Here is a 56,907-nt window from a genome sequence, read left to right as displayed (position 1 = left end):
GTGCAGCCCGGTCAGCTCCAGCGAGGGGGCCGCCAGGACCCGGCGGACCGCCTCGGCGGCCAGCCCGGCGCCGAGCGAGAAGCCGAACTTCGAGTCGTCGCCCCCGGTGGCGATGAACTCGTGGGTGTGCGCCTCCACGCCGGGGGTGACCCGGATCATCACGCTCTGCCGTACCCCGGCCTCGCCCGCGAGGAAGGCCAGGCGCTCCATCTCGGCGAAGGAGTCCACGACCACGCAGCCGACCCCCCAGGCGACGGCGCGCCGCAGCTCGGCGCCGGACTTGTTGTTGCCGTGGAAGACCACCCGGGCGGGGTCCATGCCGCCGGCCACGGCGACGGCCAGCTCGCCTCCGGTGCACACGTCCAGGCAGAGCCCGGCCGTGTCCAGCCAGCGCACGACCTCGGGGCAGAGGAACGCCTTGCCGCCGTAGTGCACCTCCCCGCCGGGCAGCGCCTCCCGCCACTCCGCGCAGCGGGCGTGGAACTCCTCCTCGTCGAGGATGTAGGCGGGGGTGCCGAACTCGGCGGCGAGCTCCCGTACGCCCATCCCGCCGATGCGCAGTTCCCCGCCGGTCCATGCCGCGGTGCGCGGCCAGCCGCTTTCGATGACCAAGCTCATGGGGTCGAAGGTAGAGCTTTACGGCTTTTGTCCGGTATCAGCATCGAAGATTTCGATGCTGAGGCTCGCAAGCATTCACCTGTATTGGGACCGTTACCTGCCGTCGGCACCATAAACTCAACTATTCGCAAAAGGGGAGTTTAAGTGACAAAGAGGCTGTATTCGGTCATTGCTGCCGCGCTGGTCGTCTCGGCGTTCGCCGGTGGCTGCGGGCGCTCGGCCTCGCAGACCGAGGCGACCGAGGGCGCCACCTCGGCGGCCGGCAAGACCGCCAGGGATCTGGTCCCCGAGGCCGTGCGCAAGACGGGTGAGCTCCGGATGGCGACCTCCGAGGGCTACCCGCCCATGGAGATGTACAAGAAGGGCACCCAGCAGCTCATCGGCGTCGACCCCGACCTCGCCGCCGCGATCGCCGCCAAGCTCGGCCTGAAGCCCACGGTGACCAACGCGGCCTTCGACGGACTGATCCCCGGCCTGCAGGCGGGACGGTGGGATGTGGTCATGTCCTCCATGAGCGACACCGAGGAGCGCCGGGCGGCCGTCGACTTCGTCGACTACTTCAACGCCGGCGGAGCCATCATGGTCAAGAAGGGCAACCCCGAGGGCGTCAAGACCCTTGAGGACCTGTGCGGCCGTACCGTCGTGCTCGCCAAGGGCAGCTCGAACCTCGCCATCGGGCAGCGGCAGGACGAGAAGTGCGCCAAGAAGATGCAGATCATGCAGAGCGAGGACGCGCCGACCGGCCTGCTGAGCATCGACTCCGGGCGCGCGGTGGCCACCATCGTGGACTCGCCCGTCGCGGCGATGTACGCCAAGGAGACCGGCAAGTACGACGTGCTCTCCGAGCAGTACGACGCCGGCCCCTGGGGCATCGCCGTGGACCGTCGCAACAACGGGCTGCGCGACGCCGTGGCCAAGGCCATGGAGGAGCTGCTGGCCGACGGCGGCTACAAGGCGATCCTGGACAGGTACGGCGTGGTGAGCAACGCCGTGCCCGAGGTGATGGTCAACACCAAGCCGTGGAAGTGACCAGAACCCCCGAGGCGGCCGGGGGCCCCGCGACGGCCGGGGACCGGCACCTCCCGATCGACGCGCTCCGCCCGCCCCGCCCCGGCCGGTGGGTCGCCGCGGCGCTGGCCGCGTTCGCCCTGGTCTGGCTGCTCTACACGATCGTCGTCAACGAGAACCTGCACTGGGACGTGATCGCCGAGTACCTGGCCGACGGCAGGGTCCTCGGCGGCCTGTGGGTCACGATCCAGCTCACCGTGCTGTCGATGCTGATCGGCCTGGCGCTGGGCATCCTCGCCGCGGTGATGCAGCTCTCCGGCAGCCCCGTGCTGCGGGGGGCCTCGGCCCTCTACACCTGGTTCTTCCGGGGCACCCCGCTGCTGGTCCAGCTGATCTTCTGGTTCAACATCGGGCTGGTCTTCCCCTCCTTCGGCATCGGCGTGCCGTTCGACGGTCCCAAACTGATCGAGTGGCAGGCCAACGAGCTGATCACGCCCTTCACCGCGGCCCTGCTCGGTCTGGCGATCAACGAGGGCGCCTACATGGCCGAGATCGTCCGGGCGGGCATCCGCTCGGTCGACCCCGGGCAGCGCGAGGCGGCCGAGGCGCTCGGCATGTCGCACCGGCGGGTACTTCGCAGGGTGGTGCTTCCCCAGGCGATGCGCGTGATCATCCCGCCCACCGGCAACCAGTTCATCTCGATGCTCAAGACCACCTCGATGGTCTCGGTCATCGCCGGGGCCGAACTGCTGACCGTGTCCCAGCGCATCTACCTCGGCAACTTCGAGGTCATCGCGCTGCTCATCGTGGCCTCCGTCTGGTACATCGTGCTCACCACCATCGCGAGCGTCGGCCAGCACTTCGTCGAGAAGCGGTTCGAGCGCGGCCACCAGGCACTGCGGGTCAGGGTCCGCCGCAACCTGCGGCCGTTCGGCAGGAGGAGCGCGTGATGGTCGAACCGATGGTGAAGATCCGCTCGGTGCGCAAGAGCTTCGGCTCCGTCGAGGTGCTCAAGGGCATCAGCCTGGACGTGCCCGTGGGCGGCGTGGTCTGCGTGGTCGGACCCTCCGGGTCCGGCAAGTCGACACTGCTGCGCTGCGTCAACCGGCTGGAGACCATCGACTCCGGCCGCATCTGGGTGGACGGCGACCTGATCGGCTACACCGAGCGGGGAGACCGCCTCCACCACCTGCGCCCCGCCCAGCTCTGCGCCCAGCGGCAGGACATCGGCATGGTGTTCCAGCGCTTCCACCTGTTCCCGCACCGCACCGCGCTGGAGAACGTCATGGAGGGCCCGACGGTCGTCAAGGGCGTCTCCAGGGGGGCCGCCAGGAAGCGGGCCATGGAACTGCTGGAACGGGTGGACCTGGCGGACCGGGCGGACCACTACCCCGCCCAGCTCTCCGGCGGACAGCAGCAGCGCGTGGCGATCGCCCGCAGCCTGGCCATGGACCCTAAGCTCATGCTCTTCGACGAGCCGACCAGCGCCCTCGACCCCGAACTGGTCCAGGAGGTGCTCGCGGTCATGCGGGACCTGGCCGCCAGCGGCATGACGATGATGGTGGTGACCCACGAGATGGGGTTCGCCCGCGAGGTCGGCGACGATCTGATCTTCATCGACGACGGTGTGATCGTCGAGCGGGGAGACCCCCGCGAGGTGCTCGCCAACCCGCGTCACGAACGCTTCCGCGCCTTCCTCGGGCAGGTGCTGTGACCCACTTCGACCTGCTGCTCCGCGGCGGCCTGGTGGTCGACGGAACGGCGGCGCCCGACGCCGCCCGCCACGCCGACGTCGGCGTGACCTCGGGCCGCCTCACCCTGCTGCCGCCGGGCACCCCGGCCATCGCGCGGGAGACCGTGGACGTGACCGGCCTCGCCGTCACCCCGGGCTTCATCGACGTGCACACCCACTCCGACGGCGTCACCCTGATCGACGGGGAGCTTGGCCGCGAGATGGTCCTGGCCTCCGTCCTGCAGGGGGTGACGACCGAGATCTCCGGCAACTGCGGCTCCAGCCTCTTCCCGGCGCTGCCGGAACGGCTGGCCGCGATGCGCGGGGAGACCCGCGTCCACTTCGGCGGCGACGTCGGGATGTACGAGGGCTTCGCCGAGTTCGCCGCCGCGCACGCCGCCGTGCCCCGGGCCAACCACCTCACCTCCCTCGTCGGGCACGGCACGCTCCGCGGCGGGGTGATGGGCCCCGTCGACCGGCCGGCCACTCCCGCCGAGCTGGAGACCATGTGCCTGCTGCTCGACCGGGCGCTGGCCTTGGGCGCCGCCGGGCTGTCCACCGGCCTGATCTACACCCCCGGCACGTACGCGGGCACGGACGAGGTGGTCGCGCTGGCGGCCGTCGCCGCCCGGTACGGCAAGCCGTACGTCACCCACCTGCGGGACGAGATGTCGAGGGTGGAGGAGGCGCTTGAGGAGGCCGTGGAGATCGCCGCCAGAAGCGGCGCCCCGCTGCACGTCTCCCACCACAAGACCGCGGGCAAGTACGCCTGGGGGCGCACCGAGCGCACCCTGCCCAGGATCGCCGCCCTGCGCGCGGGAGGAATGGATGTCACCTGTGACGTCTATCCCTATACTGCGGGAAGCACGGCGCTGGGCGCGATGCTCCCACCCTGGGCCTCCGAAGGCGGGATCTCCGCGCTGACGGCACGCCTGGCCGATCCCGGCCAGCGCGACCTGATGCGCCTGGCCATCGCCGAAGGCGTCCCCGGCTGGGAGAACACCGTCGGCAACGGCGGCTGGGATCGCATCTCGATCGCCTGTGCGCCACGCCACTCCGACACGGAGGGGCTCACGATCGCCGAGCTGGCCGCCACCCGCGGTCAGGACCCCCTCGACGTGGCCGCCGCCCTGCTCGTCGCCGAGCAGGGCGAGGTTACGATCATCAGCCATTCCATGATCGAGGACGATGTGCGGCGGGTACTGGCCGCGCCGTACTCGATGATCGGCTCCGACGGCGTGCCCAAGCCGGGCGGACGCCCCCACCCCCGCTGGGCGGGAACGTTCCCGCGCGTGCTCGGACACTACGTCAGGGAACTGGGGCTGCTCGGCCTGGAGACGGCGGTGCACAAGATGACCGGCATGGCCGCGGCCAGGTTCGGGCTGGCGGGGCGCGGTGTGATCGCCGACGGCGCCCACGCCGACCTGGTCGTCTTCGACCCCTCCTCGATCGCCGACGGCGCCACCTTCGCCGACCCGCTGGTCCCGCCGTCCGGGATCCACTCGGTGATCGTCGCCGGGCAGACCGTGGTCCGCGACGGCGCCGGGACCGGCGCCAAGCCCGGATCGGTGCTCGCCACATGAGCGGGGCCCCGGGCCGGCCCCATGACCGGAAGGAGGACGCCGTGAGCGGCCCCGGTGCGCTGGACGAGGGCGGGCCGGTCACCCTGGCCGTGTCCGTGCCGGGGCTGATCTCCCTGCACGAGGACACCGAGCTGATCCTCGCCAGCACCGGCAAGCTGCTGCTGCTCGCCGCGGTGGCTCAGGGGATCGCCTCGGGGAGGCTCGACCCCGCCGAGACCGTGGACCTGGCCGACGACGACCGCTGCGGCGGGTCCGGGCTCCTCGGCGTCCTGTCCGGCCGCCGCTGGCCGATCGGGGACCTGGCGGTGCTCACCGCGTCGGTGAGCGACAACACCGCCACCAACGCGCTGATCCGGCGGATCGGCCTGGACCGGGTGGCCGAGGTCGCGGCCGGACTCGGCCTCGTCCGCACGCGGATCCTCGACCGGATCCGCGAGCCGAGGCTGCCGTCGCACCCGCCGACCTTCGCCGTGGGGACGGCCGGCGAACTCGCCCGGTTCGCGGCAGGGCTCGACGGGCGGCTGGAGTGGACCAGGATCATGCTGCGCTGGATGGCGCACAACGGAGACCGGAGCCTGGTCCCCGCGCTGCTGGCGCACGAGGCCGAGGACCGGGAGATCCCCGCCTCGGTTCCCTCCGGAATGGTCTGGGTGGCCAACAAGACCGGCACCGACGCCGGCGTGCGGGCCGACGTGGGGGTGATGATCGGCCGGGGACGCCGGATCGGCTACGCCGTGCTGGCCAACGGCCCCGCCGGGGACGAGCACGCCCTGGTGGGACGGGTCCGGCGGGCGGGCCTGGCCATCGGCCGCCTGGCGAACCCGGTGCCCGGCGCCTCCGGCGGCGGCGCCTCCCCGCGGGAGCCCGGTCTCTAGCCCGCCCACCCGTTCCCGGACGGCCGGGGGCGGCCGGGAACGGGTGGGGCCGGGGACTCTCAGCGGAGCGCGTTGCGGATCTGGGCCGAGGCGTCGCGCAGGTAGTCGATGAAGGAGCGCAGCGCCGGGTTGGGGTTGGTCGGCCGGGTGGCGGCGCCGATCCTGCGGTAGAGCCGGGGACCGTCCAACCGGCACACCTGGATGCCGGTCGCGCCCTGCGCGCCCAGACTGGGCACCAGGGCCACGCCCAGCCCGGCCCTGACCAGCCCCAGCGTCACCTCGTAGTGGTCGCTGCGGCAGCGGATCGTCGGGCTGAACCCCTCCAGCGCGCTGGCCCGTTCCAGCACCGAGACCGGGGTGTCGGTGCCGAACGTGGTGATCCACGGCTCCTCGGCCAGGTCGGCGAGGCGCACCCGGGATCGCTGCCCCGCCGGGTGGCCCGGCGGCACCACGAGAAGCTGCGGTTCGTCGAACAGGTGGGTGACCTCCACCCCGTCCGGCGGCTTCCAGGGGTCGAGCGCGTGCTCGAAGACCACCAGCACGTCGAGGGCGCCGCGCTCCAGGTCGGGCAGGAGCTCGTGCGGCTGACCGAGCACCAGGTCGAGGTCCACGGCGGGGTGGCGGGCGGTGAAGGTCGACAGCGCCAGCGGCAGCAGCCGGTATCCCGCGGAGGCGAAGAACCCGATCCGCAGCTGCCCGGCGTCGGCCCGGGCCTGCGCGAGCAGGTCCTTCTCCGCGGCCTCGATGATGTCCAGGACCTCCTGCGCCCTCCTCGCGAGCCGCCGCCCCGCGGCGGTCAGCCGCAGGCTCTGCGCACCCCGCTCGACCAGGCCCACGCCGGCCTCCTCCTCCAGCTTGGACAGCTGGTGGGACACGGCGGACGGCGAGAGCCGCAGGACGCGCGCGGCCCCCGCGATGCTTCCCGTTCTGAAGACCTCCCGGAGCACCCGGAGGCGTTGACTGCTCAGCACGGTCTCAGTATCGGCGCGGGCGGAGGATGCGGAGGCCGGACGGCGCTTCCCGGATCCACCGCGGGGCCGCGTCCGGGACCGGGCACCTCGCCGGCGGCGTACCGGTCACGGCGCGGTCCTCTCACCCTCGGACGGGTGCGGACATCCCGGTGCGGTGGCGTACAGGCGAGAGGATGGAGGGGTTACACCTGCACCCTGCTTCTGGAGGACACGTGCCGTTGAGAAACAACAGTGCCGTGACGGGCGAGCCCGGCGGGACGCCCGCGCGGGAGGCCGGCACCGGCCAGGCCGTCGCCACGGTCGAGCGAGCCGTCGACGTGCTCATGCGCTTTACCGAGACCCCGGCGATGACGCTCGGGGTGACCGAGATCGCCCAGGCGCTCGGGATCTCCAAGGCCGCCGTGCACCGGATCCTGGCCTCGCTGCGGGTCCGCGGTCTCATCGAGCTTGACGAGAGCACCCGGCGCTACTCCCTGGGCGTCGGAGCCATGCGGCTGGGCCTGGCCTACCTGGACCGGCTCGACGTCAGGCGCATCGCCGCGCCCGAGCTGGTGACGTTGTCGGAGCGCACCGGCGAGACGGCCACCCTGTCGACGCGGACCGGGTGGAACCGGGTCTACGTGGACCAGGTCACCCCGGCCCGCGAGGTCATCATGAGCGTCAGTCTCGGCGTGCCGTACCCGCTGCACGCGGGCGGCTCGTCCAAGGCGTTCCTGGCCTTCCTCTCCGAGGGGGAGATCGAGAGCTATCTGGCGCGTGCCCCGCTGGAGTCGCTCACCGACAAGACCGTGGTGGACGTGCCCGGGCTGCGCGAGGAGCTCACGTTGATCCGTACCCGAGGCTGGGCGCAGTCCTTCGCCGAGCGGATGGCGGGGGCGGCGTCGGTGGCCGCGCCCGTGCTCGACCACCACGGCCGCCCGGTCGCGGTGGTCAGCGTCTGCGGGCCGCTGGAGCGGTTCCGCGAGGAGGTCGAGTCGTGTGCCGAGGCGCTGCTGGAGTCGGCGGGAAGGCTCTCGGCCCAGATGGGCTGGACCGGATCGGCGCCGGCGGTGACGGGGCCGGTCACCGGCCGCTGAGAGGCGTGGGAGGGATGGGAGGAAGTCGCCGGAGGGGTGCGCGGAGGGAGGTCGCCGGGGTGCGGACGGCCTGGACCCCCGGTGCCCTTTTCGGGCGCCGAGGGTCCGTGTCCCGCCAAGCGGTCAGGCGCTCTTGCGGCGCTGGGCGCGCAGGATCGCCAGACGCTCGTTGAGCACCTCCTCCAGGTCCTCGATCGTGCGGCGCTCCAGCAGCATGTCCCAGTGTGTCCGTGGGGGCTTGGCCTTCTTGGTCTCCGGCAGCTCACCGTCCACCCGCAGGGCGGTCGCGCCGCACATGCGACACTCCCAGGTCGCCGGGATCTCAGCCTCGGCGGCAAGCGGAACGTCGAATCGATGGCCCTTCGGGCAGGTGTAGGACACCTCCTGGCGCGGGGCCAGATCGGTGTTGCGGTCGTTCTCGTAGCTGGTCGCGCCGAGTCGGGTACCGCGTAGCGCACGCTCGCCCATGTCTCAATGCCTCCTGAGGGCCCCGTCGTGAGGGGTCTGTCTCCCACGGCGTACAACGCTTGATACCGTGTGTGGATTCCCACACACGGGGTGATCCAATCGCGTGTTCTTGACCCGGTCTGCTGTGGGCCCCGGCCGGAGGACGCTCAGATGCGCTCGGGCACCGGGTTGCCCGCGGCCCGGACGGCCCTGGGAAGATTGATCGCGCCCAGCGCGACGAGCCCGAGCAGGAAAAAGACCACCAGCGAGACGATGCCGAGCCGGTAACTGTCGGTCATCTGCAGCGCCACGCCCAGGACGAACGAGCCGAGGAACGTCGAGCCCTTGTCGCTGATCTCGTACAGGCTGTAGTACTCCGCCTCCTTGCCCGCCGGGATCAGGTGGGAGAACAGCGACCGCGACAGGGCCTGGGTGCCGCCCATCACGATCGCGATGGCGAACCCGAGCGCGAAGAACGGCAGCGCCGCCCCCCTGGGCAGGAAGTAGGCCACGCCCACCACGGCCACCCAGCCCACCAGCGCGACCATCACCACGCGTTTCGCCCCGTAGGAGGCGGCGAGCCGGCCGAGCAGCAGGGCGCCGCCGAAGGCGACGAACTGCACCATCAGGATCGCCCCGATGCGCACGGTCTGGCCCAGCCCGAGCTCCTTGTCGGCGTAGGTGGCCGAGAACGAGATGACCGTCTGCACGCCGTCGTTGTAGATCAGGTAGGCGACCAGGAACGCCAGGGTCAGCGGATAGCGGCGCAGCTCCCGCACGGTACGGCCCAGCTGCCCGAAGCTTCCGGTCACGGCCCGGCCGACGCTCCCGGCGCCCGCGGTGAGGATGTGCCGGTTGCGCAGCCGCAGCATCGGCACGATGGTGAACCCGGCCCACCACAGACCGGCCGAGGACAGGGAGATGCGTACCGCCTCGCCCTCGGAGACGCCGAGGGACTCGTGGCCGAGGAAGAGGGCGAGGTGTACGGCGAGCAGCAGGCCGCCGCCCAGGTAGCCGAACCCCCAGCCCCGGGCGGAGACGCCGTCGCGCTCGTCCGCCGTGGAGATGTCGGGCAGGAACGAGTTGTAGATGACGAACGCGGCGGCGAATCCGAGGTTGGCGATCAGGAACAGCGCCCCGCCCAGCAGATAGCGCCCGTCGGAGACGAACCAGAAACAGACCGTGGCCCCGGCGCCGAGGTAGGCGAACACGCCCATGAGCTCCTTCTTACGGCCGGTGTGGTCGGCCAGGGCTCCGGCGACGGGCATCAGCACGATCTGCAGGACGGCCGCGGCGCCCACCACGAAGGAGTAGTAGGCGCTGGGCCGCACGTCGAACCAGAGGACGTCCACGTATGGGCGGCCCCGGGCCGCGGTCTCGGCGATCGTCGTCAGGTAGGGGCCGAGGAAGACCGTCAGAACGGTGGTGGGGAAGGCGGAGTTGGCCCAGTCGTAGAAGTACCAGCCGCGCTGCTCGCGGCGGCGGTCCGGAAGGGAGTCCGGGACGACCTGCTGGGTGGCCATGGGGGATCCTCGGTTCGATGGGGGAGGGGGGAGGTCGGAGGGGGGCGGCTCACGCGGCGAGCCGGCCGGGGTGCCACTGGCCGCGTGCCTCCAGCACCTGACGGAGGCCGGAGATGTTGTCGGTCATCACCCCGTCCACGCCGAAGTCGAGCAGACGCCCCATCTCCCGGGTGTCGTTGACCGTCCACACGTGGATCTGCATGCCGAGGGCGTGTGCCGTGCGGATCAGCGCGGGGGTGGTGATCCGCAGGTGGCGGAAGCCCACCGGCACCTGCGCGCACGGCACCCCGGCGCGGGCCAGCCGGGTGAGCAGGCGGCCGTAGCCGGAGGTGGTCGCCGCGGCGCGCAGGGCCGCGACCCCGCGTGGCCCGAGCGAGGAGCACACCTGGCGGCCGACCGCCGCGCGGGCGCGGGCCAGCCGTTCGTCGGAGAAGGAGGTGAGGCAGATCCGGTCGTAGGAGTTGGTCCGCCTGATCGTCTCGGCCAGCGGCCCGATGGCCGCGGACTCCTTGACGTCGATGTTGAAGCGCGCCCGGGGCCAGGAGCCCAGCAGGTCGTCCAGGACCGGGATCTCGTCCACCCCGTCGATCCGCGCCTCACGCACCAGGCGGTACGGCAGGTCGGCGATCCGGCCGCGCCGGTCGGTCACCCGGTCCAGGGTGTGGTCGTGGAAGGCCAGTAACACCCCGTCGGAGGTGGCGTGCGCGTCGGTCTCCAGGTACGTGTATCCGAGCTCCACGGCACGGGCGAACGCGGCATGGGTGTTCTCCCGGCCCTCGGCGGCCCCGCCCCGGTGGGCGAAGGCGAGCGGGCCGGGATGGTCGAGGAAGGCGTAACGGCGCGACACGTGCAGGAGTATGCCCGGTACGGACGCGGTACGTCACCGCGGGCCGGTGAACGGTTGGGTCACGGGCCCGCCCGGCCCCGGCTCTCCGTGCTCGGCTTGGCAGCCCGAAGCCCGAAGCCCGAAGCCGGGGCACTCAGTCCTCGTGCTCGCCGGGCGGCTCCTTGCCGGCCCACTCCCGGCGGCGGGCCTCGGCCACCGCGATCGCCGTGGCGACCGCCACGTTGAACGAGCCCACCCGCCCGACCTGCGGGATGTAGCAGACCCCGTCGGCGGCCTCCAGCAGGGCGGGGGAGCAGCCGTGATCCTCGCTGCCCACCACCAGGCACACGTCGCCGCCGAGCCTCGCCTCGTGCAGCGGGACCGCGTCTCCGGTCAGCTCCACCGCGATCACGGTGAACCCTTTCGCCCTGGCGGCCCGGACCGCGTCCAGCGCGGGAACCGGCTCCTCCCAGGCCACCAGCCGGTCGGTGCCCAGCGCGGTCTTCTGCGCCTTGGGGTTGGTCGGGAGGGTGGCGTTGCCCGCCAGCCAGATCCGCTCCACGCCGAAGGCCGCGGCGGTGCGGAAGATGGATCCGATGTTGAAGGGGCCGGTCACCGACTCCAGGATCAGGGCGAGCCGTCCCTCGGTGTTCCTGCGCCAGGTGCGGTTGAGCCGCTTGACGTCGGTCGGCCGCAGCTGCCTGCGGGGGTTCGCGGTCATCGGTCGTTCACCGTTCCTTGGTCGTTCCTCGCCCGTCCCGGGTTCCCGGGGCCGTGCCGCGTGGGTGGCGGAGTCGTCGTGTGCCCGTGGTCTCCGCCGGGGGTCTCGCCGTGCCGGGCCGTTCTCACCGCTCCGGGTCCGCGGTCCTGGCCCCGACCTGGAGGACCCGGTAGGAGGACCGGGAGGCGAGGCGGGTGGCCGGCCAGCCCTGTTCGTTCAGCCAGCGCTGCAGGGAGTCGGAGCCCAGGTGCTTCTGGACCACCAGGTAGGCCGTGCCGTCCGGGGTGAGCCGGGACAGCCAGCGGGAGAGCATCTCGTGCATGGCGGCCTTGCCGATGCGGATCGCCGGGTTGGACCAGATCGCCGCGTAGCGGACCTCCGGCGGCACCTCGTCGACATGCATCGACCTTACTTTGTCAAGGGCGGCGGCCCGCGCGTTTCTGGCACAGAGTTCCACCGACCGCCGGTTGACGTCCACCGCCCAGACCGTCGCCCGGGGCGCGCGCGAGGCCATGGTCAGCGCGATCGGCCCGTAACCGCAGCCCAGGTCCAGCAGATCGCCCTCGGCGGGAGGCGCCGGGACGGTCTCCAGCAGGATCCGGGTGCCCTGATCGATCCGCTCGGGGGAGAAGACCCCGCTGTCGGTCTCCAGCCTCAGATGAAGGTCGGGGAGCACGAGCGTGACCGAACCGGGACGGCTGGCGGTCTCGGGGCGCTCCTCGAAGTAATGTGCCACGTCGTAGAACGTTACCAACGGCCGGGAGCGGGTCAGGGCAGCCGAGTTCCCAGCAGCCCGGAGGCCGCGGCGACCAGCAGTCCGGCCACGATCGCCGCCACGACGAACCACTGGCCGATCTCCTGGCTGACCGTCCGGTAGCCGAGCGAGCTGCCGATCTGCTCGTACACCTCGCGCAGCTGGTTGCCCGACTCCGCCTCGTAGGCCCGGGCTCCGGTGCCGTTCGACAGGCTCTGCAGAGTGACCTTGTTCACCGGCACGTTCACCTCGCGGCCGTCGATCGTGACGGTGCCGTCCTGGGTGCCGTAGGCGATGGTGGAGACCGGCACGCGCGCGCCCCTCGCCGCCTCGATCGCCTCCGCCACCGACCGGCCCGAGGTGTTGTCGCCGTCGGACAGCAGCACGATCGCGGCGGGGGGCGGATCGGTGACCGCCTGCTGGTCGAACGAGCGGATGGAGTCGATCGAGCTGAACACCGCCTCGCCGATGGCGGTACCCGCCCGGGTGGTCAGGTTGCCGATCGAGGTGATCACCGCCTGGTGGTCGGTGGTCGGGGAGACCACCACGGAGGCGGAGCGGGCGAAGGCGACCACCCCGACGTTGAAGCGCTCCGGCAGGTCCCCGACGAACTTCTGGGCCGCCTCCTTGGCCGCGGCGATCCGGTTCGGCTGCACGTCGGCGGCCTCCATCGACAGCGAGACGTCCAGCGCGACGATGATGGTCGCCCGGTCGCGCGGAACCCGTACCGAGTCGGCCGGCCGGGCCGCGCCGACGATCATCAGTCCCATCATCAGCACGAACAGCGCGGGGGCGACGTGCCGGCGCCAGTCGGGGCCGGAGGGGGCCACCAGCGTCAGCAGCGGCAGATTGGTGAAGCGCACCGCGTAGCGCCGCCGGGCGAACTGGGCGGCCACATAGCCCGCCACGACCAGCGCGAGCGCGACCAGCAGCCACAGCCAGGCCGGGGAGAGGAAGGTCATCGGATCCTTCCCGACGTCGGGTGCCGGTGTGTCAGGTGCGCCGTACGCCGCTGCCGCAGCACGAACTGCGCGATGTCGGCGACCCAGTCGCGGTCGGTGCGCAGCACCAGGTGGGCTACCCCGCAGCGGCGCAGCGCCGCCCGGGTCGCCGCCCGCTGCGCGGCGGCCGCCTCGGCGTAGGCCGCGCACACCCTGGCGGTGAGGCGGATCCTGCGGCTCCGTCCGGACTCCGGGTCGGTCAGGGTCACCAGTCCGACCGGCGGCAGGTCAAGCTCGCGCGGGTCGATCACCTCGACCGCCAGCACCTGGTGCCGGGCGGCCAGGCGGCGGATCGGCCGCTCCCAGGGCGGCTCCGTGCCCGGCTCCAGGGTGGGGCCGGCGTCCAGGAAGTCGGAGACGATCACGCGCAGACCGCGCCGCCGCCGCGCGGAGGCGAGCGCCTCGATCGCCTCGGCGAGGTCGGGGGCGCCGGCGAGGGGGCGGCCCCGGGGAGCGTCCATCAGCGAGTGCAGCAGGCCGTACAGGGCGGGCCGGCCGCCCCTGGCGGGCATCCGGTGGATGTACTCGTCGTGCAGGACGTAGGTGCCGAAACGGTCGCCGATCCGGCTGGTGAGAAACCCGATCGCGCCGATCGCGGCGACCACCAGGTCCCGCTTCTCCATCCCGGCCGTGCCGAAGTCCATGCTGGGCGACAGGTCGGCCAGGGCCCAGGTCTCCAGCTCCCGGTCGGAGATCAGGTCCCGCACGTGCGGGACGGTGGTGCGGGCGGTCACCGCCCAGTCCATCATCCTGATGTCGTCCTCGCCGGGGACGTACACCCTGCTGTCACCGGACTCGCTGCCGGGGCCGGGGAGCAGCCCCTGGTAGGAGCCGTGCAGCAGCCCGTCCAGCCTCCTGACGACGGTGAGTTCGAGCCGGCGCAGGGCCTGCTCGGAGGCGCTCACGACCCCGGTCAACGGGGGTCCTGGTTCCACACCACCAGGGGCGGGGGTACGGCGGTCAGCACCTGCCTGACCACGTCCTCGGGGTCCACTCCGTCGGCCAGCGCGTCGAAGGTGAGCATCAGCCGGTGGGACATCACGTCCACGGCCACGTCGCGGACGTCGTCGGGGAGCAGGTAGTCGCGGCCCCGCAGCAGGGCCAGTCCCCGTCCGGCGGCGACCAGGCCGAGGGTGGCGCGGGGACTGACCCCGATCTCGATGTTCTCCGCCAGCTCGGGCAGGCCGTACTCGGCGGGGGAGCGGGTGGCCATCACCAGCCGGACCACGTAGTCGGCGACGAGCTGGTGCACCGAGACCCGGTCGGCCGCCGCCTGTAACGCGATCAGCCGTCCGGGGTCGAGCACCGCCTGGGGGGTGGGAGGGGTCACGCTCATCCGGTGGAGGATCTCCAGCTCCTCGTGGGCGTTGGGGTGGGTGACGCGGACCCTGAACAGGAAGCGGTCGCGCTGCACCTCGGGGAGGGGGTAGACGCCCTCGGACTCGATCGGGTTCTGGGTGGCCAGCACGATGAACGGCCTCGGCAGCGGGTGGGTCCGCCCGGCCAGCGTCACCTGGCGTTCGGCCATGACCTCCAGCAGCGCGGACTGCACCTTGGCCGGGGCGCGGTTGATCTCGTCGGCGAGCAGGAAGTTGGCGAACACCGGGCCGAGCTCGACGTCGAAGGCCTCGCGGGACGGGTGGTAGACCCGGGTTCCCACGATGTCGCTGGGCACCAGGTCAGGGGTGAACTGGATGCGGGCGAAGTCGCCGCCGACCACGGTGGCCAGAGTGGAGGCGGCCAGGGTCTTGGCGACCCCGGGCACCCCCTCCAGCAGGCAGTGACCGCGGGCCAGTAACGCCACGAGCAGCCGTTCCACCATGTGCTCCTGGCCCACGATGACCCGCCGGACCTCGGCCAGAGCATCGCGCAGCGGTCCGGTGTCGATCCCGCTCGGCAACTCTTCGGCGACGGTCATCGCATTCCTCCAGCGTGGAGACCCCGGGCTCCGGCCGCGGAGAGGAGGTCACGTCGATATTCCACCAAATGAAACGCCGGGTCGCGCGGCTGTCGGATGTCCACCTGGTGTTGGTACCCACAGTCGGCGCCCACCCGCACCCGGATGGGCGGGGCGTGCCCGCCGCCGTGTGCTTTCATGGCAGGCGTGGCCAGTCCGCTCCAGTACGGTGACCCGCCCCGGTTGGGGCCCTTCGTCCTGCAGGCCCGCCTGAGGGTGGGGCCCGCCGGGCTGGTCTACCTCGGGTGCGGCTCCGACGGCCGGGCGGTCTCGGTCGCGGTGCTGACCAGGGGGGCCGCTCTGGACCCGGCGGCTCGCGACCGGTTCGTCACCGGGATCCGCGAGGCGGCGAGCCGTTCCGGGGTGCGGGGCTGGGTGACCAGGGCGGCGCGCGGCCGGGCGGCGGTGGCCGACACGGCGCCGCAGGTGCTGGCCATGGACGGCGGGAGCGCGCCGTGGGTGGCCACGCCGTACGAACCGGACAGGGCGGGGGCCGAGCGGTTCCTGGAGTCGGTGCTGGTGCGTGGCACGCTGATCGGTGAGCGGCACGGCCCGGACTTCGAGCCGCACTGGGCGGACGACCGGTCGCCGGCGCTGCCCGCGCCACCCCGGGAGGCCCCGCCGCCCGTGGAGACCCGCCGGTCGGTGGTGGTCGCCGGGGTCGTGCTGACCGTGCTGCTGGTGCTGCTGGCGGTGATGGTCTGGCTGCTGCTGCGCCGGGAGGAGGACGGGGCGCCGCTGCCGAGGCCGTTGCCGGCGACGGAGTTCGTGCCGACCCCGCCGCCGGTCCCGGCGACCCCGGAGCCCGGGCGGCCCACCGTCTCACCGTCCCCCTCGCAGAGCGGTACGGGGACCCCGGGACCGAGGCGGGGCGACGAGGACGACGGCGCGCCCATCTGACCGATGCCGATGCCCGGGGCCGTCCGCCGGCCGGAGAACCGGGCGTCGTTCAGGGCGGTCCCCGGTCCGGTCCCGGTTTTCACCGGTGCCCGGGGCGGTGGGAAAACCCGGGGTCAAGGCGCTTTGATTTTTCCCCCGCGAAGGTATGAATGTGCTTCCCGCGGGCACCCGATTCAGCAGCCGAGTCGCCAACCGTCGAGCTTCTCCACCGTTGTTATTGGACCGCCTATGTCTATTCAGGGCAATGTCATCCCCATCATCCACTGGTCTCGCCGTTCCTCCTGTCTCAGCGAGGATCCCGAGCTTTTCTTCCCGGTCTCCTCGGAGGGGCCGGGCCGGGCGCAGTACGAGAGGGCCAAGGCCGTGTGCCGCCGCTGCCCGGTCCGGTTGCGCTGCCTGGAGTACGCCCTGAACACCCACCAGATGTACGGGGTGTGGGGTGGCACCACCCCCGACGAGCGCAGAGCCGCCATGTCGGCGCTGCGGCGCGAGGTCAGGTAGCCGAGGCCGGGAACCGGGGCCGGGCGGGCGGGGCCGGGTGAACAGGGCCGGGCGAGCCCTGCCTGGAAGGCGGCGCGACGCTCACGCCGGTATCCGCCCGGTGGGACGGCCGTGGTGCCGGTGCGCGGCGACCGCCTCGGCGAACGCGGAGGTGAAGTCCTCCAGGTCCCCCGCCGTGTCGGTGACCACCCCCGGCGGCGAGGCGGACTCGATCCCCGCGGCCTCCAGCAGCTCCGTCCCGGCGCCCAGGGCGCCGACGGCCTTGCCGTGTTTGAACGCCTCGGAGACGAAGTGCAGGGCGTCGCCGTCCTCGGCCAGCGCCTGGACGCTCCGCTTCCCACCGGGAACCAGTACCGCGTCGTACAGCACCGAGGCCACGGTGGTCAGCGGGCGGGTCACCTCCAGCCGATCGCCGTTCTCCCCGAGTACGGCGCCACCCCGCGCGGCGAGCACCTCGCACACCGCCCCCATGCCGGTGAGCGCGCCGGAGACCGCGGCCACCTGGGTGACGTCCACACCGTCGGCGGCGAGGACGGCGATCTTCCGGGTGGACACGCTCCGCACCGGTTCGTGGTCCTGGCTGAGGGCGGGGGAGCTGCGGCCGTGGTTGGGCGTGGTGACCTCTCGCGGCGGCTCGGCCCCGATGCCCTCGGCGACCAGCACGGCCAGGTCGTGGTCGACGTTGTTGAGGTTGCGGACCACGCCTTCGCGGATGTGGGCGTGCTCGACCTTGCCGAGTTCGAAGCGGAAGGCGGCGACGATGTGCTCCTTCTCCCAGTCGGCCATGCTGTTCCAGAACAGGGTGGCCTGGCCGTAGTGGTCGGCGAAGCTCTCGCTGCGCCTGCGGATCTTCCCGCCGTCCACCCGCTCCTGGTGGTGCCGGTAGGCGTTCTCGCCGCCGACCACGGGGTAGCCGCCGCCGAGTGAGCTGGGGTGGTAGCTCGCCCGGCCGCACGGGATGACCGACTGGTGGTAGCCGTCGCGCTGGTTGTTGTGCACTCCGGTCACCGGGCGGTTCACCGGGATCTGGGCGAAGTTGGGGCCGCCGAGCCTGATCAGCTGGGTGTCGAGATAGGAGAACAGCCGGGCCTGGAGCAGCGGGTCGTTGGTGAAGTCGATGCCCGGTACGACGTTGCCCAGATGGAAGGCGACCTGCTCGGTCTCGGCGAAGAAGTTGTCGGGGTTGCGGTCGAGGACCAGGCGCCCGACCGGGCGCACCGGCACCTCCTCCTCAGGGATGATCTTCGTGGCGTCCAGGAGGTCGAAGTCGAAGGCGTGCTCGTCCTCCTCGGCCACCAGCTGGACGCCCAGCTCCCACTCGGGGAGGTCACCGTTGGCGATCGCCTCCCACAGGTCCCTCCGGTTGAAGTCGGGATCCCTGCCGGCGATCTTCTGGGTCTCGTCCCAGACCAGCGAGTGCACCCCGAGCCTCGGCTTCCAGTGGAACTTCACGAAGGTGCCCCGGCCGGAGGCGTCGACGAGGCGGAAGGTGTGCACGCCGAAACCCTGCATCGTCCGGTAGCTGCGCGGCAGCGCCCGGTCCGACATCAGCCACATCATCATGTGGGTGGTCTCCGGCTGGAGGTGCACGAAGTCCCACAGCGTGTCGTGCGCCGACGACGCCTGCGGGATCTCGTTCTGCGGCTCGGGTTTCACCGCGTGCACGAAGTCGGGGAACTTGACGCCGTCCTGGATGAAGAAGACCGGCATGTTGTTGCCGACGAGGTCGAAGTTGCCCTGCCGGGTGTAGAACTTGACGGCGAAGCCGCGCACGTCCCGCACGGTGTCCGCCGACCCGCGCGATCCGGCCACGGTGGAGAAGCGGACGAACACGGGGGTCCGCGGGCTCGGTGAGGTGAGGAAGCCGGCGGTGGTGAAGGCGGCCAGCGAGTCGTCGTAGGCCTCGAAGTAACCGTAGGCCCCCGCGCCGCGGGCGTGCACCACCCGCTCGGGAATCCGCTCGTGGTCGAAGTGGGTGAGCTTCTCCCGGAAGTGGAAGTCCTCCATCAGCGTCGGACCGCGTTCGCCCGCCTTGAGCGAGTTGTCGGTGTCGTCCACCTGGACGCCCTGGTCGGTGGTCAGGACGGTGTCCTCGTAGTCGACGCGGGCCTCGTCCAGTTGCCGATCCTTCTCCGTGCGGTGGTCGCCGGTCATGAGTCCTCCCGTGGGAACGCCGGGACCGGGATGCCCCGGTGCAGGACGGCTATACCCGACTCATATCGACGAAACGGTCAAGTGCTGGTGCTTCCCCCGTCCTTTGCCACTGCTTTTCCCGGTCGTTCGTAAGGTCTCAGGCCAGGGCGAGCGCGGCGTAGAGGGCCACCCCGGCGGTCAGGGCGTCCTCGTCCAGGCGCATCAGCGCCGAGTGGTTGGGGGCGGGGGTCTCCGCGCCCGGCGGGCGGGTGCCGAGCTGGAGCAGGGCTCCGGGGACCTTCGCCAGGATGTGGCCGAAGTCCTCGGAGGCGAAGGCGGGACGCTCCAGCGTGTGGACCCGGTCGGCGCCGATCAGCGCGGTGGCCGTCCCGAGGGCGAAGGAGGTCTGGGCCGGGTCGTTCACCGTGGGCGGGGCGACCGGTGACCACGTGACGTCCGCGGCGCAGCCGTGGGCCGAGGCGACCCCCTCGGCGACGTGCCGGACGAGGGCCATGGCGCGTTCGCGGCCGGTCGCGTCCATCGCGCGGACGCCGCCCTCCAGCACGGCCCGGTCGGCGACGACCCCGGGTGCCGTGCCCGCGTGACAGGTGCTCACCGCGACCTGCCAGGGGTGGGCGGGGTCGGCCGCCCGGGTGACGCGCGCGTGGAGCGTCTGCACGAAGGCGGTGGCCGCGCCCAGGACGTCGTCGGCCTCGTGGGGGCGGGAGGCGTGCCCGCCTCGCCCCGTGACGGTGACCGTGAACCGGTCGCTGGAGGCGAGCAGCCGCCCGGGGCGGCAGGCCACGTGACCGGAGGCCAGGGTGGGCGACTGGTGGAGGGCGAACGCCCGGTCGGGGGAGTGGTCGTTGAGCAGCCCCTCGCCGAGCATGGCCAGGCAGCCGCCGTACCCCTCCTCACCCGGCTGGAAGACGAGCACCGCCGTGCCGGCGAGCCGCTCGCGCCGCCGGGCGAGAACGTGCGCCGCTCCTGCCAGCATCGCGGTGTGCGCGTCGTGGCCGCAGGCGTGCATGGCCCCGGGCACGGTGCTCGCGTACGGCTCGCCCGACCGCTCGGTGATCGGCAGGGCGTCCATGTCCGCGCGGAGCAGTGTGGTGGGGCCGGGCAGTGCCCCCTCGATCCGCACCACCACCGAACTGCATGAACGTCCGGTCGTGGTGGTCAGGCCGAGCGGGGCCAGGGCCTGCAGCACGGCCGCCTGGGTGGCGGGCAGCGTCAGGCCGACCTCGGGCCGCCGGTGTACGGCGCGGCGGAGTCCGATGACGAGTTCGTGGACCTCCGAGGCCTCCTGGATGAGATTTCCAGGTACAGAAGGTACGGAAAGTATAGACAAGCGATACCTCTCATATGTATCTGTAGTTGCAACCTGATGCATCAGAAGTCTATGGTGCTTTTAACACATTTCCCGCCGTTTTGGTGGTAAATCATTAGGAGGTGCCGTGAGGCGCCCAATGTTGTTGATCAGCGCTGCCGGACTGGCAGTCGCCCTGCTCGCCGCCTGTGGTACCGAAGCGGAACCGAAGCCCGGCGCGAGCGCCGCGGAGGGTCCCGAGATCACCTTCCTGTACTCCCCGTACGCCGACTACGGCGCGTTCTTCCTCGCCGAGGACAAGGGCTACTTCGACAAGCAGGGCGTCAAGGTCAAGCTGGAGCCCAAGGGCGGTTCGTCCGGCGAGACGTTCCAGCTGGTCAGCGCGGGCAACGTCACCTCGGGCGGCGCCTCCTGGGGTGCCGGCCTGTTCAACGCGGTGAAGACGGGCGCCTCGCTCTCCGTCCTGGCCAGCGTCTCCCGCGTCCCGACCGAGGGCCGTGACCCGTCGCCGTTCATGGTCGGGGTCGACTCCGGCATCACCTCGGTGGCCGGGCTGAAGGGCAAGAAGGTCGGCGTCCCCGGCCCCGGCGGCTTCGGCGCCTACTCCGTGGCGCTCGCCCTGGCCACCGGGGGCCTGACCCTCAAGGACGTGGAGCTGGCCAACGTCAGCCCGCCCGACGTCGGCGCCGCGCTGGCCAACGGCGCCATCGACGCCGCCTGGACGATCGAGCCGCTCTCCACCGCCCTGGAGGACAAGAAGATCGCCACCCGGCTGGTCGAGCACCACGCCGCGGGCACCGAGCTCGGCGCCATCGTGTTCAACACCGACTTCGTGTCCAAGAACGAGGACGCCGTCGTCAAGTTCCTGACCGCCTACCTCAAGGCCGCCGACGAGCTCGCCAAGGGCGGCTGGAAGGACGCGGCGAACAAGGCCATCATCGCCAAGTACACCGACCTGCCCGTCGAGACGATCGACCGCATCGGCCTCACCGAGAACGACCCGACCGGCGCGATCGACTGGTCCTCGGTCGCCAAGCAGGAGGAGTTCTTCGCCAAGCAGGGTGACCTGGAGTACAAGGGAACGGCGGACGTCAAGTCCGTCTTCCGTCAGGACCTGCTGGACCGCGCACTCGCGGCCGCGAAGAATTGACGACCGTGAGCGCTCCCCCCATCGACCTCCGGGGCGTCTGGAAGGGCTTCCACGACGTCCGGCGGGACCAGACGGTGATCGCGGTCGAGGACGTCTCCTTCTCCGTCGGCCAGGGCGAGTTCGTGTGCCTCCTGGGTCCCTCGGGATGCGGGAAGAGCACCCTGCTGCGGATCCTCGCCGGTCTCGACCGCCAGGACCTCGGCGAGGTCGAGGTGGACGGCCACACCTCGGTCGTCTTCCAGGAACACGGCGTGTTCCCCTGGCTCAGCGTGGAGGAGAACGTCGGCTACCCGCTGAAGGTCCGCGGGGCCGGCCGGGCCGAGCGGCGGCGGCTGGTCGCCCCGCTGCTGGAGCTCACCGGCCTCACCGACTTCCGCGGCGCCTACCCGCACCAGCTCTCCGGCGGGATGCGCCAGCGCACCTCCGTCGCCAGGGCGCTGGCCGACGACGGCGAGATCCTGCTGATGGACGAGCCGTTCGGGGCCCTGGACGAGCAGACCAGGCTGGTCCTCCAGCAGGAGCTGCTGCGCATCTGGCAGGACAGCGGCAAGAGCGTCGTGTTCATCACCCACAGCGTCGACGAGGCGCTGACCCTCGCCGACCGGGTGCTGGTCATGTCCGCCCGGCCGGGCAGGATCCTGGCCGACGTGCCCGTGCCGTTCGGACGCCCGCGCGACATCCTGGAGCTGCGCAGGGACCCCCGCTACGGCGAGATCACCTACGAACTCTGGCGGCTGCTGCGCCAGGGGGCCGCCTCCGCCTCCCCGGACGACCCCGCGGATGTCCCCCCGGACACTCCGTCGAGCGCATCCCCGGACCAGGACGTCCCCACCCCCTCGGAGGTGAGGGCATGGTGAGCACGTCGCCTTCGCGGGAGCTTCTGGTGGGTCGGCTGCGGAGCGAGCGGTCCGGGCGGGTCGCCAGGATCGCCGGGCCCTTCACCCCGATCCTGCTGCTGCTCATCTGGGAGGTCGCGAGCCGGTCCGGCATGCTGGACGCCCGGTTCTTCCCGCCGCCGACCTCGATCGTCGGCACCTTCGCCGACCTCGTGGCGGCGGGAACGCTCCAGAGCCACGCGCTCGCCACGCTGAGCCGCGTGGGCGTGGGCCTGCTGCTCGGCGCGGTGCCCGGTCTCCTGCTCGGCATCGCCCTCGGCGCGGTTCCCCTGCTCCGCGCGCTGTTCGGGCCGATCTTCGCCAGCCTCCTGCCGATCCCCAAGATCGCGATTCTTCCCCTGCTGCTGCTCATCTTCGGCCTCGGCGAGGCGAGCAAGTGGGTGATCGTCGCCATCGGCGTCTTCTTCTACGTCTTCTACAACACGATGGGCGGCGTGCTCCAGATCCAGCCGATCTACTTCGACGTCGCCAAGAGCAGCGGCGCGAGCAGGTGGCGGACCTGGACCACCGTGGCGCTCCCCGCCGCGCTCCCCAGCATCTTCACCGGTCTCAAGCTCTCCGTGGGCGGCGCCTTCGTGATCATCGCGGCCTCGGAGTTCGTCGGGTCCCGCACCGGCATCGGCTACCTGATCTGGAGTGCCTGGGGCACCCTCTCCGTCGCCAAGATGTACGTCGGCATCGTGACGATCTCTCTGCTCGGCTACCTGGCCGGGCTGCTGGTCGCCTTGCTCGAACGCCGTCTTGTCCCCTGGTCACGCCAGTGACCCCGATTCAGAGCGAGGTCCTTTGATGTACGCGCGTTACAGCACGCTGGAGTTCGACGCCGGCAAGCGCGCCGAGGTGGTCGGCTACTTCGGGGCGGAGGGTACGGCGGGCCCGTCGGGCCGGCCCGGCTGGCGCGGCTCCGTCGTACTGGAGTCCGAGGTCCCCGGCCGCCTGCGCACGGTCACCTTCTGGGACTCGGCCCAGCATTTCACCAACTTCCACTCCGGCCAGGCCCACTCCGGCATCAACAACAGCTTCGCCGACCTCGGCGTCCGGGTCACCGAGCGGGAGGGGGCCGACACCGTACTGCCCCCGATCATCGCCGGTGGCCACGTGCGCGCGGTCACCGTGCGGATCGCCGCCGAGCGGCGGCCCCGGGTGGAGGAGTTCTGGCGGGAGCGGGGCCGGCCGCTCATCCTGCGCCAGCCGGGAGCGATCCGGGCCGAGGCGTTCTGGACCGGTGAGGAGTTCACCCTGCTCATGGAGTGGGTCGACGAGGCCGCCGCCGCGGCGTTCGTGACGGGGGACGACCACGTCGAGTTCGCCGACGGCATGGGCACCGGCCCCGAGGACGTGGTGTCACGGCGGGGCATGAACCGGATCAGCGCATGATCGACGCCCGTCGCGACGGGGGCGCGGCGGGGCTCCGGGAAAGCGTCTACGCCAACCTGCGCCGCCGCATCCTCGTCTGTGATCTGCTCCCCGGCCACCCCCTGGACATCGGTGACCTGGCCGCGGAGTTCGGCACCTCGCGGACCCCGGTCCGCGACGCGCTGCACCGGCTCTCCCACGAGAACCTCGTGGAGATCTCCCCGCGCAGCCAGACCCGGGTCGCGCCGGTCACCCTGCAGGATCTGATCGACCTGCTCAACCTGCGCGAGGCCATCGGCCCGATGGCGGCCAGGCTGGCCGCGCAGTCCCCACCGGCCGAGCTGGAGAAGCTCTCCGACGAGACGGAGTTCGGGTACGGCCTGGCCGGCGACTCCTCCTCGGTGCTCTCGGCCTCGCACCTGTTCCACTGCACGATCGCCCGGCTGTCCGGCAACGTCCGGCTGCACCGCATCACCGAGAGCCTGTTCGAGGACCTCGAACGGATCCTCCGGCTCTGCTCGGCGCGTCCGCTGGAGCCCGGCGAACCCCTCGACGATCATCGCAAGCTTCTCGACGCCTTGCGTGACCGCGACGGGAAGCGGGCCGCGGAGATCGAGTTGCGGCACATACGGAAGGCGCGCGAGGTGGTCATCCGTCTCGCTCTCGACTCCGGGGTGTTCGCCAACCAGCGCCTGCACTCCTGAATTCCCCTATTGAAAGGCAGTTCGATGTCCAAGATCGGTGTTGGCCTCCTCGGTGTGGCCGGCAAGACCCCCTTCGCCTATATCGGTCAGCGCGGCCTCGGCCTGTTCGGCGATCACCCGTGGTTCGACGTGCGGGCGATCATCGCCGACGACCCCGCCGACGTGGGCCGCACGCTCGGCGAGGCCGTGGCCGACCGCTGGCTGCTGGACGAGCCCCTCCCCGTGAAGTGGGCCGACGTCCGCCTGGTCGGCATCGACGGCCCCGCGCTGCGCGAGGCCGGAGTCAGCCTGGTGCTTTCCGGCCTGCCGGGTCCGCACGCCCGCGAACTCGACCCGCAGCTCGCCGCCTTGGGCTTCGGCGTGATCAGCGAGTCGGGGGGACTCCGCCTGGAGGACGACGTCCCGCTGGTCGTCCCCGAGATCAACCCCGGGCATCTCGCGCTGGTCAAGAGCCAGGCGGCCACCCGTGGCTACGACCGGGGCTTCCTCGTCGCCAGCCCGCTCTGCACCGCGGTCATCGTCGGCCTCGCCGCCAAGCCGCTGCAGGACGCCTACGGCGTGCGCTCGCTGGTGACCACGACCATGCAGGCGCTGTCGGGCGCGGGCAAGAGCGGCGTGGCCGCGCTCCAGGTGATCGACAACCTGATCCCGTACATCTCCGACGAGGAGCAGAAGCTCGACTCCGAGCTGGCGAAGATCTTCGGCACCCTGCAGGGCGACCGCGTCGTGCCCTGGAGCGCGCCCATGGCCTCGACCTGCACCCGCGTCCCGGTACGGGACGGTCACACCGCGGTCCTCTCGGCGGGCCTGGGCGCCACCGCGTCCGCCGCGGAGATCGCCGAGGTTCTCGGCTCCTTCGCCGGGAACGCCGCCGAGTACAAGCTGCCCTCCGCCCCCGGCAGGCTGATCGCGGTCCGCGACGAGCCCGACCGCCCCCAGCCGTTCCTGGACCGGGACGCGGGCGGCGGCCGTACCGTCAGCGTCGGCCGGATCCGCACCCACGAGGCTCTGGAGTCGGGGGTCTCCCTCGTCGCGGTCGGCCACAACCACGACCGGGGCACCGTCGGCAACGCCCTGCTTCTCACCGAGCTGGTCGCGGCGGCCGGGCTGATCGGCCCGGCGTGACCCTGGCCGCGGCCGGGCAGGCGCGGGCACTCCTTTCGGGGGTGCTCGCGCCCTACCCCGACGACCGGACGCTGGTGGCCGAGGCGCTGGTCTCCGCGCACCTGCACGGCCATCCGGAGTTCGGGCTCCCGCTGCTCGACCGGGAGCTCACCGGACCCGGATCCCGGTGCGCCGTGCCGGCGCTCCGGGGGGCGGGAGCCGTACGCACCCTGGACGCGCTCGGTGTGCCCGGCCCCGTCGCGATGGCGGCGGCCGTCCGGCACGCCGGGCGGATCGCCGGTGAGCTGGGCGTCGGGCTGGTCGCGGCACGGTCGGTGACCGGGACGGGCCGGCTCGCCCCCTACGTCGCCGCGCAGGCACGAGCCGGCCGGGTCGCACTGCTCCTCGCGCATGCCCCGCGCACGGTCGCCCCGCACGGCGGGCACACCCCCGTCCTGGGCACGAACCCGATGGCCTACGCGCTTCCACGGGCGGACGGCCGGGTTCTGGTCGCCGACTTCGCCACCGCGGCGATGACCCAGGCCGGCCTGGGCAGGCACCGCTCCCGGGGAGAGGAACTGCCCGCCGGGGTGGCCGTCGGCGCGGACGGCGGCGCGGTGACCGACGCCGCCGCCGTGCACGCGCTGCTCCCGGCGGGGGGACTCCTGGGCACCCTCACCGGCCTGCTCGTCGAGTCCGTCGCGGGCGCCCTCCTCGACCAGCGTGACGGCGCGACCGGACGGGGGGTCGTCGCCCTGGTCGTCGACCCCGCCTTCCTCGACGCCGCCGAGGGGCTGGTCGGCCGGGTCGAGGCGCTCTGCCTCGAACTCGGTACGGCGGGCGGCCACGTGCCGGGCTCCACCGAGGGGACGCGTTCCGGGGACGTGATCGACGTCGACGACGAGGTGTGGTCGCGCCTGCGGGACCACGCGGCCCGGTACGGCTGAGCGGGCCGCCGCCGGGGTGACCCGCCGATCCGCTCAGAGGGAGGTGTTGTCGCGATCCCAGACGAGTTTGTCGATCACGTCGACGACCCCGCTGACCTTCCTGGTCATCCATACGGCGATCTCGGTGTCCTTGCGCAGGGACATCCGTCCGCTCAGCGTCACCACGCTGTTCCTGACCTCGACGTGGACACGCGAGGTGTCCATCCACAGCGACCGCGTCAGGACGTCCAGGCGCACCTCGCGTTCGATGTCCTCATCGGATCGGATGAACACCTTCAGCAGGTCACGGCGGCTGACGACGCCCACCAGGCGGCCGCGGTCGTCCACCACCGGCAGTCGCTTGATGCCGTGATCGGCCATCAGGCGTCCGGCGATCACCACCGGCGCGTCCATCGAGACGGTGATCGCGGGAACGGTCATCAGCTCCCGGGCCACGCCCCTGCCCCTACCTCCGGCGTGGCCCGTGTCCGTCTCCGTGTCCGGCTTCCGGTCCGGTCCGGGCCGCTCCCTCGCCTCCCTCTCCCCACGCAGTAGATCGGCCTCGGAGACGACACCGATCACCCGGTTCTCGCCGTCCACCACCGGCACCGCGCTCACCGCGTGGCTGAGCAGCGCCTCTGCGATCTCCTTGAGGCAGGCGTTCTCGCCGACCGAGATCACCCGCCTGGTCATGACGTCATTGACGGTGACACGCATCTCTGCCTCCCAGCGTGCGCGCGGGGCGGACGCGGCGGACCGGTCATCCGAGCCGCCTGCGCAGGGACGACGGCGGTGCGACCGCGGGGGCCAGCCGTATCCGCACGTCCACGGCGACCGCCCCGCCCGGGCTGGCGATCACCGGGTTCAGGTCGAGCTCGGCCACCTCCGGCAGGTCGTTCAGGAGCCGCCCGACGCCGACGATCTGCTCCCGCAGCGCGCCGGTGTCGGCCCGCGGGCGCCCCCGGTATCCGGAGAGCAGCGGCGCGCAGCGCAGTTCGGCGAGCATCGCCGCCGCGCCCCGATCGTCGACCGGCGGCACCCGGAAGGAGCGGTCGGGCAGCAGCTCGGCGGTGACCCCGCCCATGCCGACCATCAGCAGGGGGCCGAAGGCGTCGTAGGCGACACCGCCGATGATGATCTCGACGCCCGCCGTGACCGCCGGCTGGACGACGGCGCCGGTCATGGCCGGTCCGATCGTGCCGGCCATCTCTCGATAGGCGCGCCGGACCTCGTCCGGCGTGCCGAGGCCGGTACGGACGCCCCCGACGTCGCTCTTGTGCACCAGGTCCGGGCCGGTGGCCTTGAGCACGGCCGGAAACCCGACCGTCACGGCCGCCGCCGCCGCGCCGTCCGCCCCGTCGGTCGCGATCGACTCCACGACGCGAACCCCGTAGCAGCCCAGCAGGCGGGCGGCGCCGTCGTGGTCGAGCCACCGGCCGTGCGGGTACCGTGCCAGCTCCGCCTCGACGAGGCCCCTCGCTGTGGCGGTGTCCGCCCGTCCCGGCTCGGCGGCCGGCGTCCGCGGCGAGGCGCGCCAGGACGCGTAGTCCACCGCGTGCCGCAGCGCCTGCACGGCCTGCTCGGGGTAGGCGTAGCAGGGCACCCGCCCCTCCAGCAGGCCGTCGTGCCCGGTGACGCACGCGAGCACGGTCTTACTCGTCGCGGCCGTCGCGGAGACGATGGCCCGCCGCGTGGTGGACAGCCCGGAGCCGAACGGCGGCGTGTAGACGACCAGCACGCTGTCCACACCCGGATCGGCCAGGACGGTCTCGACGGCGAACGCCAGGTCCCGCGCGCTGCCGTCGGTGGTGAGATCGACGGGGTTGCCGACGGCCGCGGACGCCCGCAGCCGGGAGCGCAGCCGTCCGCGCGTGACGGGGGTCAGTTCGGGGACCGGCAGGCCCCGCCGTTCGGCGGCGTCGGCGGCGAGGATCTGTGGCCCGCCGGAGTTGCCGACGACGGCCACCCTCGGCCCCCTCGGCAGCGGCTGGGCGGCCAGCAGCCGCGCCGTGTCGAGCATGTCCTGGACGGTGTCCACCCGGATGACCCCCGAGGCCCTCAGCAGGGTCTCCACCGCCACATCCGTGCCCGCGGCGGACGCGGTGTGCGAGCGGACCGCCCGCTCTCCCGAGCCGCCCCGGCCGCTTTTGATCACGATGATCGGTTTGCGCCTGCTCACCCGCCGGGCGATACGGCCGAAGCGGCGCGGGTTGCCGAACGACTCCAGATACAGGGCGATGACGCCGGTCGCCGGGTCGTCCTCCCAGTACTCCAGCAGGTCGTTCCCGCTGACGTCGGCCTTGTTGCCGACCGAGGCGAAACAGGAGACACCCATCCCCAGGTCGGTCGCCCGGTTGATCAGGGCGACCGCGACCGCCCCGGACTGCGACATCAGCGCCAGGGGCCCGGGAACGGGCGAGGTGGGCAGAGAACTGGCGTTGAGCCGGGCCCCGGTGCTGACGACGCCGAGGCAGTTGGGGCCGACCAGCCGCATGCCGCCCTCCCGGCAGATCCTCAGCAGCTCGTCCTCGGCGGCCGCCCGACCGGCCTCGGCGAACCCGGCCGTGACAACGACGAGGCCGCGCACGCCGTGATCGGCGCAGTCGCGGGCGACCTGTGGCACCGTGTGCGCCGGGGTCGCGATGACCGCCAGGTCCACCGGGCCGGGGATCTCCGTGACGGCCGGGTAGGCGGGCAGGCCGCGCAGTGTGGCCGCGTGCGGGTTGACCGGGTAGACGGGGCCGGGGAAGCCGCCGGCGAGGAGGTTGCGCAGGATCCGGTGACCGACCCCGCCCGGGGCGCGGCCGGCGCCGATCACGGCGACCGACTCCGGATGGAACAGTCGCGCCAGCGAGGCCGACGCCGCCTGGTGCGCGCGCTCCTCCACCCTTTCCAGCAGGCCGGGGGTGGGCCGGGGGTCCATCCTGATCTCGACCGATCCGTCGCCGAACACCCGTCTGGTGTCCAGCCCGATGTCGTCCAGGACCCGCAGCATGGGACGGTTCTCGGCGAGCACGTCGGCGACCAGTTCCCGCACGCCCCCGTCGGCCGCGTCCAGCGCCAGGTGTTCCAGCAGCAGGGTGCCCAGGCCGTGACGGTGCATCTCGTCGTCGATCAGGATGGCGACCTCGGCGTCGGCCCCGTCGCCGGGGATGTACTCCGCCACCCCCACCAGCCGGCCGTGGGCCAGCGCCACCAGCGCGTGCCCCCGGTAGTCACGTGCGGTGACGCGGTCCATGTAGGCGTGCGCGGTGGCCGTGCCGCCGGTGAAGAAACGCAGGTAGGCCGAGTGCTCCGACGATCTGTCGACCAGTTCGTGCAGCTGGGCGTGATCCTCCGGACGCAGCGGCCGGATGTGCGCGATGTCGCCTTCGCGTAGCAGGACGTCGCACTCGCCGCGGCCGATTCGCCTCATATCAGCAGCCTGAGGCATCGCCGTGACGGCACCCAGGGTCCAAGTGCCCTTTTGACAGGGACTGTCGGCTCTATGGGGTGTTCTGTGGATTTACAGCTACCGCGGCCGGCCGGGCGGTTCCGGCCGGTCGACGACAGGGCCGGTGCCGCCACCGGGGGCGGGACGCGTGACGGGACCCGGGGCCGGACCTGCGAGGGGACCACCGGCGGGACTGCCGGGACCACCGCCGGGGCCGCTGGGCAGTGGGCCCGGGTGGCTGAAGCGGGAGGCCCGGCGCTGCACGCGATGGAGGTGGCCGCGGCGGCGGATGACGGGCAGCCGCCCGCCGGCCTCGGCGAAGAACGTCTTCTTGGCGAACTCGATCAGGACCAGGTAGGCGACGACCATGCCGGCCAGGGCGAGAAAGAACGCGAGCGGTAGCGCGGTGAAACCCAGTTCGGGCGCGAGCGGCGACAGCGGCAGCAGGACCCCCACGGTGACGACGCTCAGCGCGGCGACCAGTAACGGCCGGCTCGGCCGGCTCCGCAGGAACGGGACCCGCCGCGTACGGATCGCGAAGATGATCAGAGTCTGGGTCGCGAGGGACTCCACGAACCAGCCGGAACGGAACAGATCCGGGCCGGCGTGGAAGAACCCCAGCATGATCGCGAAGGTGAGGAAGTCGAACAGGGAGCTGATCGGGCCGAAGAACATCATGAACCGGCGGATGAAACCGATGTCCCAGTGCGAGGGGGCCCGGAGCTGCTCGGGGTCGACGTGGTCGGTGGGGATGGTCAGCTGACTGGTGTCGTAGAGGAGGTTGTTCAGCAGGATCTGGCCCGGAAGCATCGGGAGGAAACTCAGCACCGCCGAGGCGGAGGCGGCGCTGAACATGTTGCCGAAGTTGCTTGAGGTGCCCATCAGCGCGTACTTGATGGTGTTGGCGAAGATGCGCCGTCCCTCGGCGACCCCGTCGGCCAGGACCCCGAGGTCCTTGTCCAGCAGGACGACGTCGGCGGCGTCCTTGGCGATGTCGGTGGCGCTGTCCACCGAGACGCCGACGTCGGCGGCGTGCAGCGCGAGCGCGTCGTTGACCCCGTCGCCGAGGAAGCCAACCGCCCGGCCGCGCCGGCGCATCAGCCGTATCAGCCGCGCCTTCTGCTCAGGGGAGACCCGGGCGAAGATCGTGGCGTTCTCGGCGGCCGCGATGAGCGCGTCGTCGTCCAGCTCGGCGATGTCCCCACCGGTCAGGGTGCCGCCGGAGACCAGGCCCAGGTCGGCGCAGACCTTCTCGGCCACCAGCGGATTGTCGCCGGTGGCGATCTTCACGGTGACGCCGAGTTCGGCCAGGCGGCGCAGCGAGCCGGCCGCGGCGGCCTTGGGCCGGTCCAGGAACACCAGGAATCCGGCCAGGGTCAGGTCGCGTTCGTCGGACGGGGTCGGGGCGGCCTGCCCGGAAGCGGCCCCGGTGGCGACGGCCACCACCCGGCTGCCCTCGGCGAACCGGGCCCGCAGGGTCTTGGCGGCCTCGACCGGTACGTTCCGGCAACGGCTCAGGACGGCCTCGGGCGCCCCCTTGGTGACCAGCGTCCGAGCACCGTCCGGGCCGCTCAGCAGGGCGGTGGTCATCCGCCGGTCATGATCGAACGGCAGCAGCCCGAGCCTGCGGTAGGAGCCCGCGGGCTGTGCCCCGGCGCCTGGCGCCCGCCACAGGGCGGTGTCCAGCGGGTTGCCCCCGACCGCCCCCGCACCGGCGACCGCCGGATCCGCCTCGGTCGCCAGCAGCCCGAGCAGCAGCACCCGATCGTCCTCGCCGCCGTCCGGGGCCAGGGCCGCGACGAAGTCGATCCGGCCCTCCGTCAGGGTGCCGGTCTTATCGGTGACCAGGACGTCCATGTCGCCCAGGTCCTCGATGCAGACGAGCCTCTTGACCAGCACCCTGTGCCGGGCGAGCTGCCGGGAACCGGCCGCGAGGCTGGTGCTGACCACGGCGGGCAGCAATTGCGGGGTGATCCCGACGGCGATCGCCAGGGAGAACAGCAGCGACTCGACCAGTGGGCGGCGCAGGACCAGGTTCGTCACCAGGATCAGGAAGGTCAGCACCATCGCGACCTGGAGCAGCAGCACCGAGAAATGACGGAGCCCGGCCTGGAAGTCGGTCTCGGGCTGCCGCTCTCCCAGCCCCAGCGCGATGCGGCCGAACTCCGCCCGGCCACCGGTCGCGACCACCACCCCGGCGCCGGTTCCCGCCCGCACCACCGTTCCCATCAGGGCGCAGCGGCTCGGCTCCGCCGGCTCCGCGCCGGACAGGACGGGTGCCACGGTCTTGCTCACCGGCAGCGACTCCCCGGTCAGCACGCTCTCGTCGCACTCCAGGCCGGACGCCGACAGCAGTCGCAGGTCCGCGGGGACGATCGAGCCCAGCGTCAGCCGGACCACGTCGCCGGGGACCAGGACGGTGACGTCGACCTCGGTGGGCCGCCCGTCGCGCAGCGCCACAACGGTGTGCCTGACCTGCGAGTGCAGCGCCTGGGTCGCCCGTTCGGCCCGGTACTCGTTGGCGAAGCCCAGTCCCACACTGGCCGCCAGGATGACCCCGATGATCACCGCGTCGGTGCCGTTGCCCAGGAAGAACGAGATGACCGCGGTCACCGCCAGCAGGATCAGCACCGCGTTGCGCAGCTGCCGGCCCAGCACCCGGAGCGCCCGCGCGTGGTGGGTGCGCACCGCGTTCGGGCCGCAGACGGCCAGTCGCCGCACGGCCTCCGCACTCGACAGTCCCGTCTCGGTGGCGTCCAGCCGGTCGAGCACCCGCTCGGCGGGCAACGAGGCCGCCTCGCCGGCGAGCAGGCCCACCGGAGATCTTCCGCCCGCCGTGCTCACCGCCCCCGCCCGGTGCGCGGCCGGCGTCGGCGTCGGTACCGGGAAAGGACGACCGTCATCGTTCATCTCACCTCCCCTGGGCGTCGTGTGCCGCCGTGCGGGGCATACCCGGCGCCTCCACCCCCAGCAGATCATCGGCGGCCCGGGCGGCTCACCGGCCGAAGGACACCATCCCCGGGGACCTTCGGCACCCGTCCCCTTCGGCACCCGTCCGCGCCGGTTCCTGTCTCCAGCGGTCCCCGTCCCCAGCGGGCAGAGGATCGACCCTCGGCGGCGGGAGACCGCCGAACCGGCCGCGCCTCGCGGGGACAGGACCGAAGGTCCCGAAAGCCTGAGGTCTCTCGCCCCTCACCTCGGCGCCCTTCGCCTCAGGGCGGTGGCTGGCGCCGTCTGCTGTGCTTACGGTCGACTGCCCCGCCGAAGAACGAGAAGCACTGAGAAGCACTGAGGAGTGACGGATGAACGGAGCGGATCTCCGGCGGATCGAGGGGGAGCTGCTCCCATCGACCCCGGTTCCGGCGGTTTTCACGGAGGCCGAGGTCGCGGGGCTGCCGGAGCCGGTGCGGAGGCATCTCATCTCGGCCATCGCGCCCGGCACGCCCCTGGCGGTCGCCGCCCGCCTGCGGATGCGAGGGAGCATCAAGATCGGCCGGTGGCTTCCGTTCCACGCCCGTCAGCTGCTCGCCCCCCAGCGGGGCTTTGTGTGGCGCGCGCGGGTGGCCGCCCTGATCGCCGGCTCGGACCACTACGCCGCGGGGCGCGGAGGCATGGACTGGAAACTGGCCGGTCTGATCCGCCTGGTCCACGCCGAGGGGGCCGACGTCTCCAGGTCGGCCGCCGAACGGGCGGGCGCCGAGGCGTGCTGGATCCCCACCGTGCTGCTGCCACGGTCGGGCGCGGTCTGGTCGGCCGAAGACGACACCCACGTCGGCGTCACCCACACCGTCGACGGCAGGGTGGTCCGGACCCGTTACGAGCTGACCCCGGACGGCCACATCCGGTCGTTCGTGTTCGACCGCTGGGGCGACCCCGGCAACACGGGATCCTGGGGGCTCCACCCGTTCGGCGGCGAGATCACCGGCCAGGCCACCTTCGCCGGTCTCACCATCCCCGCCGCCGGGAGGGTGGGATGGTTCTTCGGCACCGACCGGTGGGCCGAGGGGGAGTTCTTCCGGTACCGGATCACCGGCCTGCGCCCGGTCAGCGCGTGACGTCGCCAGCCGTCACGGCGGACGGTTTGAACAGGCCCGCGACCCCCGCCATCGCCCCCAGATGGACCCCCTCGGCCGTGGTGCCCCCCTGGAGGTCCTTCACATCGCTGTTCAACGCCTCCACCAGGAAGGGCTGGGAGGCGCCCGGCCGGACGTGGGCCAGCACCCCGGCGTGGACGACCGCGCTCAGCGTGGACCCGTGGCAGGTCCGGGCGAGGTAGTAGTCCACCGTCCGGACCGCCGTCTCGGTGTTCCACTCGTAGCCGAGGTCGGTCATGATCTCACCCAGCCCCTTCTCTCCCAGCAGGTGAAAGAGCATGAGCACGTCGGCCTGCTTGGAGGCCTTGTAGCGGTTGGGGCTGTCGCCCTCCGCTTCGAGGATGCGGTCCAGCCGCCGGATGTCCCCGTACCTCCGCCGGTACGCGGCCCAGTCCAGCTCCTCCAGCTCGGCGTATCCCTCGAACTGGCTGATCACCCCGTCGTGGAAGTCCACTCGCATCCGCCCGGCCATCCCGGTGAAGCGGTCGATCTCCTCGGCGCTCACCCCCTCGGCGCCGACCAGGCCGATCATGTCCAGGACCCGTCGCATCAGCCAGGCGGTCATGACGTTGGTGTAGGCGTTGTTGTCCAGGCCGGGTTCGGTCCTGCCGGGGTAGCCGTCGTGATACTCGTCCGGGCCCATCACCCCGCGGATCACGTAGCGCTCGCCTTCACGGGTGGTCAGGGAGGCGAAGAAGCGGGCGATCTCCAGTAGCAGCTCCCCGCCGAAACCCGCCAGGAAGGCGCTGTCCTTGGTCGCCTCGTAGTGCTGCCAGACGTTGTGGGCGACGGCCAGCCCGACATGGCGCTGCAGGCGCGAGTTGTCGGGCAGCCAGTTGCCCGAGCGGGGGTTGAAGTGAAGTCGCGGTGTCTCCTCCCGGCCGTCGCCGCCGCTCTGCCAGGGGAACATCGCCCCGGTGTACCCGGCGGCGCGGGCGGCCCATCGCGCCTCGGGCAGGCGTCGCCACCGGTACCTCAGCAGTGCCCGGGTGACCTCGGGGAGGCGCGGGGCCAGGAAGGGGAAGACGAACAGGTCGTCCCAGAACACGTGACCCCGGTACGCCTCGCCGTGCAGGCCCCGGGCCGGCAGCCCGGCGTCGAGTTCGGTGACGTGCGGGGAGGCCGTCTGCAGCAGGTGGAACACGTACAGGTTGAGGATCCGCTGCACCTCGGAGTCCTCGGCGACGACATGTGCCCGCGACCACAGGCGTTCCCAGGCGCGCACGTGCCGCCTGAGAAGATCGTGAAAGCAGCCGGCACGCACCACGGCCGCCCTGGCCGCGGCGGCGCTCTCGGCGATCGCCCGGTCCCTGGAGGTGTACAGGGCGACGATCTTCTCCACGAGCACCTCGTCACCCGCGGTCACCTCGATCGCCCGGTCGTCGGTGACCCGGCCCTCCTCCACCCCGGTACGGCACCGGCCGCCGGTCAGCGAGGTGCGAGCGGCGATCGCGATCTCCACGCGGGAGGTGGCGGTGCGCGTCAGCAGCTCGATCACCTCGCCGGCGGCGTGCGCGGAGACCGGAACGAGGTGCCGGTCGGCCAGTCCCCGGTAGCGGGCCACCCCCGAGTTGGTGACCCGCCCGTCGAGTTCCGAGCGGATCTCCAGCAGTCCGCTCCAGTTCTCCGGCACGACCGTCATGGTCAGCGCGGCCAGGTGCGGGTCGTCCATCGAGACCAGGCGGTGCTGTTCCAGCCGGGTGATCCGGCCGCCGGAGTCGCGGATCCGGAGCAGCCGGGTGAGTATCCCCTGCCGCATGTCGAGCGTGTGGCGGCAGTGGAGGATCTCGGCGTTACCGGGGGCGAACCAGTCGCCGCCGTCGGCGCGGAAGGTCAGAGGCAGCCAGTTCGGCACGTTGACAAGATCCTCGTTCTCCACCGAACGGTCCGCCACCTGTGAGACGAGCCGGTCGTAGCAGCCGGCGACGTAGGTGCCGGGATAGCGCACGCCGTCGGCGCGGGTTTCGGGAACCGCGCCCCGGGTGGCGAAGTATCCGTTTCCGAGCGTCGTCAGTGCCTCTCTCAGCCCCTCGTCGGCGGGGTCGCAGCCGTCATAGGTGAGGAGCCAGGGGTTCACTTCTTCTCCCGTCGAGTTGTATTTCCGCCAGATCGGTGACGACGAGGCCGGCCCCCGAGGCCCGGAGCGCGACACCCTGCCGGCCCTGCCGGTCGACACCGACGACAAGGCCGAAGCGGCCCCGCGCACCCGCCCGCACACCCGCGAGGGAGTCCTCCACCACCGCGGCCTCGGCCGGTGTCACGCCGAGCCGCCGGGCCGCCTGCAGGAACAGCGCGGGATCGGGTTTTCCCGCCAGTCCCAGCCGGGCGGCGTCCACGCCGTCGACCCGGACGTCGAACAGGTGGGCGACCTTCGCCGCGCGCAGTACCTCCGCGCAGTTCCGGCTCGCCGACACGGCGGCGGTGCGCACCCCGCGCCGCCGCAGCTCCTCGACGAGGGCGACGGTCGAGGGGAACGGCGCCACGCCGTGCCTGCGGATCTCCGCCAGGAAGTACGCGTCCTTGCGTGCGGCGAGAGCCGCGACCACGTCCGGGTCCGGCGTGATCCCCCGGGACAGCAGGAAGTCCCTGACCCCGTCCGCGCGAGGTTTGCCGTCCACGTGGAGCAGGTAGTCCTCACCCGTGTCGAACGGCCGGAACCGCTCGCCTGACCGGGTGGCCCGGTCGCGCAGAAAGGCGTCGAACACCCGCTTCCAGGCGGCGGCGTGCACCCGGGCCGTGTCGGTGATGACGCCGTCGGTGTCAAAGACCATCGCCGCCGTCCGGTCGAGACTCACCACCGTGGAGAGCGCCATGTCGAACCTCCCTTGAGTCCGCAGGGTACGGCGGGGCACGCCGTCGCCGTCAGGGCTGATCGGCCCTGTTCCGCAGGGACCTTCGTCCGCAGAGTGGGCCGTCCGCGTGACGGCCGGATGGGAAACGGCCACGGAAGGGAAGGTCTCCGGGTGGGGTCGGAAGTCCCTGACGATCAGGCCCTTCGACCGCTGCGCGGAACGCCGGCGAACGGTCGGATGGAAGACAGAACCCAGGAGGATGACATGACAGCGCATGTAGTGGTGGGAGTGGACGGCTCCCCCCCTTCGCAGGCCGCGGTCGAGTGGGCCGCCGACGACGCCGTCCGGCGTGGATGCGCCCTGCGGATCGTGCACGTGTGCGAGCCGTGGACCTATGACATCCCGTTGCAGACCCCGCCGGGCTTCCGTGACTCCATGGCCGAGTACTGCCAGAGCGTGCTCGACGACGCGGTGAACCTGGCGCGTGCGCACGCCCCGCAGGTGCGGGTGGACACCGCACTGGAGAGAGGACGGGTGGTCGAGGTGCTCCGGCGTGAGGCCGAGGGCGCCGAGCAGGTCGTGGTGGGCGGCCGCGGGCTGGGCGGGTTCACCGGTCTGCTGCTGGGGTCGGTCTCGCTCGCCCTGGCCGGCCATGTGGCCACACCGGTCGTGATCGTCAAGAAGACGCGCCGGTCCGTCGCGGACAAGGTGGTCGTGGGCTTCGACGGCTCGGCCTACGCGGCGGCCGCCCTCGGCCACGCCTTCGAGGAGGCCGTGCGCCGCAAGGCCCGGCTGCAGGCGATCCACGCCTGGCAGGCGCCCATCCTCGGTCCGTACGCCGCCGCCTACACGTCGCTGTTCGACGACATCTCCGCCACCGAGCGCCGCCAGGCCGCCGAGACGCTCGCCTCCTGGCAGCTGAGATATCCCGGTGTCGAGGTTGAGGAGACCGTGGTCTACGGGCATCCGGTGGCCGTCATCTGCGAGGCCTCGGACTCGGCGGACCTGGTCGTCGTCGGCTCGCGCGGGCTGGGCGGCCTCGGGGCCGCCGTGCTGGGGTCGGTGAGTCACGGGGTCGTGCACCACGCCCACTGTCCCGTCGCGGTGATAAACGCCCGGGGTGAGACGTGATGGACGTCCGCGAGCTCCGGGTCGGCCAGGTGATGAGCCGGAGGCTGGTCGCCGTCGAACCGGACGAGTCCCCGCTGATGGCCTGGGAGATCATGCGCCGTGCGGACGTCCACCACCTGCCGGTCGTCGAGGGCAACGGCCGCCTGCGTGGTGTCGTGACCCGTGAGGACCTCACCGCCCGCTGGTCGGGCGGGCCGATCGAGCAGTCGCGGGTGCCGGTCGGGGCGCTGGTGGCCGATCGCCGCTGTCCGCACGTCTCGCTGGACGCGCGCCTGGCCGAGGCCGCGGCGGCCATGCTCGGTGCCGGGGTCGACGCGGTGCCCGTGCTGGGGAAGTCGGCCACCCTGGTGGGCATGGTGACCACCACCGACGTGCTCCGGGCCGTCGCCGGGCAGATCACGGAGGAGGAGGCGGAGACGGAGCTGATGACGGGGGTGTTCCGCCTGGTCCCGGTGCTGCCCCGCACCTCCGGGAACTCGGAGGGGTGAAGCCGGTCGTGCCCGGCCGCCCGGGAGCGGGGAGAGCACCCGGGCGGTGTCCCGGATCCCGGTTGAGGAAGACTTTCGTCGGCGCCCTCGCCGTAGAGGGCGTCGACACCATGAAGCGGTGAGAAGGAGAACATCATGATCCTGGTTGGAGTCGACGGCTCACGGGCCTCGCTTGAGGCCGTGGGCTGGGCGGTCCGGGAGGCCGTGCTGCGCGGCACCACGCTGCGCATCGTGCACGTCATGCCGGCCTGGCCCATGGAGATGACCGAGGACGCCCCGTACGCCGATGTGGGCCGGTGGATGCGCGACGGGGCGGCGTCCACGCTGACGGACGCCCTGGACCGGGCCCGTGAGGAGGACGGCGGTGTCGAGGTGGAGACCCTGCTGCTGCCGGGTGACCCCCGGCTCGCCCTGATGGAGGCGGCCGGAGACGCGGATCTCCTGGTGGTCGGCAGCCACGGGCTCGGCGGTTTCCGCGGCATGCTGCTGGGATCGGTCGCGCTGGGCGTGTCGGGGCGGACCGCCTGCCCGGTCGCCGTCGTGCGGGATCTGCCCGAGGGGTCGCGCGGTGAGGTGGTCGTCGGCGTGGACGGCTCGCCTGAGGGGGCGGAGGCCATCGGGTTCGCCTTCGCCGAGGCGTCGCTACGCGGGGTCGGCCTGCGGGCGATCCACGCGTGGAGCCGGCCCGTCGCGGGGTGCGGGCCGTTCGCCCTGCCGGCCGCGGAGGAGATGGCCCAGGGGGAGCGGCGCCTGCTGTCGGAGGCCCTGGCGGGCTGGGGTGAGCGCTACCCGGACGTCAAGGTCACCGAACAGGTGGAGCACGCGCATCCGGTGGACGTCCTGAGGGAGGCCTCGGCCCACGCCGGTCTGCTGGTCGTGGGGTCGCGCGGGCGGGGTGAGCTGACCGGGCTGCTGCTGGGCTCGGTGAGCCACTCGCTGCTTCACCACGCGGCCTGCCCGATCGTCGTCGTCCGGCAGCGGGCGTAGTCGCCGGGCGCCACGGCGGGGGGCGTGAGGAGGCCCCCGCCCGGCCGCCGGCGGCCTTTCCAGCGGCGGGGTGCCCCGGCGTCCCCGCCGCTGGGGTCATGCCGGCTGGTGGTGAGGTCAGACGCTTTAACCGACAGGTCCGGACTCTTGACCGACAGATCCGGATCCGAGGAGGAGAAGATGTCCCAGAAGGATGCCGGCCTGCCGGTTTCAGGCACGCAGGACGCCCTCTCGCCGATCGTCGTCGCGGTGGACGGTTCGGCGGAGGCGGAGAGGGCGGTCTGCTGGGCCGCCGACGACGCCTTCCGCAGGCGGCTGCCGCTGAGGATCGTGCACGTCGTGGAGCGCGGTCCGTACGACATTCCCCGCTTCTCCGCCCCGGAGTGGCCCGGCAGTCTGGTCGCGAGCGGGCGGAAGGTGCTGACCGTCGCGGAACGGGCGGCGCGCGAGCGCCGGCCGTCCGTTGAGGTGACCATCGAGCTGGTCGAGGGCACCACGGTCAGGGTCTTGCGCGACCAGGCCGCGGGCGCCGCCGAGATCGTGCTCGGCAGCAGGGGCCTGGGCGGCTTCACCGGTGCCCTCATGGGATCGGTGAGCACGTATGTGGCCACCCACACCCACGGCCCGGTGGTCGTCGTCCGTCCGGGCGGCGAGGAGACGCGCGGTGAGATCGTCGCCGGTGTCGACGACTCCCCGGAGTCCGAGCCCGCGCTGGCCTACGCCTTCGAGCAGGCCGGGCTGCGCGGCGCCGTGCTGCGCGCCGTCCACGCCTGGCAACTGCCGGTGCACGCCTTCGCGCCGGAGATCTCCTACGACATGGACGAGATCCGTCAGGCACAGCACCGTGTGGTCAGCCAGAGGCTCGGGACGTGGCAGGAGAGGTTTCCCGAGGTGACGGTGGTGGAGGACGTCCAGAGCGCCCATCCCGTCGACGCCCTCACCGACGCCTCGGCCAGGGCCGACCTGGTCGTCGTCGGATCCCGGGGCATGAGCTCGGTCGGGGCGGCGCTGCTCGGCTCGGTCAGCCGCGGCGTGCTGCACCACGCCCACTGCCCGGTGGCCGTCGTCCGGTCGTGAGCGCCCGGGGTCCGGTGAGCGCCCGGAACCCGGTGTGGGTCCGGTACTCCGCGGCTGGGCGCGCACCTCTTTCCCAGGTGGGCCGTGCCGTCATGGAAGACTGATGATATGGGGCGTTTAAAGGCTTTTGCCCTTCTGGCCCTGACGGTGTCCGGACTGCTGGCCGGAGCGCTGCTCCACCTGGCCGGCGCGGGCGCCGCGGGTGACGTGGCGTGGGCGGCGGTCACCTGCGTGGCCCTGGTGCCCGCGATCGGCTGGGTGGTGTCGGCGCTGCGCGGCGGCCGGCTGGGGGTGGACGCCATCGCGGTGCTCGCCCTGGCCGGGACGCTCGCCGTACGGGAGTACCTCGCCGGCGCGCTGATCGGCGTGATGCTGGCGAGTGGCCGGGCGCTGGAGGACTACGCCCTGCACCGGGCCCGCCGGGACCTGACCGCCCTGTACGAACGCGCACCGCGCTCGGCCAGGCGCTACTCCGGAGGGGAGCCTCACCTCGTCCCCGTGGAACAGGTGCGCCCCGGCGACCTGCTGCTGGTCCCCAGCGGTGAGCTGGTCCCCGTCGACGGGGTGGTGGCGGCGGGGCTCGCGCTGCTGGACGAGTCGGCGCTGACCGGGGAGCCGCTCCCGGCCGAACACGCCGCGGGGGAGAGCGTGCGCAGCGGCGTGGTGAACGCCGGGTCCGCCTTCGACCTGAGGGCCACCCGGACCGCGGACGAGAGCACCTACGCGGGAGTGGTGCGGCTGGCGCAGCAGACCGAGGCCGACACCGCCCCCGTCGTACGGCTCGCCGACCGGTTCGCCACCTGGTTCCTGCCGGCCACGCTCCTGCTGGCCGGAGGCGCCTGGCTGCTCTCCGGCCAGCCGGTCCGGGCGGTCGCCGTGCTGGTCGTCGCCACCCCGTGCCCGCTGCTGCTCGCCGCGCCCGCCGCCATCGCCTCCGGCCTGTCCCGTACGGCCAGGCACGGCGTGGTGGTGAAGGGCGGAGGGGCGCTGGAGACGCTGGGACAGGCGCGCACCCTCATCCTGGACAAGACCGGGACGCTGACCGCCGGCCGGCCCGAGGTGGTCGACATCGTGGCCGCCCCCGGGTTCCACGCCGACGACGTGCTGCGCTGGGCCGCCGCGGTGGATCAGATGTCGTCTCACGTGCTCGCCGCCTCGATCGTCCGCGCCGCCCGCGCCCGCCGGACCGGGCTGCCACAGCCGTCCGAGGTCCGGGAGCGGCCGGGGACCGGCACCACGGGGCTGGTGGAGGGACACCGGATAGCGGTCGGCAAGGCGACGGCCCCCGCCTCCTCGGAGTGGGAGCGCGCCCAGCGGGCACGGGCCGCGCTGGACGGCGCCATGACCGTCTGGGTGACGGTGGACGGCGAACCCGCCGGGGTGATCCTGCTCCGCGACGCCGTGAGGACCGACGCGGCCCGCACGCTGCGCCGGCTGCGCACCGCCGGGATCGATCGGGTGGTCATGCTCACCGGGGATCGGGCCGACGTCGCCGAGAGCGTGGGCGTGGTGCTCGGCGTCGACCGGGTGCTGGCCGAGCAGACCCCCGAGGCCAAGGCGCGCGCCGTACGGGATGAGGCGGCCGGGGCCGTGACGGTGATGGTGGGCGACGGTATCAACGACGCCCCGGCGCTGGCCGCGGCCGACGTCGGTGTGGCGATGGGTGCCCGAGGGTCGGCGGCCTCCACCCAGGCCGCCGACGTGGTGCTCACCACCGACCGCCTGGACCGGCTCGCCGACGCCATGGACGTCGCCCGCCGATCCCGCCGCATCGCCGTCCAGAGCGCCGTCACGGGGATGACGCTCTCGGTGCTGGCCATGATCGTGGCCACGGCCGGAGCGCTGCCGCCCGCGGCCGGCGCCCTGCTGCAGGAGGCCATCGACGTCACGGTCATCCTCAACGCGCTGCGGGCGCTCCGCCCCGCCAGGGGAACCCGCGCGGTGGTGGACGCCACCACCGAGTCCCTGCTGCGCCGGTTCGAGACGGAGCACTCCTCGCTGCGTCCGCCCCTGGAGCTCATCCGGGAGGTGGCCGACCGGCTGAGCGGGCAACCGTCGGCAGAAGATCTCGCCCGGCTGCGGGAGGTCCACACCTTTCTCACCGAACGCCTGCTCCCGCACGAGCGGGCCGAGGAGCGACGGCTGTATCCGGCGCTGGAGCGGACGCTCGGCGGTCCCGAGGTCACGATGACCATGAGCAGGGCGCACGCCGAGATCGAGCGCCTCGTCCGCCGGCTGGGCCGCCACCTCGCCCTCGCCGAGACCGGCGGGCCGCGCCCCGAGCAACTCGACGATCTGTGCGCCTGCCTCTACGGCCTGCACGCCGTCCTGACCCTCCACTTCGACCAGGAGGAGGAGGCGTACTTCTCCCTGGCCACCGACTCGGCGGTCTGACGGCGGAACGCGGTCCGCGCGTCGGGGCGGACCGTCGGACCTCCTGCGGCGGGGGCGGTGGGGACCAAGGCCTCTAGGTGATCATGCGATGAGCGGGAAGGCTCATGGGCATGGACAAACTACAGAGGATCGACGCCTACTGGCGGGCGGCCAACTACCTGTCGGTGGGGCAGATCTACCTGCTGGACAATCCGCTGCTGACCGAGCCGCTGGCCCCGGAGCACATCAAACCGCGGCTGCTGGGACACTGGGGCACCACCCCGGGGCTGAACTTCTGTTTCGCGCACCTGAACCGGGTGATCGCCGAACGCGACCAGGACATGATCTATGTCGCCGGTCCCGGGCACGGTGGCCCGGCGGCGGTCGCGCACGCCTGGCTGGAGGGCTCCTATACCGAGAAATATCCGGATATTGGGCAGGATGTGGAGGGGATGCGCCGCCTCTTCCGGCAGTTCTCCTTTCCCGGCGGCATTCCCAGCCACGTCGCGCCGGAGACCCCCGGCTCGATCCACGAGGGCGGTGAGCTGGGCTACGCGCTGGCCCACGCCTACGGCGCGGCGTTCGACAACCCCGGCCTGGTGGTCGCCTGTGTGATCGGCGACGGTGAGGCCGAGACCGGCCCGCTCGCCGCGAGCTGGCACTCCAACAAGTTCCTCGACCCGTTCCGCGACGGGGTGGTGCTGCCGATCCTGCACCTGAACGGCTACAAGATCGCCAATCCGGCCGTGCTGGCCCGCATCCCGGAGGCGGAGCTGGTCAAGCTCATCGAGGGGTACGGCTACCGCCCCCACATCGTCTCCGGTGACGACCCCGCGGTCGTGCACGGGCTGATGGCCGAGACGCTGGACGTGGTGTTCGACGAGATCGCCGCCTACAGAGAGGGCCGGGCCGAACGGCCGCCGATGATCGTGCTGCGCACCCCGAAGGGCTGGACCGGGCCGCACGAGGTGGACGGCGTACCGGTGGAGGGCACCTGGCGCGCCCACCAGGTGCCGCTGTCCGGGGTGCGCGACAACGCCGAGCACCGGGCGCTGCTGGAGGAGTGGATGCGCTCCTACCGGCCCGAGGAGCTGTTCGGCGCCTCCGGGCGGCCGGCCGACGAGATCCTGTGGACGGTGCCCGAGGGGCGGCGCAGGATGAGCGCCAACCCGCACGCCAACGGCGGCGAGGTGCTCCGGCCGCTGGCGCTGCCCGACTTCCGGGACCACGCCGTCGAGGTGAAGTCCCCGGCCGCGGGGTTCTCGGAGCCGACCCGGGTGCTGGGCACGTTCCTGCGCGACGTCATCACCGCCAACCCGGACACCTTCCGGCTGATGGGCCCCGACGAGACCGCCTCCAACCGGCTGTCGGCGGTGTTCGAGGTCACCGACCGGGCCTGGAACGCCGAGACGCTGCCGGCCGACGACCACCTCGCGCCGGGCGGCCGGGTGATGGAGGTGCTCAGCGAGCACCTGTGCCAGGGGTGGCTGGAGGGCTATCTGCTGACCGGCCGGCACGGCCTGTTCAACTGCTACGAGGCGTTCATCCACATCGTGGACGCGATGTTCAACCAGCACGCCAAGTGGCTGGAGACGTCGAGGAGGATCCCCTGGCGGCGCCCGGTCGCCTCGCTGAACTACCTGCTGTCGTCGCACGTGTGGCGGCAGGACCACAACGGCTTCAGCCATCAGGATCCCGGTTTCCTCGACGTCGTGGTCAACAAGAAGGCCGAGGTCGTGCGGGTCTACCTGCCGCCGGACGCCAACACGCTGCTCTCGGTCGCCGACCACGTGCTGCGCTCGCGCGACTACGTCAACGTGATCGTCGCCGGTAAGCAGCCGGTGCTGGACCTGTTCACCGCCGCCGAGGCGATCGCACACTGCACCCGGGGGCTGGGCATCCTGCCGTGGGCCTCCACCGACGAGGGGGCCGAACCCGACGTGGTGCTGGCCTGCGCCGGGGACGTGCCCACCCTGGAGACCCTGGCCGCCGCCGCGATGCTCCGTGAGCACCTGCCCGAGCTGAGGGTGCGGGTGGTCAACGTGGTGGACCTGATGCGGCTGCAGCCGCCGTCGGAGCACCCGCACGGCCTGGCCGACGCCGAGTTCGACGCGCTCTTCACCACCGGCAAGCCGGTGATCTTCAACTTCCACGGCTATCCGTGGCTGATCCACCGGCTGACCTACCGCCGGGCCGGTCACCCCAACATCCACGTGCGGGGCTACAAGGAGGAGGGCACCACCACCACGCCGTTCGACATGGCCATGCTCAACGACATCGACCGCTACCACCTGGTGATGGACGTCGTCGACCGGGTCCCCGGCCTGGCCGTCCGGGCCGCGCACCTCCGCCAGCGGATGGCCGACAGCAGGCTGCGCGCCCGGGCCCACACCCGCGAGTACGGCGAGGACCCGGCCGAGATCAGTGACTGGACCTGGCCGTACTGAACACCGGTCCCGGCCGGAGGGAACCGGAACGGCCACCGGACCGGGTGGCCGGATGCCTCGTGAGACTCACAGGGTGACGGTGGTCTCGCGGGGAGCGGATGGGCCCCGGCCGCCCGGCCGGGGCCCACGCCGGGGCTCACCCCCGGTCAGGACTTCTGCTCGGTGACGAGGAACGCCACCGCCCCTCCCTCGTCGATGTCGGCGTCCAGGGCCTTGTCGTCGAGTATGTCGGCGGCCGCCGGATCCAGGAAGATCCGTGCCCCGTCCGCCTCGACCACCTTGTCCTCGGACTCCGGGCCGTTTACGACCGACAGCAGCAGCGATCCTGTGCCGTCACTCTGGGTGGAGATGCGGACGCCCGTGTCCGTCGAGTCCGCCACCTGGGAGCTGAGGTCCCGGATCACCTGGGCAGCGGTGTCCGTCAATGTAAGCATTGTGACTCCTTGTCGGGATCTGGGATTGGATTCTCCGCCCTTGCCCGCTCTGAGCCCGTCCAACCATGCCGCGCCCCGTCCCTTCCACCGGCTCCGCCGCCCTCGGCCGGGCGCACGGGCCGGCCCGAGGGCGGCCGGGGCCGATTCCCCGAGGCGCCGTCCCCCCGGGTCCCTCCCCGGGTCTTCGCCCGGGTTCTTGAGGTATTACCCGGTGTTACCCGGCGGGCGGCGCGGTCGAGGACCGCACGACCAGTTCGGCGCCGACCGTGTACCGTTTCGGCTTGACCTCCGGCCCGTTCACCGGCTGCAGCAGCAGGTCGACCGCGAGCCGGCCGAGCTCGTGCGCGCCCGTGTCGACGGCGGTGATCGGCGGGCTCCACCACTCCAGCAGCGGCATGTCCTCGAACGCGACGACCGACAGATCGGCCGGAATCTCAAGGCCCGCCCGGGCCAGCACCGGAAGCGCCCCGTAGATGGCCTCGTGGTTGCTGAGCATCAGCGCGGTCGGTGCCGGCCCGGCCCGAAGCAGCTCGGTCATGGCCTGCGCGCCGAACCCCACCTCGAACGGCCCCCGCCGTACGAGGACGGGATCGGGGGCCAGGCCCGCCTCGGCGAGCGTCTGGGCGAACCCGGTGAACCGGTCACGGCCGGAGTCGGTGGTCGGCGGCCCGCCCATGAAGGCGATCCGCCGGTGTCCCTGGTCGAGCAGGTGCCGGGTGGCCGCCACCGCCCCCTCGCGGTCCGCAGCCAGCACCGCGGGCCCCTTCGAGCCCTCCATCTCCCTGATCAGGTCGACCACGGTGACTCCGGAGGTCCGCAGCTCGTTGACCCCCGCCAGGTTCTGGCCCGTGCCCACGATCAGCACGCTGTCGACCTGATGGTCGCGTAGCAGCCTCAGGTAGTCGGCCTCTACGGCCGGGTCGGCGTTGGTGATGCAGAGCAACGCCTGGTAGCCCGAGGCCACGAGGCGCTGCTGCACGGCCTCGACCACCGTGTGGAAGGTGTGGTTGACCAGATTGTTGAGCACCAGGCCGACCAGCCCGGAACGCCTCGTCCGCAGGCTCACCGCGGCGAGGTTCCGCCGGTAGCCCATCGACTGGGCGGCCCGGGAGACCCGGCGGCGGGTCGACTCCGAAATCTCCGAGGATCCGGTGAGCGCGCGGCTCGCCGTGCTCACCGACACCCCGGCGGCGGCGGCGACGTCACGGAGCGTGGCGGCCATCGTCCTCCCCGTTTCTCAGGGCCATCTCCGGCCCGCCGAGTACCCCCGAGATCATCTTCTCAGAGAATACGGTTTTCGTTACCGACAAATAAGACATTTCATAGGGCATCGCGGCTCTCCGGCGCTGAGGAGCGGGGCTCGCGGGACGGGACGGGTCACCGGGGAGACCCCGTCGCGGCCGGACCGGCCGGTTACCCGACGAGGCCGCCGTGACGGACGCACGCGAGGCGGCAGGGGAGCGGGCGGAGCAGCGCGCCGGTCGGCCGCCGCCCCCGCGTGGAACCGGCCGATCCGGCCGGCGCCTCCCCGTCCCCCGCTCCGCGGCGGCGTCACCTGACCGCGGCGTTGTGGCCTTCGAAGACCCGGTAGAGGCCCAGGAGCCGACGGCCGTACTCCTCGGCGGCGGCGCCCGTCCCGTTGTAGCGCGCCAGCACCCCGCGGGTGGCGTTCTCGTCGTAGTCGAGGGGGGCTCCGGTCACGCCGATCTCCGCCGCGCCCTGGATGAGGACGAGGGGTACGGTGCCGACACTGTAGTCGTCGTCGCCGTGCAGGGCCTGCCAGACCGTCCACATGTCGTGCCAGTCGTCGGCGTTGCACGGCGGGCCGCCGATGATGCCCTGGGCCACGGCGTGGTTGCGCGCCCTGATCGCGGTCCTGGCGGAGATCTGGCCGAGACCGGTGCCGGAGTCGTCCTTGGCGAGCGGGGGAAAGACCGGTGCCGGGCCGGCCGGGGACCTCTCCCACGCCTCGTACTGGATCTTGTAGCCGTAGTAGGACGTGACGAGACCGTCCGCCGACGGGTCGGCGGGTGTGAGCTTGCGGACCTCCCAGAAGATCGGGCACTGCACGAGGGCCTTGCGCATCCGGAAGGCCCGGCTCATGGCGGTGATCAGCGTGTCATGCCGCAGAAGCACGTCCAGGGAGTGCTCGGTGAGGTTGAGATACCTGCCGGGGAGGTCGGTGACGCCGATGGACTCCAGGTGGACGCGCACGTCGGCGAGGAGCGCGCCGCGCCGCGCCATGTCGAACCCCACGTCGAGCCGGCCCGGCGGAGGCGGGAGGAACTGCGCCTGCCCGGCGTCCCGGCCCGAGGCGATGTTGTTGTCGATCTCGATACGGCCGGCGTCGGCGCCCACCGTGATGGTGGAGATCTGGTCGAAGGCCCAGTCCGAGGGCAGTGGAAACCCCAGGTTTCCGCTGAACCCGGTCGACATGCCCGAGACGAAGCTGGAGGTGGTCAGGCCCGCGCGCGCCAGGCGGTCGCAGACGTTGCGCGAGCCGTAGACGCCGATCCTGTACTCGCTGCCGCAGGAGGCCAGGCGGGCGGCGAGCGCCTGGAAGTGCGGGACGATCCGCTCGGTGACGTCGCCGTCCAGGGCGTCGAAGTCGACGGCGAAGTAGATCGTGGTGCCGCGCCTGAAACCGTGGCCCCGGGCGGCGTCCAGGGCCGCCAGGGCGTCGGCGCCCCCTTGGGCGGCGGAGAAGTAGTCGGCCGATCCGCCGTCGGTCTGGTAGATCGGGAACACGCTCAGGCCGGCCGAGACCATCGTGCCGAGCTCGCCCGGCTGGATCTTCTTGTTCAGCGAGCTGCCGGGCACGTTGGACAGGTAGCGGCCCACGGTGGTGTAGCCCTCCGCCCGCAGGGTCCGCGCCCGGGCCGCCGTGATCTCCGTGACGCAGTCGCAGGCCGTCCCCCTGCGAGTGGGGTCGCCGGTGCTCACCAGCAGTGACGCCCAGGTACGGTAGTCGGCGGTGCCGTTGGCCTCCAGCCGCGCGAACCGCTGGAAGTCGGTGACCGTGTCCGCGACGGCCGAGGTGTGGGAGCCGTCGAAGGGGACCGGCCGGCCATTGAAGATCATCGCTGCCTGGAACAGCCGGACGAACCGCCGGGTGGAGTCGGATGCGCCCACCCCGAAGACCGCCTGCCTCTTGATGCCCGCCTGGGTGGCCGGCCCGAAACGGCCGGTGGCCGTGTCGTCGTCCATCCCCAGCTCGAACTGGATCGCCAGCAGGAGCGCCTTCTGCACGTCCCGGGAGAAGCGCCCGTCGCACGGCATGATGAAGAAGTCACGGCGGCCGACATAGGCGGCGTTAAGCCATTTCTGGACGCCTCGCACCTGCTCGGTGCCGCCGGTGACGACGACATGGGCGTCCATCGTCAGCAGGGCCTTGAATACCTTCGGGACGACGCCGTCCGCGGTGAACACGCCGCTCACGCCCATATCGGCCTTCAGGTCGGCGACGGCGGCGGCGGTGACGGAGTCGTAAACACCGCCGAGTTCACTTCCCGGGTAACCCTTGCAGTAGAGACCGCTCTGCACGATGCGAATGATGTTCGCCCGCCTGATGCCCTCGTTGACCACGGGAAACCGCTGAGAAAGCGTGTCAAGGGTGACCGGCCCGAAGGCGTCGGACGGCTCGGGGACGCCGAGCTCGATCTGCAGGGCGCGGGTCAGCGCGTACATCGTGGGCCGGCCGGTTCTGCCGTTCTCCTGAACCGGCTGGAATCCGGGGGTGCCCTTATAAGTGGAGTTGACCCATCGTTGCGCACGGAGAACCATTTCGTCTGCCATAAAGCCACCCATGGGGATTGGGACGGTAATACAGATCCTTGACGGGTTCCTGATCAACGGCCGACGGGGAGGACGCCGATACGATCACGCCATGGACTTTACCTCGCCTTTTATCGACGTGGGCGGGGTCGAATCACGGAGGCCGGCGTTTTTCGAAAGACCTGACCGTGCGGTGAGGGCGGTGGGGGAGGGCCGGACGGGGTGCCCCCCGGGAGAGTCCCGGTCCGCGGGGGATGTCGGTACGCTCTGCCGGTCGAACGTGTGATGTGGAGGCTTGGCGTGGATACGGCGGAGATCGTTCTGCTGCTGGCGGCCGCGGCCGGGGCGGGATGGATCGACGCCGTGGTCGGCGGGGGAGGGCTGCTGCAACTCCCCGCCCTGCTGCTGGCGGGGGTGTCACCGGTCCAGGCGCTGGCCACCAACAAGTTCGCCGCCGTCTTCGGCACCGCGTCGGCCGCCGTCACCTACGCCGGAACCACCAAGATCGACAGGCGGGTCGCGCTGCCCGCCGGGGCGGCGGCGGTCGTGTTCGCCGGGCTGGGCGCGGCATCGGCGTCGGCGATCTCCAGGGAGGTGCTCATCCCGCTGGTCATGGCCGCCCTGGTGGGGGTGGCGATGTTCGTGACCTTCCGCCCGGCCTTCGGCGTCCACCCTCACGGCCGGCCGCGCACCCGCGCCAGGACGTCGGCCGCGATCGCCGTCACCGGTGCCGGGATCGCCTTCTATGACGGCGTCGTCGGCCCGGGCACCGGTACCTTCCTGATCATCGCCTTCACCGTGATTCTCGGCATGGACTTCGTGGCCGGCTCGGCTCACTCAAAGATCGTCAACTCCTGCACGAACCTGGGCGCACTTCTGGTCTTCGGCTTTCAGGGCCATGTGCTCTGGCTGCTCGGCCTGGCCATGGCGGTCTGCAACATGGCCGGCGCCCAGCTCGGCGCCCGGATGGCGCTGCGCCGAGGCGCCCGGTTCGTGCGCGTCGTGCTGCTCTGCGTGGTGGCCGCGATGGTGGCCAGGCTCGGCTACGAGCGGTTCCTCCTCTGAACCACTATTGATCTACTTTGTAAAGGAGTGATCCGGGGAGACCGGCCCCCGGTGCCGCGGAGACAGCCGGGCGGCACCGGAACGGACGGCCGGTGTGGGGACGACCGCGCGCGACGGTCGTGCATGGCGGTCGTGCGGGAGAATGGACGCCATGCGCGCCAGTCGTCTGCTGTCGCTCCTGCTGCTCCTGCAGACCCGGGAGCGGATGACGGCCGCCGAGCTGGCGGGGGAGCTGGAGGTCTCGATCCGCACGGTCTACCGGGACGTGGAGGCCCTGTCGTCGGCCGGGGTCCCGGTCTACGCCGACCGGGGGCCCGCCGGTGGATACCGGCTGCTGGACGGTTACCGTACCCGGCTCAACGGCCTGACCGCGGCTGAGGCGTCCTCGCTGTTCCTGGCGGGGCTGCCGGGGCCGGCCGCGGAGCTTGGACTGGGTGAGGTGGCGGCCAACGCCGAGCTGAAAATCCTCGCCGCGCTGCCGCCCGAGCCGCGCTCTCACGCCGCCCGGATGCGCGAGCGCTTCCACCTGGACGTCCCCGGCTGGTACCGCGACGCCGACGACGCGCCCTTTCTCGGTGAGGTCGCCGAGGCGGTGTGGGAGCAGCGCCCGATGCGGATGACCTACCGCCGCTGGGGGCCGCGCGACGTCGAGCGGCTGGCCCACCCCTACGGCCTGGTGCTCAAGGGGGGTTCGTGGTATCTCGTGGCGGCCGCCGACGGGGGAGCGCCGCGGACCTACCGGGTCTCGCGGATCCTGGCCGCCGAGATCCTCGACAGCCGGTTCGAGCGGCCAGGCGACTTCGACCTGTCCGCCTACTGGGAGCGTTACGCGGCGGAGTTCCGGGCGCGGATGCGCGTCGGTGAGGCCGTGGTGCGGGTGGCGCCGGGTGTCGAGAAGATGCTCCGGCACACCGTCGGCGCCGAGGTCGCCGACGTCGCGCTGGCCGGGGCCGGTCCGCCCGACGAGTACGGCTGGACCGTGGTGCGCCTGCCGACGGAGTCGATCCGGCACGCCCACTGGCTGCTGTTGCGGCTGGGCGCCGACGTCGAGGTGCTGGAGCCGCCCGAGCTGCGCGCCCGGATGGCCGCCACGGCCACCGGGCTGGCGGAGCTGTACGGCTCGGCCGCGGAGGAGGGGGCCGGGGCCGGGAGGGAGTCCGGGAGGCCTCCGCCCGCGCCGGCACCGCCCTGATCCGGGCCGGGCCATGCCGTGCCGCGCGGCGCGGCGCGGCCGGATGGGCGCGGCCGGAGGGATGGGGCGGGAGGATCGGGGCCGCCGGGGAGGGCGCCGCCGTCCGCCGGGACCGTTGGAGACGTCTACCGCCATGCCTCCACGGCATGAGTCCCCCAATATCCTGCTTGACGATATATGCTGGCGCTCATGAGTCCACGGACGATGACGGAACCGGCGTTCCTCGTTCTCACCGCGCTGGTCGACCAGTCGCGGCATGGTTACGGGGTCGTGCAGGAGGTCGAGAGGCTGTCGGAGGGGCGGGTGCGCCTGAAGATCGGCACGCTGTACGGCGTGCTGGACCGGCTGGCCGCCGACGAACTGGTGGCCCTGGACCGCGAGGAGGTGCAGCAGGGGCGGCTGCGCCGCTACTACCGGCTCACCGAGTCCGGGGCGCGCGCCCTGGAGGCGGAGGCCACCCGGCTGGCCGGAAACGTGACAAGCGCCCGCGAACGGCTGCGGGCCCGGCACGCGGGGGGGATGGCGTGAGCCTGCTGGAGGACCGCTACCGGTATGTGCTGCGCATGCTGCCCGCCTCCTACCGCGCCGAGCGGGAGGAGGAGATGGTCTGCGCCTTCCTGGAGGGGGCGGGCGACCTCGAAGACGCCGACAACCCCCGGCCGCGCTGGTCGGAGATCGCCAGCGTCGCCGCCCTGTCGGCGCGCGTCCGCCTGGGGGGCGCCGGTGCGCCGCCGAGGTTCGTCATCCGGAGCGAGACGATCCGCCTGGTGGCCGTGCTGGGACTGGGCTTCCACGCGGCGATGAGCTGCGTCTGGCTCGGGGACCTCCTGCGGCTCTACGGGATCCTCGGCTCGTCGCCCGCCGTCGATCAGGCGGTTCTCGGCGCCGCCGGATCGGCGGAGCGGCTCTGGGGCATTGTGCGGAACCTCTCAGGTCTCCTGTGGGTCGTGGCCTTCGTCGCGCTCGCCCGAGGTCGCTCGCGCACCGCGAAGACATCGGCGCTGCTCGCGCTCGGCCTGTATTACAGCTCCGTCTTCCCGGCAGGCGCCATGATCTGGAATGAGGTCGTCAAGGCCGGGGTCGTCTGGAGCCTGGTGTTCGTTCTGCCGGTGCTCGCGCTGCTGGCCGGATTCCATCGGGACGCGCCACGGCCGTGCCGCCCCTGGTGGGTGGCGGCTCTGCCCATAGGCGCCGGTGTCCTGCTCTACGCGGCCCTGGGGGTGCTGTTCTCGATGGTGTCGGCGCCGGCCGTCGACCTGTCGGCCTGGTCGTGGCTGTGGCCGTGGCTGGGTGAGCCGGGGCTGGCCTGCCTGGCGCTGCTGATCGCGAGCGTGGCCTGCGTCGGGATGCAGCTGCGGGTGCCCGCCATGCGGACCCCCTCCCTGCCGTCGGCGCTGGCGATCCTGATCGTGCCCGTGGCGTTCTCCATCGCCTTTGCCGTGATCGGCTGGACCCTTTTTCAAGCCGACGACCCGATCATCCGGACCATGGAGGCCGTGAGCATCGTCCAGCTCGTCGCGCTCCTGTTCTGCTGCCTGACGCTCATCGTGCTGAGCGCCAAGGTGACGCCCGTCCTCCCCGGGACGGCTCCGCCCTCCGTCGTGACCCCCCGGACCGAGCGGTAGCCCAGGGGGCCGGGCATGTCGGCGATGAGTTTTCCGGCAGGGGGTCGTCATATTGGTGATGCCGTGCATGCGAGGACGAGGAGCGATCGGTGCGTAAAGTCGAGGTCAGGGCGGGCGAGGCCGAGGAGGGCGCGGTCGTCGACGCCGCGCGGACGGGCGACGAGTCGGCGTTCGCCGAGCTCGCCGAGAGATACCGGCCGGAGCTGCAGGTGCACTGCTACCGGATGCTCGGCTCGTTCGAGGATTCGGAGGACCTGGTGCAGGAGACGTTCCTGCGCGCGTGGCGGGGCCGGGAGGGGTATCAGGGGCGTGCCACGTTCCGGGCGTGGCTGTATCGGATCGCGACCAACGCCTGCCTGGACTTCATCGACCGCAGGCCGGTCGCGCGTCAGACGGCGGCGGGGGTCCGGAGCGGGGGGATGCCCGCGGTCGCGGTTCCGTGGTTGCAGCCCTATCCCGACCGGCTGCTGGACTCGATCGCATCGAACCAGGACACCCCGGACACCGCCGTCGTCGCGAAGGAGACGATCGAGCTGGCGTTCCTGGCCGCGATCCAGCACCTGCCGCCCAGGCAGCGGGTGGTGCTGATCCTGCGTGACGTGCTCGGCTGGTCGGCGAGGGAGACGGCCTCGCTGCTGGAGGCGAGTGTCGCCTCGGTGAACAGCGCGCTGCAGCGGGCCCGGCCGACGCTGCGGAACCACATTCCGGAGCGCAGGCTGGAGTGGGCGCCGTCGGAGGAGCCGAGCGAGCACGAGCGGGCGGTGCTGCAGCGCTACATGGCCGCGATCGAGCACGCCGACGACGTCGCCCTGGCCGAGCTGCTGAGTGAGGACGCGCGGGCCAGCCAGCAGCCCGGAGCCGGTGGTTACGAGGGGCTGGAGCCGGCCTGTGTCGAGGGGCGGGAGGCGATCATCGCGGCGTGGGCGCCGGCTCTGCACGGCCCTCACGCGGTCGAGTTCCGGTTCGTGCCCACCCGCGCCAACAGGCAGCCGGCGGCGGCGTCCTACATCCGGGCGCCGGGCGACTCCGCCTACCGGGCGTTCGCGCTGAGCGTGCTGCGCGTCGAGGACGGAGGCGTCGCGGAGCTCGCCACCTTCGCCTCGGACCTCTTCCCGGCGTTCGACCTTCCCACGACGCTGTGACGGTCGCCGCAGGCGGCCTCTCCTCCTCGCCCGGACTCGCTCGCCCCTCACCGGGCGGCGCCCGGTCCGCGTCCGGGCGGCAGGCCCCGGCCGGCCTGTCTCGCGGGGATGCGCGAGGGGTCAGCGGGGCGGGCGCAGGGCGCCGGCCGTGGCGGCCATGAACGCGGCGAGGAGGGCGGGAACGCCGAGGGCGGCGGGCAGGCCGACGAGTTCGGCGGCGCCTCCGATGATGGCGGGTCCGGCGACGAGCCCGGCGTAGCCGACGGTGGCGACCTGGGCGATGGCCTCTCCCGAGCGGGCGGGGTCGCGGTTTCCCGCGGCGGAGAAGACCTGGGGGACGATGGTGGCCAGGCCCAGGCCGAACAGGGCGAATCCGGCGATGGCCACGGGGGGCCGGCCGATGAGCAGCGCGGTGCCCAGCCCGGCGGCGGCGATGAGACCGGAGTAGCGGACCAGGCGTACGGGGCCCAGGCGCAGGACGAGGTGATCTCCGGCGAAGCGGCCGGCGGTCATGGCGGTGGAGAAGACGGCGAAGCCGAGGGCCGCGACGCCCTGGGAGGTGTGGAGGTCCTCGAAGAGGTAGACGGCGGTCCAGTCGACGGCCGCGCCTTCACCGACGAGCCCGGCGAAGGCCACGACGCCGATGAGGACGATCCAGCCGGACCAGCGGGCGCGGGCGGTGGCCGCGCGGGGGTTTTCGGTGGACGCCGTGGTGCGGGGGAGCAGGTGGCGGCGGGCGTGGAGCGAGATGAGGGCAAGGGGGATCCCGGTGGCGGCGAGGGTGATGCCGGCACCGAGGCCGAACCAGGCGAACAGGCCGCCGATGCCCGCCCCGATGAGGCCGCCGACGCTGTACATGCCGTGGAAGGACGACATCAGGGGACGGCCGTAGGCGCGCTCGACCTCGACGGCGTGGGCGTTCATGGAGACGTCGAGGGAGGCGTTGACGACGCCGTACAGGAACAGGGCGGCGATGAGGGCGCCCAAGGTGGGGGCGTAGCCGGCGGGGATGATGGCCAGGGAGGTGGCGACGGCGGCGGGGGCCACCACGCGGGAGCTGCCGAGGCGATCGGTGAGGCGGCCGGCGAAGCGCATGCCGACGACCAGGCCGGTGGTGATGGCGAGCAGAGCGTAGCCGAGCTGTCCGTTGCCGAGGTCGAGGGCGTGTTTGACGGCGGGGATGCGGGCGGCCCACGCGCCGGACACGGTGCCGAGCGCGACGAAGAAGAAGGACACGGCCCGGCGGGCGTGGACGGCCTGCCGGGCCGGCGTGTCGCTCATGAGGCGCCCCCGGGGTCGTGGTTTCCGGGGCGTCATTCAATCATCTGATCCTTCAGCGTGGAGACTCCTGCCTTCAGGCAGGGGAGGAAACGCGGCACGGTGCCGCGCGGTCCGGGGTCGAACTCGCCTCCATCTTCAACTGATCTTGTGGTATTATGTGAGGCGTGGCGCGTGTTGTGAGGCGGTCCTACAAGTACCGCTTCCACCCGACCTCCGAGCAGGCTTCCGAGCTTGCCCGGACGTTCGGCTGCGTCCGCCTGGTGTACAACAAGGCTCTGGAGATGCGCACCCGCGCCTACACGCTGGAAGGCCGGAAGGTCTCCTACGTGGAGTCGTCGGCGGCGCTGACCGAGTGGAAGAAGACCGCCGATCTCGCGTTCTTGAACGAGGTGTCGTCCGTTCCGCTCAAGCAGGCGTTGCGGCATCTTCAGGCGGCGTTCTCCAACTTCTTCGCCAAGCGGGCCGGGTATCCGACGTTCAAGGCGCGCAAGAGGTCGCGGGCGAGCGCGGAGTACACCCGCTCGGCGTTCCGCTGGAGGGACGGGCGGCTGACCTTGGCGAAGATGGACGGCCCGTTGAACATCGTGTGGTCGCGGCCTTTGCCGGAGGGGGCGGAGCCGTCCACGGTGACGGTGTCCAAGGACGCGGCCGGGCGCTGGTATGTGTCCCTGCTGGTGGAGGAATCCATCCGCCCGCTCGACCCGGTGGACGCGTCGGTCGGTGTCGATGCCGGAATCGCGTCCCTGGTGACGCTGTCCACCGGCGAGAAGGTCGTCAACCCGAGGCAGGAGCGCGCCGACCGGCACCGTCTGGCCAGAGCCCGGCGCTCCCTCGCCCGCAAGGCCAAGGGCTCGGCGAACCGGGCCAAGGCCCGCCGGAAGGTCGCCCGCGTGCACGCCCGGATCACCGACCGTCGCCGGGACCACCTGCACAAGCTCACCACTCGTCTCGTCCGTGAGAACCAAACGGTCGTGATCGAGGACCTCACCGTCCGCAACATGGTGAAAAACCACTCGCTGGCCCGGGCGATCTCGGACGCCTCCTGGCGGGAGCTCCGGTCGATGCTGGAGTACAAGTGCGCCTGGTACGGGCGGGAACTCGTCGTGGTGGACCGCTGGTTTCCCTCCTCCAAGCTGTGCTCGGCGTGCGGAACCATCGCCCCGTCCATGCCGCTGAACGTCCGGGAGTGGACCTGCGGCTGCGGCGCCGTCCACGACCGGGATGTGAACGCCGCGATCAACATCCTCGCCGCCGGGCAGGCGGAGAGGTGAAACGCCTGTGGAGCTGGTGTAAGACCTCAAGGGGAGACCTCCTCGGCGGGCGACCGGCGGTGAAGCAGGAAACTCCGCGGGCGACCGTGGGAATCTCCTCCCTTCAGGGAGGAGAGGATGTCAAGTGCGCGATCAGTGGACGGAGAAGCCTCCGTCGACGCAGATGGTCTGGCCGGTGAGGTAGGCGCCGGCCCGGCCGGCGAGGAGGA

General features: G+C 72.1%; 49 protein-coding genes and 1 pseudogene (2 of these 50 cut by a window edge). 28 read left to right on the top strand and 22 right to left on the bottom strand.

Translation table 11 applies throughout. The annotated features are described in order from the left end of the window. Positions 1-618: the 5' end (the start) of a diaminopimelate decarboxylase gene (gene lysA / locus ACWEF2_RS01350; protein ID WP_453811011.1), read on the bottom strand. It extends 663 nt beyond the left edge of the window; only the first 618 of its 1,281 coding nucleotides appear in the window; its start codon is at positions 616-618; its stop codon lies off the left edge, out of view. A 144-nt stretch (positions 619-762) separates the two neighbouring features. Here lysA and ACWEF2_RS01345 point away from each other — a divergent pair, with 144 nt between their 5' ends. Genes ACWEF2_RS01345 through ACWEF2_RS01325 form a run of 5 tightly spaced genes read left to right on the top strand, consistent with a single transcriptional unit; the run spans position 763 to position 5,816 of the window. Further along, a complete protein-coding gene (locus ACWEF2_RS01345) occupies positions 763-1,647 on the top strand; it encodes an ABC transporter substrate-binding protein (RefSeq protein ID WP_453811010.1) in 885 nt (294 codons plus the stop codon). Continuing rightward, positions 1,638-2,576: an amino acid ABC transporter permease gene (locus tag ACWEF2_RS01340; RefSeq protein WP_453811009.1), complete on the top strand. Its 939-nt coding sequence runs from the start codon at positions 1,638-1,640 to the stop codon at positions 2,574-2,576. The genes ACWEF2_RS01345 and ACWEF2_RS01340 overlap by 10 nt, the downstream gene beginning before the upstream one ends. Further along, entirely contained in the window at positions 2,576-3,340 is a 765-nt protein-coding gene (locus ACWEF2_RS01335) for an amino acid ABC transporter ATP-binding protein (RefSeq protein ID WP_453811008.1), read from the top strand. Before ACWEF2_RS01340 ends, ACWEF2_RS01335 begins: the two co-directional genes overlap by 1 nt. Next, positions 3,337-4,941 carry an N-acyl-D-amino-acid deacylase family protein gene (locus tag ACWEF2_RS01330; protein ID WP_453811007.1) on the top strand — a complete coding sequence of 535 codons (1,605 nt, stop codon included), beginning with the start codon at positions 3,337-3,339 and terminating at the stop codon, positions 4,939-4,941. The genes ACWEF2_RS01335 and ACWEF2_RS01330 overlap by 4 nt, the downstream gene beginning before the upstream one ends. A 41-nt stretch (positions 4,942-4,982) precedes the next feature. Beyond that, a complete protein-coding gene (locus ACWEF2_RS01325) occupies positions 4,983-5,816 on the top strand; it encodes a serine hydrolase (RefSeq protein ID WP_453811006.1) in 834 nt (277 codons plus the stop codon). Between the two features lie 59 nt (positions 5,817-5,875). Here the strand turns inward: ACWEF2_RS01325 and ACWEF2_RS01320 are convergent, their stop codons facing one another. After that, a complete protein-coding gene (locus ACWEF2_RS01320) occupies positions 5,876-6,787 on the bottom strand; it encodes a LysR family transcriptional regulator (protein ID WP_453811005.1) in 912 nt (303 codons plus the stop codon). Positions 6,788-7,005: 218 nt separating this feature from the next. Here ACWEF2_RS01320 and ACWEF2_RS01315 point away from each other — a divergent pair, with 218 nt between their 5' ends. Then, on the top strand, positions 7,006-7,863 hold the full coding sequence (locus ACWEF2_RS01315; RefSeq protein ID WP_453811004.1) for an IclR family transcriptional regulator: 858 nt from the start codon (positions 7,006-7,008) through the stop codon (positions 7,861-7,863). Between the two features lie 123 nt (positions 7,864-7,986). Here the strand turns inward: ACWEF2_RS01315 and ACWEF2_RS01310 are convergent, their stop codons facing one another. The 8 genes from ACWEF2_RS01310 to ACWEF2_RS01275 form a co-directional block, all read right to left on the bottom strand. Continuing rightward, the gene (locus ACWEF2_RS01310; RefSeq protein ID WP_355596685.1) at positions 7,987-8,331 is read right to left on the bottom strand and encodes an RNA polymerase-binding protein RbpA; all 345 of its coding nucleotides are present in this window, start codon (positions 8,329-8,331) and stop codon (positions 7,987-7,989) included. Between the two features lie 146 nt (positions 8,332-8,477). Beyond that, complete coding sequence (locus ACWEF2_RS01305) at positions 8,478-9,833, bottom strand: MFS transporter (RefSeq protein ID WP_453811003.1); 1,356 nt, start codon at positions 9,831-9,833, stop codon at positions 8,478-8,480. Between the two features lie 49 nt (positions 9,834-9,882). Continuing rightward, positions 9,883-10,680, bottom strand: a complete 798-nt coding sequence (locus ACWEF2_RS01300; RefSeq protein WP_453811002.1) for a glycerophosphodiester phosphodiesterase — start codon at positions 10,678-10,680, stop codon at positions 9,883-9,885. Positions 10,681-10,813: 133 nt separating this feature from the next. Continuing rightward, the gene (locus tag ACWEF2_RS01295) at positions 10,814-11,380 is read right to left on the bottom strand and encodes a TrmH family RNA methyltransferase (RefSeq protein ID WP_453811001.1); all 567 of its coding nucleotides are present in this window, start codon (positions 11,378-11,380) and stop codon (positions 10,814-10,816) included. Positions 11,381-11,504: 124 nt separating this feature from the next. After that, positions 11,505-12,116, bottom strand: coding sequence for a class I SAM-dependent methyltransferase (locus ACWEF2_RS01290; protein ID WP_453811000.1), 612 nt, complete (start codon positions 12,114-12,116; stop codon positions 11,505-11,507). A 32-nt stretch (positions 12,117-12,148) separates the two neighbouring features. Then, complete coding sequence (locus ACWEF2_RS01285) at positions 12,149-13,096, bottom strand: VWA domain-containing protein (RefSeq protein ID WP_453810999.1); 948 nt, start codon at positions 13,094-13,096, stop codon at positions 12,149-12,151. Continuing rightward, positions 13,093-14,052 (bottom strand): DUF58 domain-containing protein, encoded by a 960-nt coding sequence (locus ACWEF2_RS01280; protein ID WP_453810998.1) that lies wholly within the window; start codon positions 14,050-14,052, stop codon positions 13,093-13,095. The genes ACWEF2_RS01285 and ACWEF2_RS01280 overlap by 4 nt, the downstream gene beginning before the upstream one ends. Then, on the bottom strand, positions 14,049-15,053 hold the full coding sequence (locus tag ACWEF2_RS01275) for an AAA family ATPase (RefSeq protein WP_453810997.1): 1,005 nt from the start codon (positions 15,051-15,053) through the stop codon (positions 14,049-14,051). Before ACWEF2_RS01275 ends, ACWEF2_RS01280 begins: the two co-directional genes overlap by 4 nt. A 177-nt stretch (positions 15,054-15,230) precedes the next feature. Here ACWEF2_RS01275 and ACWEF2_RS01270 point away from each other — a divergent pair, with 177 nt between their 5' ends. Together ACWEF2_RS01270 and ACWEF2_RS01265 are read left to right on the top strand one after the other, a co-directional pair. Beyond that, entirely contained in the window at positions 15,231-15,992 is a 762-nt protein-coding gene (locus tag ACWEF2_RS01270; protein ID WP_453810996.1) for a hypothetical protein, read from the top strand. Positions 15,993-16,220: 228 nt separating this feature from the next. Beyond that, positions 16,221-16,493, top strand: coding sequence for a WhiB family transcriptional regulator (locus ACWEF2_RS01265; protein WP_453810995.1), 273 nt, complete (start codon positions 16,221-16,223; stop codon positions 16,491-16,493). Between the two features lie 81 nt (positions 16,494-16,574). Here the strand turns inward: ACWEF2_RS01265 and ACWEF2_RS01260 are convergent, their stop codons facing one another. Together ACWEF2_RS01260 and ACWEF2_RS01255 are read right to left on the bottom strand one after the other, a co-directional pair. Further along, on the bottom strand, positions 16,575-18,647 hold the full coding sequence (locus ACWEF2_RS01260; RefSeq protein WP_453810994.1) for a catalase: 2,073 nt from the start codon (positions 18,645-18,647) through the stop codon (positions 16,575-16,577). A gap of 136 nt (positions 18,648-18,783) precedes the next feature. After that, a complete protein-coding gene (locus ACWEF2_RS01255) occupies positions 18,784-19,977 on the bottom strand; it encodes a M20 metallopeptidase family protein (protein ID WP_453810993.1) in 1,194 nt (397 codons plus the stop codon). A 106-nt stretch (positions 19,978-20,083) separates the two neighbouring features. On the opposite strand from ACWEF2_RS01255, the gene ACWEF2_RS01250 reads away from it, so the two are divergent. Genes ACWEF2_RS01250 through ACWEF2_RS01220 form a run of 7 tightly spaced genes read left to right on the top strand, consistent with a single transcriptional unit; the run spans position 20,084 to position 26,113 of the window. Beyond that, positions 20,084-21,106 carry an ABC transporter substrate-binding protein gene (locus ACWEF2_RS01250; protein ID WP_453810992.1) on the top strand — a complete coding sequence of 341 codons (1,023 nt, stop codon included), beginning with the start codon at positions 20,084-20,086 and terminating at the stop codon, positions 21,104-21,106. A 5-nt stretch (positions 21,107-21,111) separates the two neighbouring features. Continuing rightward, the gene (locus ACWEF2_RS01245) at positions 21,112-21,963 is read left to right on the top strand and encodes an ABC transporter ATP-binding protein (RefSeq protein WP_453810991.1); all 852 of its coding nucleotides are present in this window, start codon (positions 21,112-21,114) and stop codon (positions 21,961-21,963) included. Next, a complete protein-coding gene (locus ACWEF2_RS01240) occupies positions 21,957-22,766 on the top strand; it encodes an ABC transporter permease (protein ID WP_453810990.1) in 810 nt (269 codons plus the stop codon). The genes ACWEF2_RS01245 and ACWEF2_RS01240 overlap by 7 nt, the downstream gene beginning before the upstream one ends. A 25-nt stretch (positions 22,767-22,791) precedes the next feature. Further along, complete coding sequence (locus tag ACWEF2_RS01235; protein ID WP_453810989.1) at positions 22,792-23,379, top strand: antibiotic biosynthesis monooxygenase family protein; 588 nt, start codon at positions 22,792-22,794, stop codon at positions 23,377-23,379. Further along, positions 23,376-24,062 carry a GntR family transcriptional regulator gene (locus ACWEF2_RS01230; protein ID WP_453810988.1) on the top strand — a complete coding sequence of 229 codons (687 nt, stop codon included), beginning with the start codon at positions 23,376-23,378 and terminating at the stop codon, positions 24,060-24,062. The genes ACWEF2_RS01235 and ACWEF2_RS01230 overlap by 4 nt, the downstream gene beginning before the upstream one ends. A gap of 24 nt (positions 24,063-24,086) precedes the next feature. Next, on the top strand, positions 24,087-25,187 hold the full coding sequence (locus tag ACWEF2_RS01225) for an aspartate-semialdehyde dehydrogenase (RefSeq protein WP_453810987.1): 1,101 nt from the start codon (positions 24,087-24,089) through the stop codon (positions 25,185-25,187). Continuing rightward, positions 25,184-26,113 carry an Ldh family oxidoreductase gene (locus ACWEF2_RS01220; RefSeq protein WP_453810986.1) on the top strand — a complete coding sequence of 310 codons (930 nt, stop codon included), beginning with the start codon at positions 25,184-25,186 and terminating at the stop codon, positions 26,111-26,113. Before ACWEF2_RS01225 ends, ACWEF2_RS01220 begins: the two co-directional genes overlap by 4 nt. Positions 26,114-26,146: 33 nt before the next feature. Here the strand turns inward: ACWEF2_RS01220 and ACWEF2_RS01215 are convergent, their stop codons facing one another. The 3 genes from ACWEF2_RS01215 to mgtA all read right to left on the bottom strand — a co-directional run bounded on the left by ACWEF2_RS01215 (position 26,147) and on the right by mgtA (position 32,342). Further along, complete coding sequence (locus ACWEF2_RS01215) at positions 26,147-26,809, bottom strand: CBS domain-containing protein (RefSeq protein WP_453810985.1); 663 nt, start codon at positions 26,807-26,809, stop codon at positions 26,147-26,149. A gap of 43 nt (positions 26,810-26,852) precedes the next feature. Continuing rightward, positions 26,853-29,507: a bifunctional acetate--CoA ligase family protein/GNAT family N-acetyltransferase gene (locus ACWEF2_RS01210; protein ID WP_453810984.1), complete on the bottom strand. Its 2,655-nt coding sequence runs from the start codon at positions 29,505-29,507 to the stop codon at positions 26,853-26,855. A 96-nt stretch (positions 29,508-29,603) separates the two neighbouring features. Beyond that, positions 29,604-32,342 carry a magnesium-translocating P-type ATPase gene (gene mgtA, locus ACWEF2_RS01205; RefSeq protein WP_453810983.1) on the bottom strand — a complete coding sequence of 913 codons (2,739 nt, stop codon included), beginning with the start codon at positions 32,340-32,342 and terminating at the stop codon, positions 29,604-29,606. Positions 32,343-32,827: 485 nt separating this feature from the next. Between mgtA and ACWEF2_RS01200 the strand changes: the two genes are divergently transcribed. Beyond that, the gene (locus ACWEF2_RS01200; RefSeq protein WP_453810982.1) at positions 32,828-33,580 is read left to right on the top strand and encodes a DUF6544 family protein; all 753 of its coding nucleotides are present in this window, start codon (positions 32,828-32,830) and stop codon (positions 33,578-33,580) included. Here ACWEF2_RS01200 and ACWEF2_RS01195 read toward each other — a convergent pair. Continuing rightward, positions 33,570-35,696, bottom strand: a complete 2,127-nt coding sequence (locus ACWEF2_RS01195) for a glycoside hydrolase family 65 protein (protein WP_453810981.1) — start codon at positions 35,694-35,696, stop codon at positions 33,570-33,572. The genes ACWEF2_RS01200 and ACWEF2_RS01195 overlap by 11 nt on opposite strands. Continuing rightward, the gene (locus tag ACWEF2_RS01190; protein ID WP_453810980.1) at positions 35,671-36,432 is read right to left on the bottom strand and encodes an HAD family hydrolase; all 762 of its coding nucleotides are present in this window, start codon (positions 36,430-36,432) and stop codon (positions 35,671-35,673) included. The genes ACWEF2_RS01195 and ACWEF2_RS01190 overlap by 26 nt, the downstream gene beginning before the upstream one ends. A gap of 243 nt (positions 36,433-36,675) precedes the next feature. On the opposite strand from ACWEF2_RS01190, the gene ACWEF2_RS01185 reads away from it, so the two are divergent. The 6 genes from ACWEF2_RS01185 to ACWEF2_RS01160 all read left to right on the top strand — a co-directional run bounded on the left by ACWEF2_RS01185 (position 36,676) and on the right by ACWEF2_RS01160 (position 44,914). Then, the gene (locus ACWEF2_RS01185) at positions 36,676-37,542 is read left to right on the top strand and encodes a universal stress protein (protein ID WP_453810979.1); all 867 of its coding nucleotides are present in this window, start codon (positions 36,676-36,678) and stop codon (positions 37,540-37,542) included. Then, on the top strand, positions 37,542-38,030 hold the full coding sequence (locus ACWEF2_RS01180; protein ID WP_453810978.1) for a CBS domain-containing protein: 489 nt from the start codon (positions 37,542-37,544) through the stop codon (positions 38,028-38,030). The genes ACWEF2_RS01185 and ACWEF2_RS01180 overlap by 1 nt, the downstream gene beginning before the upstream one ends. A 135-nt stretch (positions 38,031-38,165) precedes the next feature. Beyond that, a complete protein-coding gene (locus ACWEF2_RS01175; protein WP_453810977.1) occupies positions 38,166-39,017 on the top strand; it encodes a universal stress protein in 852 nt (283 codons plus the stop codon). Positions 39,018-39,197: 180 nt separating this feature from the next. Next, the gene (locus ACWEF2_RS01170; protein ID WP_453810976.1) at positions 39,198-40,094 is read left to right on the top strand and encodes a universal stress protein; all 897 of its coding nucleotides are present in this window, start codon (positions 39,198-39,200) and stop codon (positions 40,092-40,094) included. Positions 40,095-40,202: 108 nt separating this feature from the next. Next, positions 40,203-42,488 (top strand): heavy metal translocating P-type ATPase, encoded by a 2,286-nt coding sequence (locus tag ACWEF2_RS01165; protein WP_453810975.1) that lies wholly within the window; start codon positions 40,203-40,205, stop codon positions 42,486-42,488. Positions 42,489-42,598: 110 nt separating this feature from the next. Further along, entirely contained in the window at positions 42,599-44,914 is a 2,316-nt protein-coding gene (locus ACWEF2_RS01160) for a phosphoketolase family protein (RefSeq protein ID WP_453810974.1), read from the top strand. Between the two features lie 146 nt (positions 44,915-45,060). Here the strand turns inward: ACWEF2_RS01160 and ACWEF2_RS01155 are convergent, their stop codons facing one another. The 3 genes from ACWEF2_RS01155 to ACWEF2_RS01145 all read right to left on the bottom strand — a co-directional run bounded on the left by ACWEF2_RS01155 (position 45,061) and on the right by ACWEF2_RS01145 (position 49,143). Continuing rightward, entirely contained in the window at positions 45,061-45,348 is a 288-nt protein-coding gene (locus ACWEF2_RS01155) for a Fe-S cluster assembly protein HesB (RefSeq protein ID WP_355596747.1), read from the bottom strand. Positions 45,349-45,562: 214 nt separating this feature from the next. Further along, positions 45,563-46,570, bottom strand: coding sequence for a LacI family DNA-binding transcriptional regulator (locus tag ACWEF2_RS01150; RefSeq protein WP_453810973.1), 1,008 nt, complete (start codon positions 46,568-46,570; stop codon positions 45,563-45,565). A gap of 329 nt (positions 46,571-46,899) precedes the next feature. Continuing rightward, the gene (locus tag ACWEF2_RS01145; protein ID WP_453810972.1) at positions 46,900-49,143 is read right to left on the bottom strand and encodes a glycoside hydrolase domain-containing protein; all 2,244 of its coding nucleotides are present in this window, start codon (positions 49,141-49,143) and stop codon (positions 46,900-46,902) included. A gap of 279 nt (positions 49,144-49,422) precedes the next feature. On the opposite strand from ACWEF2_RS01145, the gene ACWEF2_RS01140 reads away from it, so the two are divergent. From ACWEF2_RS01140 to ACWEF2_RS01120, 5 genes are all read left to right on the top strand, one after another. After that, positions 49,423-50,187: a sulfite exporter TauE/SafE family protein gene (locus ACWEF2_RS01140; RefSeq protein WP_453810971.1), complete on the top strand. Its 765-nt coding sequence runs from the start codon at positions 49,423-49,425 to the stop codon at positions 50,185-50,187. A 151-nt stretch (positions 50,188-50,338) separates the two neighbouring features. After that, entirely contained in the window at positions 50,339-51,379 is a 1,041-nt protein-coding gene (locus ACWEF2_RS01135; protein WP_453810970.1) for a helix-turn-helix transcriptional regulator, read from the top strand. A gap of 189 nt (positions 51,380-51,568) precedes the next feature. After that, the gene (locus ACWEF2_RS01130) at positions 51,569-51,907 is read left to right on the top strand and encodes a PadR family transcriptional regulator (protein WP_453810969.1); all 339 of its coding nucleotides are present in this window, start codon (positions 51,569-51,571) and stop codon (positions 51,905-51,907) included. Beyond that, complete coding sequence (locus ACWEF2_RS01125; protein WP_453810968.1) at positions 51,904-53,004, top strand: hypothetical protein; 1,101 nt, start codon at positions 51,904-51,906, stop codon at positions 53,002-53,004. Before ACWEF2_RS01130 ends, ACWEF2_RS01125 begins: the two co-directional genes overlap by 4 nt. 89 nt (positions 53,005-53,093) lie before the next feature. Continuing rightward, complete coding sequence (locus ACWEF2_RS01120; RefSeq protein ID WP_453810967.1) at positions 53,094-54,146, top strand: RNA polymerase subunit sigma-70; 1,053 nt, start codon at positions 53,094-53,096, stop codon at positions 54,144-54,146. A 120-nt stretch (positions 54,147-54,266) separates the two neighbouring features. Here ACWEF2_RS01120 and ACWEF2_RS01115 read toward each other — a convergent pair whose 3' ends face one another. Continuing rightward, the gene (locus tag ACWEF2_RS01115; protein WP_453810966.1) at positions 54,267-55,427 is read right to left on the bottom strand and encodes an MFS transporter; all 1,161 of its coding nucleotides are present in this window, start codon (positions 55,425-55,427) and stop codon (positions 54,267-54,269) included. Between the two features lie 164 nt (positions 55,428-55,591). Here ACWEF2_RS01115 and ACWEF2_RS01110 point away from each other — a divergent pair. Beyond that, positions 55,592-56,802, top strand: a pseudogene (locus ACWEF2_RS01110) (RNA-guided endonuclease InsQ/TnpB family protein); the annotation flags it as partial. 28 nt (positions 56,803-56,830) lie between these two features. On the opposite strand, the gene ACWEF2_RS01105 reads toward ACWEF2_RS01110, so the two are convergent. Continuing rightward, positions 56,831-56,907 carry the 3' portion of an SDR family NAD(P)-dependent oxidoreductase gene (locus tag ACWEF2_RS01105; RefSeq protein ID WP_453810965.1) on the bottom strand. 700 nt of this gene lie beyond the right edge of the window, so the window shows 77 of its 777 coding nt (coding positions 701-777); its start codon lies beyond the right edge, outside the window — the gene reads right to left on this strand; its stop codon occupies positions 56,831-56,833.

The sequence above is a fragment of the Streptosporangium sp. NPDC004631 genome (assembly GCF_053601935.1).
The sequence above is the reverse complement of the archived record's forward strand: the minus strand, read 5'-3'. Positions and strand labels throughout refer to the sequence as shown.

What these genes read in the sequence shown, in the direction of transcription:
- ACWEF2_RS01335 (WP_453811008.1), top strand. Translation starts at nt 2,576, where the DNA reads ATGGTCGAACCGATGGTGAAGATCCGCTCGGTGCGCAAGAGCTTCGGC.
- ACWEF2_RS01310 (WP_355596685.1), bottom strand. Translation starts at nt 8,331, where the DNA reads ATGGGCGAGCGTGCGCTACGCGGTACCCGACTCGGCGCGACCAGCTAC.
- ACWEF2_RS01305 (WP_453811003.1), bottom strand. Translation starts at nt 9,833, where the DNA reads ATGGCCACCCAGCAGGTCGTCCCGGACTCCCTTCCGGACCGCCGCCGC.
- ACWEF2_RS01295 (WP_453811001.1), bottom strand. Translation starts at nt 11,380, where the DNA reads ATGACCGCGAACCCCCGCAGGCAGCTGCGGCCGACCGACGTCAAGCGG.
- ACWEF2_RS01285 (WP_453810999.1), bottom strand. Translation starts at nt 13,096, where the DNA reads ATGACCTTCCTCTCCCCGGCCTGGCTGTGGCTGCTGGTCGCGCTCGCG.
- ACWEF2_RS01275 (WP_453810997.1), bottom strand. Translation starts at nt 15,053, where the DNA reads ATGACCGTCGCCGAAGAGTTGCCGAGCGGGATCGACACCGGACCGCTG.
- ACWEF2_RS01270 (WP_453810996.1), top strand. Translation starts at nt 15,231, where the DNA reads ATGGCAGGCGTGGCCAGTCCGCTCCAGTACGGTGACCCGCCCCGGTTG.
- ACWEF2_RS01265 (WP_453810995.1), top strand. Translation starts at nt 16,221, where the DNA reads ATGTCTATTCAGGGCAATGTCATCCCCATCATCCACTGGTCTCGCCGT.
- ACWEF2_RS01260 (WP_453810994.1), bottom strand. Translation starts at nt 18,647, where the DNA reads ATGACCGGCGACCACCGCACGGAGAAGGATCGGCAACTGGACGAGGCC.
- ACWEF2_RS01240 (WP_453810990.1), top strand. Translation starts at nt 21,957, where the DNA reads ATGGTGAGCACGTCGCCTTCGCGGGAGCTTCTGGTGGGTCGGCTGCGG.
- ACWEF2_RS01235 (WP_453810989.1), top strand. Translation starts at nt 22,792, where the DNA reads ATGTACGCGCGTTACAGCACGCTGGAGTTCGACGCCGGCAAGCGCGCC.
- ACWEF2_RS01230 (WP_453810988.1), top strand. Translation starts at nt 23,376, where the DNA reads ATGATCGACGCCCGTCGCGACGGGGGCGCGGCGGGGCTCCGGGAAAGC.
- ACWEF2_RS01225 (WP_453810987.1), top strand. Translation starts at nt 24,087, where the DNA reads ATGTCCAAGATCGGTGTTGGCCTCCTCGGTGTGGCCGGCAAGACCCCC.
- ACWEF2_RS01215 (WP_453810985.1), bottom strand. Translation starts at nt 26,809, where the DNA reads ATGCGTGTCACCGTCAATGACGTCATGACCAGGCGGGTGATCTCGGTC.
- ACWEF2_RS01210 (WP_453810984.1), bottom strand. Translation starts at nt 29,507, where the DNA reads ATGAGGCGAATCGGCCGCGGCGAGTGCGACGTCCTGCTACGCGAAGGC.
- ACWEF2_RS01200 (WP_453810982.1), top strand. Translation starts at nt 32,828, where the DNA reads ATGAACGGAGCGGATCTCCGGCGGATCGAGGGGGAGCTGCTCCCATCG.
- ACWEF2_RS01190 (WP_453810980.1), bottom strand. Translation starts at nt 36,432, where the DNA reads ATGGCGCTCTCCACGGTGGTGAGTCTCGACCGGACGGCGGCGATGGTC.
- ACWEF2_RS01185 (WP_453810979.1), top strand. Translation starts at nt 36,676, where the DNA reads ATGACAGCGCATGTAGTGGTGGGAGTGGACGGCTCCCCCCCTTCGCAG.
- ACWEF2_RS01180 (WP_453810978.1), top strand. Translation starts at nt 37,542, where the DNA reads ATGGACGTCCGCGAGCTCCGGGTCGGCCAGGTGATGAGCCGGAGGCTG.
- ACWEF2_RS01175 (WP_453810977.1), top strand. Translation starts at nt 38,166, where the DNA reads ATGATCCTGGTTGGAGTCGACGGCTCACGGGCCTCGCTTGAGGCCGTG.
- ACWEF2_RS01170 (WP_453810976.1), top strand. Translation starts at nt 39,198, where the DNA reads ATGTCCCAGAAGGATGCCGGCCTGCCGGTTTCAGGCACGCAGGACGCC.
- ACWEF2_RS01165 (WP_453810975.1), top strand. Translation starts at nt 40,203, where the DNA reads ATGGGGCGTTTAAAGGCTTTTGCCCTTCTGGCCCTGACGGTGTCCGGA.
- ACWEF2_RS01160 (WP_453810974.1), top strand. Translation starts at nt 42,599, where the DNA reads ATGGACAAACTACAGAGGATCGACGCCTACTGGCGGGCGGCCAACTAC.
- ACWEF2_RS01155 (WP_355596747.1), bottom strand. Translation starts at nt 45,348, where the DNA reads ATGCTTACATTGACGGACACCGCTGCCCAGGTGATCCGGGACCTCAGC.
- ACWEF2_RS01150 (WP_453810973.1), bottom strand. Translation starts at nt 46,570, where the DNA reads ATGGCCGCCACGCTCCGTGACGTCGCCGCCGCCGCCGGGGTGTCGGTG.
- ACWEF2_RS01145 (WP_453810972.1), bottom strand. Translation starts at nt 49,143, where the DNA reads ATGGCAGACGAAATGGTTCTCCGTGCGCAACGATGGGTCAACTCCACT.
- ACWEF2_RS01135 (WP_453810970.1), top strand. Translation starts at nt 50,339, where the DNA reads ATGCGCGCCAGTCGTCTGCTGTCGCTCCTGCTGCTCCTGCAGACCCGG.
- ACWEF2_RS01130 (WP_453810969.1), top strand. Translation starts at nt 51,569, where the DNA reads ATGAGTCCACGGACGATGACGGAACCGGCGTTCCTCGTTCTCACCGCG.
- ACWEF2_RS01115 (WP_453810966.1), bottom strand. Translation starts at nt 55,427, where the DNA reads ATGAGCGACACGCCGGCCCGGCAGGCCGTCCACGCCCGCCGGGCCGTG.